The organism is Stenotrophomonas sp. NLF4-10 (genome assembly GCF_022359915.1).
Classification (GTDB): Bacteria; Pseudomonadota; Gammaproteobacteria; order Xanthomonadales; family Xanthomonadaceae; genus Stenotrophomonas; species Stenotrophomonas daejeonensis.
This window is the reverse complement of sequence record NZ_JAKSEE010000003.1, coordinates 741,036-795,412: the sequence shown is the minus strand read 5'-3', so window position 1 is coordinate 795,412 and position 54,377 is coordinate 741,036. Positions and strand designations below refer to the sequence as shown.

Here is a 54,377-nt window from a genome sequence, read left to right as displayed (position 1 = left end):
GGTCAGCGGCACCATCAGCCCGCCTGCGCCTTCCACCAACACCGTCTCGTAACGCTCGCACAGGTGGGCGGTGGCGCGGTCGATGGCCTCCAGGTCGAGGCTGCGCCCCTCCAGCCGCGCGGCCAGGTGCGGCGAGGCCGGGTAGGCGTACAGCGCCGGCATGGTGTGGCCGTCGCGGTCCTCGTCGAACAGGCCGCAGCCCATGATCCGCCGGTGCAGCAGGATGTCGTCCGACGCGCCGACGCAGCCGGTCTGCACCAGCTTCTGGGTGATGACGTCCACGCCTGCCTCGCGCCATTGCCGCGCCAGCCAGCCGGTCACCACGGTCTTGCCGATCTCGGTGTCGATGCCGCTGACGAAAACCACCTGTCCCTTCATTGCCGCATGTCCTCCGCGTGCAGGCCCGCCACCAGCGCGACCATGCCGTCGCACAGGCGTTGCAGTTGTCCGTCGTCGATCACGTAGGGCGGCATCACGTAGACCAGCCGCCCGAACGGGCGGATCCAGATGCCCTGTTCCAGCATGCGCCGCTGGATGCGCTCCAGCCGCAGCGGCGCGGTCAGTTCGATCACGCCGATCGCGCCGAGCACGCGCACGTCGCGCACCTGCGGCAACGCGCGCGCCGGCGCCAGCCGCTCGCGCAGACCGCGCTCGATGCGCTGCACGTTGCCCTGCCAGTCCCCCGCCAGCAGCAACCGGGTGGACGCCAGCGCCACCGCGCAGGCCAGCGGGTTGGCCATGAAGGTGGGGCCGTGCATGAACACGCCCGGCTCGCCGCTGGCGATCACCTCGGCGATCTCGCGGCGGGTGATCGTCGCGGCCAGCGTCATGTAGCCGCCGGTCAGCGCCTTGCCGATGCACAGGATGTCCGGGGTGATGCCGGCATGCTCGCAGGCGAACAGCCGCCCGCTGCGGCCGAAGCCGGTGGCGATCTCGTCGCAGACCAGCAGCACCTCGTGCTCGCGGCACAGCCGCGCCAGTTCGCGCAGGTACTGCGGGTGGTAGAAGCGCATGCCGCCGGCACCCTGCACCACCGGTTCGATGATGAAGGCCGCCAGTTCACCGGCATGCTCGGCGAACAATCGTTCGAGCGGCACGATGTCGGCCGCGTCCCACTGCCCGCCGAACGGCGTGGCCGGCGCCGGCACGAAGCGCCGCGTCGGCAGCGCGGCACCGAACAGGCCGTGCATGCCGGTGACCGGGTCGCATACCGACATCGCGTTCCAGGTGTCGCCGTGGTAGCCCGAGCGCGTGGTGGCGATGTTGCACTTGCCCGGCAGGCCGCGCGCATGCTGGTACTGGATGGCCATCTTCAGCGCCACCTCCACCGCCACCGAGCCGGAGTCGGCATAGAAGATCGCGTCCAGCGGCTGCGGCACGATGGCCAGCAACTGCTTGCCCAGGGCGATGGCCGGCTCGTGGGTGAGCCCGCCGAACATCACGTGCGCCATGCGCCCAAGCTGGTCGATGGCGGCCTGGTTCAATGCCGGATGGTTGTAACCGTGGATGGCACACCACCACGAGGCCATGCCGTCGATCAGCCGGGTGCCGTCGGCCAGTTCCAGCAGCACGCCCTCGGCACGCGTCACCTTCAGCACCGGCACCGGGCCGTCGAGCGCGCTGTAGGGGTGCCAGAGGTGTTCCCTGTCGAATGGGTCGGTCAACATTGCGGGTATTTCGTGCCACCGGTACGGCGGCATGCGGGCGCGTACCTTACCGCTTCGCCCGCACGCCCGCATCCGGCGCTGCTTCAGTCCGGCAGCCGCCCGTCGCGCCGCCCGGGCTGCGTTTCATGGAGGAACACGCTGTAGGTATCGGCCGGATGCGGCACCTGCGCCTGGTCCAGCGCGTGGCCGATGGCGCCGCGGTGGTAGCTGGAATGGTTGAGGACGTGGAACAGGATTTCCCGCCGCGTCATGCGGCCATCACGGCCATCGGCGAAGCGGAACCGCAGCGCTTCATCCCATTGCGCCGGGGCCAGCCCGGCCAGATGGCCGGCATACCACCGGTCCGAGGCCTCAAGGCGCGCGGCCAGCTCCTCGAGTGCCGGCACCTCGGCGGTATTGGTAGCCGCATGCGGCGCGGGCTCGCCGAGCAGGCGCGAGCGGAACAGCTCTTCCACGATCGCGATGTGGTTCAACTGTTGCCGCATGAACGCGACGCCGGCGGGAAACGCCTGCGCATCCACCGCGCGTACCGCCTCCAGAGTGCGCCGCATCGCCCAGCGCTTGCAGGCGAAGGCTTCATCGAACATGCGTTGCTCCACGCCCGCAGGCCGCTGCATCAGCGCGGCAGGCCGGCGCTGCGGCCTGCCGGGGAACCGGGAACAGGAAAGGAAGCGGGGATCACTCCTCGTCTTCTTCCTCTTCCTCGTCCTGCTCTTCGTCCTCGTCGTCCTCCTCGAACGCGTCCAGCTCCTCCACGCGCACGAAATTGGGCAGCGCATCGGCGAAACCGATCTGCGCGCCCTCGGCGACCATCGCCCGCACCTCGCGCTTCATCGCACTCTCCACCAGCGCGAAGCACACCACCGCCTGCGCGGCTTCCTCGCCGCCCTCGTCGAACACGGCAACCCAGCCGGGGGCGGGCATGATCTGGATGATGTTGTCTTGCATGGCAATCACCGCGGGAAAAGGAACCCGGAGATTGCGCCAAGCCCCGCGGCGGCGCAATCGCATGCGCCCGTGGATGTGACTGCGGCCACGATGAATGGCCGCGGCCCCGGATTCAGCCGCCGTGACCGTCCTCGTCGCCGCGGGTGCCCAGCGCCATGCCGGCGCCCCACTTTGCCGTCATGCCAACGATTCAAGCTCCACCACGGCACGCTCGAACCGATCCAGCGCGCGCCGGTAGGGCTCCGGCGTGGCCAGGTCGATACCGGCCCCGGCAATGAGCTTGTATGCATCATCCGAATTGCCCGCACGCAGCATGCCGAGATAACGCTGGCGAGCGGGCTCGCCATCCCGATGTATGGCGTCAAGCATGGCAGTGGCCGCAGTCAGGCAGGTGGCGTACTGGAATACGTAGAAATCCAGGAAGAAATGCAGCACCCTCGCCCACATCACGTTGCTATAGCGATGCATCTGGATTTCCGGACCGTAGTATTCCGCCAGCAACTTTCCGTAAATCTCGCTCATCTGCGGTCCGGAGGGTGGTGCGCCTTCGTCCGCGGCAGTGTTGATCGCCAGCTCGAAATCGGCGAACAGTGACTGGATGAAGAGCGTGCCACGGTACTGCTCGCAGAGACGGTCGAGATAGAACAGCTTCTCCTGCCGGGTATCGGCATTGGCGGAGAGATGTTCCAGCAGGAGCAACTCGTTGAGTTTGGACGGGACCTCGGCGATGAACGTCGGAAAATCAAACAATGGATGTGGCTGTGCCCGGGCGAGCCAGCTGTGCATGGCATGCCCCCATTCGTGCGCGTAGGTCGAAAGGCTGTCGAAGTTGCCGCGATAGTTGAGCAATACGTAAGGATGCGCATAGGCTTGGCCCACGACGAAGCCGCCTTCCCGCTTGCCCTTGCGTGGCAGGGTATCGGCCCAGCGCTTCAGGGTGTTGGCCGCGAACTCCCCGGCATACTCCGGCCCGAGCGGGGCTATCGCGCGCAAGGTGGTATCGCGTGCCTGCGCAAGCGACCATTCGCGATCCAGCGATGTCGCCGGCGCATTCATGTCCCAGAGTGCTAGGCGATCGACACCGAGCAGCTGGCGCTTGACCTCCAGATAGCGATGATGCAGCGGTATGCGCGCCTTGACCTCGTGCAGCAGCGTGTCGTAAACGGTACGCGGGGTGTTCGTGGCGTCCAGGCTGGCGGCAAGCGAACTCGGGTATCCGCGTGCCTTTGAAAGGAAGGCATTGCCACTGACTTTGGCACCGAGGATGTCACCGAGCGTACGCTCGTAACGATGCAGCGTGGTGGCGAACAGGTCGTAGGCACGGGCGCGATCGGCACGCGCGGCCGTGTTCATGGCCGTGCCGTAGCCCTCGAGATCGAGTCTCAACTTACCCTTGGGGAGCTCGATTTCCGGAAATTCGATGTCGGACGAAAGCAGCGTCTGGCGCGTTCGCTGTGGCGCCGCGAGAACCGCCTGTGCGGAAGCCAGCATCGCTTCGCCCTTTGCATCGAGCATATGGGAGGCCCGTCGGAAAATCGACATCAGTGGATAACGGTAAACTTCCAGCCCGCCGTCTTCGGCGATCATCGCCAGCACCCGCTGCCTGCCGAGATCAAGGATGGCCCGATCCCGCCATGCCATGCCCTCTTTCAGCTGTGCAGCCAGTGCATAGGAATGGCTTGCGCGCTGCGCATCGTCTGCGACGCGGATATCCTCGCTCGACTTGAGTACCGCATAGACCTGCAGCCGCATGATCCGCAACGTGATGGCGTCATGCCGGTTCAACGTCGCGAGCAATGTGGCGGCATTGTCCAAGCCAGCGTGACCCGATGCCAGTGAAGGGATGAGTTCCTTCAGTGCCTCGGCTTCCTCGTTCCATGCGGAATCGGTGGAGAACAGATCGGTCAGGTCCCAGGTCGTGGGTACATCTTCCCCATTCAACCCTGGTGTGGAAGAAGCGGACAACGCCTTCGCCGCGGCCCCCGCCATGCTCGTGAGACCCGCCCCCAATGGAAGCAGCAACATGGCGGTGTTGAAACGTCGACGAGGCAGGGAGAAGGTTCGAGGCGTCATGGGATTCCTGCGATTGGGTTCGTGGTGGTCGGCAGCCACCAGTGGCTGCCGATCAGGATGCAGGAACAAGCCCTGCTCTCAGACTGGCTTGCTGGAAGGGCCGGATTTCAAGGCAGACAAGCCTGCATCATTTCGGCAAGGCCCGGTGGGCTCCGGCTTCTCCAGCCTTCGATACGTGGGCAAGCACGCTTCCATCGGGCACCTTTCCGCTGGCTGCCATACCGTCACGAGCCGCGCTTGCCGTATCCAGCATACGCATCATGGCCCGGGCCACGCCAGCCGACGAGGCCGGATTCTGCCCCGTGACCAGGCGTTCGCTGACGACAACGTGGGGCTGGAAATCGTCCACCGGCAAATGGCGTGCGCCACGCACCTCGAGCATATCGGCAAGCAGGAACGGCACGCTGTCGTACAGGCCCACCGCGCGCTCCTCCGCGTTGGTGAAGGCGGCGACATTCCTTCCCTCCACCAGATAGCGGCCGTCGGACAGCTTCACATTGACCAGGCCGGCCGGGCCGTGGCATACCGCTGCCACCACGCCACCATTCTCGTAGATGCGCGCGGCGATGGCGGCCAGTTCGGTGCTCTCCGGAAGATCCCACATTGTGGCGTGACCACCGGCATAGAAGATCGCGGCATAGGCATCCGGATCGACCTGCGCCGGGGCCAGCGTGCTCTCGGTCGCAAGCGGCCATGCCGAACTTTGGCGAAAGGCGGCATTGACCGGATCAACCAGATCCAACCCGTCCACGTGCGTCCTGCCACCTCGCGGGCTGGCGAAGTCAATCACGTAGCCGGCATCGACCAGCACCTGATACGGATGGCTGACCTCGGAAAGATAGAAGCCGCTGGGCGCAGTATCGCTACCTGCCGGGCCCTTGCGGTCGTGGCTGGTGAGAATGAAAAGAATACGTCGTGGCATGGAGGGTTCCTCGGGATCGGCGGCATCATGGGCCGCATCGGGAGACGTCATTCTGCAAGGCTTGATGCAGGGAATGAATTGATCAAAATGGAAAAACACTTTCTCCAATTCATCCCGAATGAAATTGCGCAATCTCGATGATCTGAACGTGTTCGTGCAGGTGATTGCCGCCGGCAGCTTTTCCGCGGCGGCACGCATGCTGCATCTGTCGCCCAAGACCGTGAGCAAGCAGATCGCCCGCATCGAGCAGGCACTTGGCGTGATTCTGTTCGAGCGCAACACCCGTAATCTGCGCCTTACCGACGAGGGGCGCATGCTGGCCGAACGGGCACGTGCGGCGTTGGTTGCGCTGGATGAGATGGAAGAACTGGCCCGTGATGGCCACCAGGGTCTTCGAGGCGTCATTCGCCTGACCGCACCCGCGCCATTCGGCCACAAGTACGTGACCGCGGCCATCCGGGATTTTCGCCAACTGCATCCACAGGTCGACTTCGAGTTGCGCCTGTCCGATCAGGTACAGGACCTGCACGGCGGCAACCTGGACCTGGCCATCCGCATCGGCGAATTGGCAGACTCGCGGCTGGTCGCACGGCGGTTGGCGCCAAACCGCCGCGTGCTGGTGGCCTCCCCGGATTATCTGCACGCGCATGGCACACCGAACGCGCCGGATGACCTCGCGCGATACGAATGCCTGGTGTTCACCTACCCGGGCCTACTGCACGACACCTGGGTGCTGCACAACGGCCGGCACAAGGCCAGCGTCCAGATTCGCGGTTCGCTGCAGAGCGACAATGGCGATGCCCTGCGAGCTTGGTGCCTTGCCGGACTTGGCATTTCGCTGCGCGAAACCTGGGACATCCACGACGCCTTGCATGCAGGAACACTGGTGCGGGTTTTGCCCGGGTGGGAGGCCATACCCTCGAACATCAGCCTGGTGAGGGCACGCCGGGAGCCTCTGCCGCGGCGGCTGACGATGTTCATGGAATTCATCCTGGCGCGCTGGCAGAACGCGCCGTGGGACATGCAGGACATCGCAGGAAAACCCTCCAAGCGAAGCAAGCCATGACACGCATCAGCCCCGCTGCACCGGGGCCGGCAACCACGAAGCGAGCCGCTGGCTGAGTCGCTGCACCGTCGGCCCGAACAGCAACACGATGGTGAACGCCGCCGGCCAGGCGGCGAGAAAGGCATGCCGCCAATGCCGCAGATAGGCAGCGTCGAACCCGAGGTTAAGCCAGACCACGAAGGCGGTCATCAACAGCGACATCCACAACGACATCAAGGCGGCGAAAACGAAGCGAAGACGTTGGTTGGACATGGAGAAACTCCGTATTGGGTTGGGGCGCCACGAAGTCTAGATATCGCCACTAATCAGAAATAGACTAAATTCATCAATTTGAAATTGCGAAAAGCGCAATTACCAATCAACCATGTTTGATGCACTCGCCCTGTTCGTCACCATAGTCGAAGCTGGCAGCCTTGCCGCCGCCGCCGACCACCTCGGCCTGCCTGCCGCCACCGTGACCCGGCGCCTGCAGGCACTGGAGCACGATCTCGGTTGCCGTCTGCTGCACCGCAGTGCGCGGCGTCTGCAACCGACGGCCGAGGGCCAGCAGTACTACGAGCAATGCCGGCCCCTGGTTCATGCGCTCAGCCAAGCCACTCAATCACTGGATGCCAATCTGCGCCGGGTCGCCGGCCATATCCGCGTGCTGGCGCCCGTGAACCTGGCCAGCGGACCGTTGACGCCGGCATGGACCGGCTTTCTGCGCGCATACTCCGAGGTAAGCTTGGAGTTCCAGCTGAGCAATACCACGCAGGACCTGATCGGCAGCGGCGCGGACCTCGCCATCCGTGTCGGTGAACAGGCCGATTCGCTGCTGACCCACAAGCGGCTCGGCGAAATCGGCGTGCATCTAGTGGCTTCGCCCACCTACCTCGCCCGACGCGGCATACCGGCGCATGCAAACGAACTGGCCGGACACGACACGATCGTCGCCACGCCGTTGCAGGACTGGTCATTGCGTGATCCGGCCAGCAACGAGGCAACCACCCTGCACCCCGTGCCGCGCCTGCGAGCCGACGAGATGCGCCTGGCAGTAAGCGCCGCCGAGGACGGTCTCGGCGTATTGCTGTGCCCGACCACGCTCACCCGCGACGCCATCGCCCACGGCAGGCTGACCAGCGTGCTCGAAGGCTGGACGCCACGCCGTCGCCCAGTGTTTGCCGTCTGGTCGCAGCAGCGCTACCTGCCGGCGCGGGTGCGCGCGCTGGTGGATCACTTGCAACGCTTCATCGAAGGTGATCCTCTGCTGGCGATACGTACCGAAGCCGGCCGGGGCCGTTCCGCAAGAGCCGGATCGCCCCCGCTTGATCCTCCTTGACCACGCGATGGCCAAATGCCGCGAGATGGGTCAGTGGCTTCAGGCGCCGTGGCCGTCCTCGTCGCCGCGGGTGCCCAGCGCCATGCCAGCGCCCATGCCTCCCATCGCGCCCATGCCACCGCCCCCTCCGCCGCCCTTGCCGCCCCCGCCGCCCCCGCCGGCCTCGTCCTTGCGGCCCTTGCCGGCCGCCCCCGACGCCGGTCGCGTCGGCCCCTGCGGCGGGATCGGCAGATCGCGCGGAATCGGCGCCAGGTCCAGCGCGTGGCGGATGAAATCGCGCAGCGACACCACCAGCGCGTCGGTATGCACCGGGCGCCCCTGCGCCAGCTCGGCGGCCGCCTGCGCCGCCAGCTGCACCTGTTCGTCGGTACCGAGCAGCAGGATGTCCGACAACGCCACCCCCACCGCGTCGCGGATGCGCCGCGCCCGCTCCGAGCCGGCATCGTCCTGCGCCTCGCCCTGCGCGCGCAGCTCGCGCAGGTGCTTCGGGTTCACGCCGAGGTCGCCGGTGAACGAACCGCCCAGCGTCTTGTAGGCGGCGATCAGCGTGCGCAGGCGCTCGTTGATCTGCCGGTTCTCGCGCTCGCGCCGCTGCTGCAGGGTCTGCATCACCACCAGGCGGATACCCACGCCGATCAGGGTGACGATCGCCAACCCCAGCAGGGTGGTGAGCACGGCCTGCCACGAACTGAAATCAAGACCACGCATGCAGGTGCCCCACGGGCGGCGACGATGCCGCCAATCTGAGGTGCCGGCGGCCGGCATGCAAGCCGCGCCACCGGCAAGGCTTCAATCCGCCACCCAGGTACCGCCACCCTGTGCGCAGCTGGCCGGCAGATCGGCCAGGTCGTCGGCCGAGCGCTCGTAGTAGTAGCCATCGAAGCTCTTGCCGAAAATCCCCCTGCAACTGCCCTGCGACGGCGACGGGCAACCCTGCATGTAGGTGATCTCGCCGGCCTTGCCGCCCATCTGCGCCGACACCTGCGCCAGTCCCTCGCATGCGCGTTGCAGCTCCGCCTCGGTGGAACCGCCGGCCAGCTGCATGCAATCGCGCGAGCGGATGACCTGCCCGAGCAGGTGGAATTCGCCGGCGATCATGCAGGCACGCGGCACGGTGGCCGGCGCATGCACCACCGCCGTCTCCGGCACCGGTTCGGCAACCTCCGCAGGCGTTTCCGGAGCGGCCGGCGGTGCCGCGGTTGCCGGTGGTTCGCTCGGGGCGCTGCATGCCGCCAACACCACTGCCGTGGCCATTCCCAACATCCATCCATAGTGTCTTGGCGGTGCCATGCGACTTCCCTCGTTGTCGAAACCACGCCGATCATAATCCAGACCGGCCGCGGCAAGTCGCACCGCCGCGATCACCTGTCGCCCGCCTCCCCCTCCACGGCCAGCGGCCGCACATGCTCCAGCAGGCTGACCAGGGTCTTGCCCGGTTCCTCCCACGGCATCATGTGCGCGGAGTGCTCGAACCAGACGCCCTGCTTGTACGGCGCGCGCACCTGCGCCAGCCAGGCGGCGGTCGGCGCCGAGGGCGTGGTGTAGTCGTGGCGGCCCATGAACATCACCACCGGCACGGGAAATTCCTTCACGCCGCTGTAGTCCACCTGCAGGAACTCGTCCAGCAACCGCCCCAGCGTGAACACGCTGCCGGCGTCGATCGCGCAGCGCGCGGCGTCGTCGTAGTCCGGCGACAGCCGCGGCCCGCGGAAGAAATAGTTGGACTCGCTGCGGTAGGCGCTGAGCCCGCCGTAGTGCTGCGGCCACTTGCGGGCGATGACGATGCGCTCGCGGGTGATCGGCCGGTCGCCGGGATACGGCGCGATGGATTCCATCTCGCGCACCGCCTCGGCGTTGCCGTGCTCGCGCGCGGTGCGCAGGCCGTAATCGAAACTGACCTGCTCGTTGGTGCGCACGTCGATCACCTGGCCGATGCCGACGTAGGCGTGGAACAGGTCCGGTCGCTGCAACGCCGCCTGCATCGCCACCACCGTGCCCCAGCTGTGGCCGACCAGCACCAGCTTGCGCTTGTGGTAACGCTGGCGCAGCTGGTCGGCCAGCTCGATGGCATCGTCCACGTAGCGCTGGATGTGCAGCGTGCCGGCCACTTCCGCCTGCGGGTTGAGCAGCAGCGTCTTCCCGGCGCCGCGCTGGTCGTAATTGACCACGGTGAAGTATTCCTCCAGCGGCCGCTGGAACTGCCACAGCGTGGGAATCACCGGCGAGGCCGGCCCGCCGTGGACGAACAGCAGCAGCGGGTTGCCGCGGTCCTGTCCGCGCACGTTCACCCACTGCTCGATGCCGCCGACCTTCGCTGCGTACGCCTCCTGCACGCCGTCGGGCGAGACGATATGCCCGAGGTCGGCAATGATTTCGCGCGCCGGGGCATAGCCGGAACGGTCAGGGCACGTGTCCTGCGCTTCCGCTGCCAGCGGCAGCGCCAACAAAAAGGCAGCCAGCACGCGCCATCCGGATCCATTCGTCGTCATGGCAACCTCACCTGCATTGCATCACCTCGATTGCCTGACAGCCTCCATCGACGCGGCAAACGGATCAAGCAGGTCCAAAGTCATTCCCTCTTTCGTCGCACGGGAATCCCCGGGAAGGGAACCGTGCGAAAAATCGATTCCAATCCCCGTCTTCCATGCAGCACGTGGCCCCGGCGGACCGGCATGCGGCTCGACACCCTCTTGTGACCGCCCGTTGCAAGGACCGCTGGCACCGGCCTGATCCGCGCCACTTCCCATGACCTTCGTCCGTGGACGGGTGCATCGGGGTTTGCCACGATCGGGCATCCAACAAAGACAGAGGATGTGCCTTCGCATGAAGCTGCCGTCACGCTGTACCACTGTCGCCGCCGCCATGCTTCTCACCATTGCTCCCACCAGCGTCGTCGTCGCGGCCCGGAGCGGCGAATCGCGGGAAGCGCCTGCGCGCACGCGGCTACCGACCCGATTCGAGCACCAGCGCATCTTCGTCGCACCCCGGTCCGCCGATGGCACCACCGTGCTTTTTTACACCGACAGTGGCGGCGGCTTGAACATGATCCGCGAAGACGCCGCCCTGCGGCTGGGCCTGGCTGCCGGTGCCGACGTAGTGGAACAAGGGCACCCCCCGATCAGGACCGTGCAGTGGCCCACGTTCGCCGGCGACGCCGACCTTCCCGCCGCCGAACACGACAGGTTCCTGGAGGGCCGGCTGGCGGTTGTGCCGGAGGAAGGCTTTGGCGAAGGTCCCATGCTAGACGAGGGATTTCTTGGCAGTCGCTGGTTCGCCGGACGGGTATGGGAATTCGACTATCCCTCCAGATCGCTCAGCATCCTAGAAGGTTGGCAGGCGCCCGCCAACGCCCGCAGCACGCCACTGACCATGCTGCCGAACCACGACATGTACTGGCCACGCGTCCAGGTCGAGATCGATGGCGAGCAGCTCGACCTGTTGTTCGACACCGGTGCCGAACTGCGGCTGGGTCCGGATGGCGCAAGAGCGCTGGGCAGGAGGGAAGGCGCCCGCGTGGCGGGCAGCTTCATCACCGCCCGCCAATACCGCAAGTGGCGCGATGCGCACCCGGATTGGCCGGTGGCGCTGAAAGGCGATGGCGCCATGCCGATGATCCAGGTGCCGAACGTACGTATTGCCGGCGCGGATGCGGGACCGGCATGGTTTGCCATGCGCCCGGACAGGAGCTTCACCGAATACATGTCGTCGATGACCGACGCCCCGGTCGAGGGTGCCATCGGCGGCTCGGCGTTTTCACGCCTGCGCATGGTGGCCGACTATCCCGCGCAGACACTCTACGTGCTGCCCTGAGCTGGGTATCCTGGCGAAGGACATCTGGGCCCTTCCCGCTTCCACCGTCCGCAGCAGCGCCAACCATCACGACGCGCCCGGAAGGACGAAACTCTCCGCAACGGAAATGGGCCAGGGCTGTTCAAGCACCTGGCCCCGCGCTTTCACAGACAGGCAGTCAGCCCATCACCCGCACTTGCTGTACCCGCAATTCAAGCAGGTCTGGCACCCATCCAGGATCACCAGCGCCTTGGTGCTGCACTTGTGGCACATGCTGGCGCTGGGCGGGAAGCTGGTGCCTTCGCCGGTGACCTCCACGTCCTCCTCGCGCTTGGCGGGGGCGGCAGCTACGGCGTCACCGTTTTTTTTTGAACGGTCCTCGAACTGCTTGCGCTTCTCGGCGATCAGCGCGCGCTGGTGGGCGCTCATCTCCGGGTCGTGCAGCAGGCCGATGGACTTCATGTGGTCCTCGACGATGGAGCCCAGTTCGGCCACCAGCGACGGCATGTAGACGCCGCCGGCCTTGAAGTAGCCGCCCTTGGGGTCGAACACGGCCTTCATCTCGTCGACGATGAAGGTGACGTCGCCACCCTTGCGGAACACCGCGGACATGATGCGGGTCAGCGCCACGATCCACTGGAAGTGCTCCATCGACTTGGAGTTGATGAAGATCTCGAACGGGCGGCGCAGCTCGTGCTCGGTGCCGGCGTTGAGCACGATGTCGTTGATGGTCACGTAGAAGGCGTGCTCCACCAGCGGCGACTTGATCTTGTAGGTGCTGCCGACCAGCACGTCCGGGCGCTCGATGCGCTCGTGCATGTGCACGATGTTGCTTTCCGCCGCGGCATCCGGGGCGGCCGCCACGACCGGGGCCTTGGCCGCCGCTTCCTTGCCCTTCCCGTCCGCGGTGATGACGGAATAACCCTTGATTTTCTTGTCGATCTTGACGGCCATGTTGCGTGTCCTGGTCATGCGTTGCGATGCGGGTTGCAGCGTCCCCGCCCTGCCGGGCGGGGGACGCGATGCGGCGTGTTGTTACTTGCGGACGGCTTTCTTCACCGCTTTCTTCGTGGTGGCGGCCTTCCGGGTGGCGGTCTTCTTCGCCGCGGTGGCCTTCTTCGCCACTTTTTTCTCGACCTTCTTCACCGCCTTCCTAGCAACGGCGGCTTTCTTGGTGACCTTCTTCGCGGCCTTCTTCACCGTTTTCTTCGCCGCGGTGGCCTTCTTGGCAACGGCCTTGGCGACTTTCTTTTCGGCGGCCTTCACCGTCTTCTTCGCCGAGGCCACCTTCCTGGCGGCCTTCTTTTCGGCACCGGCCACGGCCTTCTTCGCGGCGGCGCGCTTGCCGGCGCCCTTCTTCTTCAGACCGGCGGCTTCGGCCTTGGCGCTGGCCTTGGCCGCCTCCAGCTTCTGGCGCACCGAGGACACCTGCTTCTTGACCGCCTTCCTGGCGGTGGCAGCCTTTTTCGCGACGACCTTCTCGGCCTTCTTCACCGCCTTCTTCACCTTGCCGGCCTGTTTTTTCGCGCTGGCGCCGGCCTTCTTCGCACCGGTCCTGACCGCCGCGACGGCCTGGCTGGCGCCGGCGGCGAGCGACTCGCCCAGGTCGACGGCGGTTTCCTTCACGTTCTCGGCAACCTGGGAGACGGTCGCCGCCACACCATTACCATTGCTCATAAAGCCCTCCGGGGGCATCGGTTCGTGACGTTGGCGATGCTGTTGCGAAGCGGATCAAGCGTGGAACGCGGAGCATGAACGCGCCGTGGTGGCGCCACGGCGCCCATCGCCCGCCTTGCCGGCGGAGCGATGGGGAAGGTGCTTTAGGGGGTGCCGGGAACCTTCATCAAAACTTGCCGTGAGCCTTCCTCAGAACTTGCCGTAATACCCCTCTTTAAGCGCATCGAACAGGTTGGCGGCGGTGTGCATCTCGCCGTCGTACTCGATCTGCTCGTTGCCCTTGACCTCGACGACGTTGCCGTCCTCCAGCTCGAAGCGGTAGGTGGTGTTCTCCAGGTCCTGCTCCTTGACCAGCACGCCCTGGAAGGCGGCCGGGTTGAAGCGGAACGTGGTGCAGCCCTTCAGGCCCTGCTGGTGGGCGTAGCGGTAGATGTCCTTGAAGTCCTCGTACGGGTAGTCGGTCGGTACGTTGGCGGTCTTGGAGATAGAGCTGTCCACCCACTTCTGCGCGGCGGCCTGCACGTCCACGTGCTCCTTCGGCGAGATGTCGTCGGCGGCGATGAAGTAGTCCGGCAGCTGCGCGCCGGGTTCTTCCGCGAACGGCATCGCCTTCGGGTTCACCAGCTCGCGGTAGGCCAGCAGCTCGAAGGAGAACACGTCCACCTTCTCCTTGCTCTTCTTGCCCTCGCGGATCACGTTGCGGCTGTAATGGTGGGCGAAGCTGGGCTCGATGCCGTTGGAGGCGTTGTTGGCCAGCGACAGGCTGATGGTGCCGGTCGGCGCGATCGAGCTGTGGTGGGTGAAGCGCGAGCCGGTCTCGACCAGTTCGTCCACCAGTTCCGGCGCCACCGTGGCGATGCGCTGCATGTAGCGGCTGTAGCGCGCATGCAGCACCTTGCCCTGGATCTTCTGGCCCACCTTCCAGCCGTCGGCGCGCATTTCCGGGCGCTGGCGCAGCATCGCGGCGGTGACCTCGAAGGTCTCCTCCATGATCGGCGCCGGACCCTTCTCGCGCGCCAGCTCCAGCCCGGTTTCCCAGCCGGCGATGGCCATGTCGCGGGCGATGGCCTCGGTGAACTCGCACGATTCGGCCGAGCCGTACTTCATGCGCAGCATGGTCAGGGTGCTGCCCAGGCCGAGGAAGCCCATGCCGTGGCGGCGCTTGCGCATGATCTCGTTGCGCTGCTGCTCCAGCGGCAGGCCGTTGACCTCGACCACGTTGTCGAGCATGCGGGTGAACACGCGCACCACTTCCTTGTACTCGTCCCAGTCGAAGCTGGCCTTGTCGGTGAACGGGTCGCGCACGAACTTGGTCAGGTTCACCGAACCCAACAGGCAGGCCCCGTACGGCGGCAGCGGCTGCTCGCCGCAGGGGTTGGTGGCACGGATGTTCTCGCACCACCAGTTGTTGTTCATCTCGTTGACGCGGTCGATCAGGATGAAGCCCGGCTCGGCGTAGTCGTAGGTCGAGACCATGATCATGTCCCACAGGTGGCGGGCGCGGATGTGCCCGTACACCCGGCAGGCCACCAGGCCGTCGTCGCGGACGATGTAGTTCTCGTGGGTCGGCCATTCGCGCCAGACCACTTCCTCGCCGCTGGCCGGGTCCAGCTCGGCCTGTTCCTTGACGTTGATCGGGAACACCAGCGGCCAGTCGGCGTCGCTGTCCACCGCCTCCATGAAGCCATCGGTGATCAGCAGCGACAGGTTGAACTGGCGCAGGCGGCCGTCCTCGCGCTTGGCGCGGATGAAGTCCTTCACGTCCGGGTGCGACACGTCGAAGGTGCCCATCTGCGCGCCGCGGCGGCCACCGGCCGAGGACACGGTGAAGCACATCTTGTCGTAGATATCCATGAACGACATCGGCCCAGAGGTGTAGGCGCCGGCGCCGGCGACGAATGCGCCGCGCGGGCGCAGCGTCGAGAACTCGTAGCCGATGCCGCAGCCGGCCTTCAGGGTCAGGCCCGCCTCGTGCACCTTCTCCAGGATGCCGTCCATCGAGTCGGTGATGGTGCCCGACACGGTGCAGTTGATGGTGCTGGTGGCCGGCTTGTGTTCCTGCGCGCCGGCGTTGGAGGTGATGCGGCCGGCCGGGATCGCGCCGCGGCGCAGCGCCCAGACGAAGCGCTCGTACCAGTAGGCGCGCTTGTCGTCGCTGCCCTCGGCGTCGGCCAGGGCACGGGCCACGCGCTGGTAGGTGCCATCGATGTCGGCATCCAGCGCTTCGCCGGCCTTGGTCTTGAGGCGGTACTTCTTGTCCCAGATGTCCTGCGAGGCAGGCTGCATCGGTACCAGATCCGAACGGGTGTGATTGCCGACCACTTCCAGACGCACCGTACTCATGATGATGGGAACTCTCCTTGTGCACCTTGCGGTGCGGTTGCCGTGGCCCGGCGCGGCAGGGTCCTGCGGAACGGCGATGGCGCGAAACCGCGCGGCGATCCGCAGCGTGCGAGCTGCCACCGCAGCGCTTGCACGAGCTGGCCAACGCTTCCGGCCGGAACCCTACCACTTGGGGGCATTCTTCACACCAACCCAACATCTTGTGGCTGATGACCGGGCCAAGCTTACCCACGGCCCAAGTGATGTCAAACGAAAAATCTGCCCTGCGCCCCTTGCAATCGGCGCAGGGCTTGGCCGCCCTGCGTTTGCGCCGGCGCGACCGGTTTCATTGTCGATTTAGCCGGCTGCGGCCACACTCGCGTTCAGCAACCCACCCCGGCGCCCCCGCGCCACGCATTGGAACCACCGGACTCATGCGACCGTTCCCGACCCTGCTCACCCTGGCCCTGGCCGCCGCCTTCGGCGGCTTCACCGCCACCGCCATCAACGCCCACCTGGACAACCGCGCCGAAGCCGCCAGCGCCGCCCTGCTGCCGGCCACCAGCGCATTGCCGGCCAGCGTGGCCGGGCAGCCGGTGGCCTCGCTGGCGCCGATGCTGGAGCGGGCGATGCCGGCGGTGGTCAGCGTCAACACCAAGCAGGTGGTGCGGGTGCGCAACCCGTTCTTCGACGACCCGTTCTTCCGCCGCCTGTTCCCGCAGGTGCCGCAGGAACGGATCAACGAATCACTGGGCTCGGGCGTGATCATCGACGCGGCCAAGGGTTACGTGCTGACCAACCACCACGTCATCGAGGACGCCGACGACGTGCAGGTGACGCTGGCCGACGGGCGTACGGTGAAGGCCGAGTTCCTCGGCTCGGACCGCGACACCGACATCGCGCTGATCCGCATCCCCGCCGACAAGCTCACCGCGCTGCCGCTGGGCGACAGCGACCAGCTGCGGGTGGGCGATTTCGTGGTCGCCATCGGCAACCCGTTCGGCTTCAGCCAGACGGTGACCAGCGGCATCGTCTCGGCGGTGGGCCGCAGCGGCATCCGCGGGCTGGGCTACCAGAACTTCATCCAGACCGACGCCTCGATCAACCCCGGCAACTCCGGCGGCGCGCTGGTCAACCTCAGCGGCCAGCTGGTCGGCATCAACACCGCCAGCTTCAACCCGCAGGGCAGCATGGCCGGCAACATCGGCCTGGGCCTGGCCATTCCCTCCAACCTCGCCCGCGACGTGGTCGAGCAGCTGATCACCACCGGCGTGGTGGTGCGCGGCACGCTGGGCATCGAGACCCAGAACCTGAGCGCGCAGATCGCGCGCGGGCTGGGCCTGGACGAAGTGCGCGGCGCGCTGGTCACCCGCGTGCTGGCCGGCTCCGGCGCGGCCGCGGCCGGGCTCAAGGCCGGCGACGTCATCACCGCGATCAACGGCCAGCGCGTGGACAGCGCGCAGGCGCTGCACAACTACGAGGGCCTGCAGCCGGTGGGCCGCACCGTCGAGCTGGAGGTGCGCCGCGACGGCAAGCCGCTGCAGTTGGAGGCCACGCTCAAGGAACAGCCGCGCGCGATCGCCGGCGACACGCTCGACCCGCGCCTGGCCGGCGCCACCTTCGTCGACCTGCCCGAATCGGCGCGCCAGTCCGGGCTGAGCGGCGTGCAGGTCAGCGAAGTGGCGCGCGGCAGCCGCGCCGCGCAGTCGGGCCTGGCCGGCGGCGACATCGTGCTGGCCGCGACCAGCGGCGAGTTCGTCGACCTGGCCAGCTGGCGCGCCAGCTTCAGCCCGCGCCCGCCGCAGCTGGTGCTGCGCATCCTGCGCGGCAACACCCAGGGCCAGCTGCCGATGCGCTGACGGGCGCCCGGTCGTAACGAATCCTGCACCCGTTTGCTGCTATTGCTGTCACCCACACGGCGCCCTTGCCGGAACTCAGGAGACCAAGATGAGCCCCACCAACACCGAGAACATGAAGGAACACCTGGGCGAGGCCGGCGGGCACCTGAAGTCCGCCGCCAACGCCGCCGGTTCGGCGGTCAAGGGCGCCGCCGGCGCCGCCGGCGACGAACTGCGCCTGGGCAAGGCGCAGATGAAGGCCGAGCTGTCCGACAGTGCGCTGGCCGGGCTGGCCGCCGCCGAGCTTTCCGGCGCCGCGGCGAAGGAGCAGATGGACGCGCTGATGGACAAGGGCAAGGACCTGGTCGACAGCGCCGCCGACCTGATCCGCGAGCGCCCGCTGGCCTCGTTCGGCGTGGCCTTCGCCGCCGGCTGGATCATCGCCAAGCTCGCCCGCAGCAACGACTGACCCGGGCGTGAGCGACAACGCCCCGCCACCGGAAACCGAGCCGGCGCCGGCCCCCGCGCCCGGCCTGGAAGAGAGCATCCGCCAGGTCGGCGACGCCGGCCGCGAGACGCTGCAGTCGGCGCGGCAGACGCTGCGCTCGCTGCGGCGGCTGGCCTCGGCCGATTTCGCCATGGCCCGCAGCGCCTTCGGCCGCGCGCTGGCGTGGAGCGGGGTGGCGATCGTGTTCGGCGCCTCGGCATGGTTGCTGCTGGCCGCGACGATGATCGCCTTCCTGCACTACGTCGGGCTGTCGTGGTTCGTGTCGCTGCTGCTCACCTCGCTGGCCAGCCTGGCCGTCACCGGCTGGGCGATCTGGCGGGTGTCGTACTTCTTCCACCACACCGGCATGCACGCCACGCGGCGGCAGCTGTCGCGGCTGGGGCTGTTCGACGAGCCGGCCGAGGACGATCCCGATGCCGACGTGAAGCTCCCGGGGGACGGCACGCCATGAATTTCGATGCCCTGCAGCGCCGCGTGCGCCGCGCCGAGGCGGTGGTGCAGGTGCGCATGGACGACACCACCGGGCACTGGAACACGCTCGATGCGAGCTGGCGCCGCAGCTGGACGCCCGGGCGCATCGTCATCGCCGGACTCGCCGGTGGTTTCCTGGCCGGCAAGCTGGAACCCGGCGGTGCCTTCAGCGGCGCGCGCTGGTTGCAGATGATCGGCTCGGTGTCGGGGCTGGTGGCCTCGGCGCAGGCGTCGATCACCGCCCTGCACGAAGCCGGGCTGGCGGCCGCGGCGGGGCTGGCCGCCGGGGATGCCGCCGCGGACGACGAAGGCCCGGCACCGTCAGCCGCGCCGGAGCCGGTTTCCGGCGATCCGCCGCAGGCGGCCGCGGCCGCCACCGAACTGTCAGAATCCTGATCCGCGCGGCCGCCGGCCGCATCCTTTCCGTTCCGGAGTGCCGCCATGCCCGCACTGCCGTCCGATCTGCCTCCGCCTCCACCCGCTCCCGAACCGGCCGCGCCGGCACCGCGCCCGCGCGCGTCCACGGCCCTGCTGGTGCTGGCCACGCTGGCAGTGGGCTACACCCTGTGGGCCGCGCAGGACGTGGTCCTGCCGGTGCTGCTGGCGATGTTCTTCGCGCTGGTCGGCAACCCGATCATCCGCCTGCTGCAGAAGCTGCGCCTGCCGCGCTTCCTCGCCGCGCTGCTGGTGGTGCTGGGCGGGCTGGCCGCAACCGGCGCGCTGGCGGTGCAGCTGGCCGGCCCGGCCACCGAATGGGTGCAGCAGGCACCGCAGCAGATGCGGCAGGTGTCGCGCCAGGTGCAGGCCTTCGTCAAGCCGATGCAGCAGGCCAACCAGGCCGCCGAGAGCTTCGCCCGCGCCGCCGGCGGCGAAGGCAACCGCAAGGTGGAGGTGATCCGCACCCAGCTCGACGACCCCTACAAGGCGCTGGTGCGCACCCCGCGGCTGGCCGCCTCGGCTCTGGCGGTGGTGCTGCTGACGCTGTTCTTCATGATCTACGGCGAGAACCTGCAACGGCAGGTGATCGCGCTGCTGCCCAACCGCCAGCAGAAGCGCTTCACCACCGACATCCTGCGCGCGATGGAACGCGAGATATCGCGCTACGTGCTGGCCATCACCATCATCAACGCGCTGGTCGGGCTGGCGCTGGCCGGCGTGCTGGTGCTGCTGGGCATCGCCGTGCCCGAGGCCCTGCTGTGGGGCACGGTGGCGATGCTGCTGAACTTCGCGCCCTACGTCGGCCCCCTGGTCGGGATCATGCTGATGCTGCTGGTGGGCATGACCCAGTTCCGCGAACCGCTGGCGGTGGCGCTGCCGGCGCTGGCCTACCTGGCACTGCACACGCTGGAAGGGCAGCTGGTCACGCCGATCGTGCTGGGCCGGCGCATGGCGATCTCGCCATTGATGCTGGTGCTGGCGCTGATGTTGTTCGGCTGGCTGTGGGGCATCGTCGGGCTGCTGCTGGCGGTGCCGCTGCTGGTCTGCGCGAAACTGGTGCTGGCGCGGCTGGACGGCATGCAGGGCTGGGCGCGATTGCTGGAATAGGCAAGGTTTCGCCGGCGCCGCTGCCGTAAAATGGCCGGGTGAACTTCCCAGTCCTAGCCATCACCCTCGATCTGGACGACACGCTCTGGCCGTTCGCGCCCATCGGCGCCCGCCTCGACCAGGTGCTGCACGACTGGCTGCGCGCGCACAGCCCGGCCACCGCCGCGATGTACCCGGTGGAGGCCATGCGCGAGCTGCGCGTGCGCACCTGGGCCGACAACCCGCAGCTGCACCACGACCTGAGCGAACTGCGCCGCCTGTCCCTGCGCGAGGCGCTGGAGCGCAGCGGCGCCAGCCTGGACCTGCTGGAGCCGGCGTTCGATGCGTTCTACGCCGCGCGCAACCAGGTGGAGTTCTACCCCGACGCCCTGGCCGCGCTGCGCCGCATCGCCGCGCGGGTGCCGGTGGCCGCGCTCAGCAACGGCAACGCCGACCTGGCCCGCATCGGCATCGGCGAACTGTTCGCCTTCCAGCTGGGCGCGCGCGAACACGGCGCCGCCAAGCCCGATCCCGGCATCTTCCACGCCGCCTGCGCGCGGCTGGGCGTGGCCCATGCGCAGGTGATGCACGTGGGCGACCATGCCGAGATGGACGTGGCCGGGGCAATCCGCGCCGGCCTGCGCGGCTGCTGGATCAACCGCGAATCCCACCCCTGGACCCACACCGGGCTGCAACCGGACCTGCAGTTCGACACCCTCACCGGGCTGGCCGACTGGCTCGACGCCAACGCCACCGTGCACCCGCACTGATCCCCGCCCGGCTGCACCACGAGAAACGACATGACCATCCTCAACGGCTTCACCACCGACTCCACCCACGCGCTGCCGCTGCACGTGCTCGACCGCGACGGCTTCGCCGCATGGAACGCACGGCAACCGGCCGGCGTGCAGGCGTGGCTGCAGCACCAGCAGTTCACCGCGGCGGCGGGCACCGCGGTGCTGCTGCCGGGCGACGACGGCGTCGCCGGCGCCGTGCTGGGCGTGGGCGACCGCGCCGACGCCTATGCCTATGCGCATGCACCGTTCGCGCTGCCGGCCGGCAGCCGCTGGCAACTGGCCAGCGAACTGGCCGACGCCGACGTCGCCAACCTGCAACTGGGCTGGGGCCTGGGCAGCTACCGCTTCAGCCGTTACCGCAAGCCGGCGCGGCTGCCGGCGCAGCTGGTCGCCACCCCGGCGGCAGAGGTGCGCGACGTGCTCGCCGCCTGCCTGCGCGTGCGCGACTGGGTCAACACGCCCACCGAGGACATGGGCCCGCAGCAGCTGGAGGACGCCGCGCGCGAACTGGCGCAGGCGCACGGCGCCGAGCTGGAGGCCATCGTCGGCGACGAACTGCTGGAGCAGAACTTCCCCACCATCCACGCCGTCGGCCGCGCCTCGCACCGCGCGCCGCGGCTGATCGTGCTGCGCTGGGGCCAGCCCGACGCACCGCACCTGGCGCTGGTCGGCAAGGGCGTGTGCTTCGATACCGGCGGGCTGGACGTCAAGTCGGCCGACGGCATGCGCAACATGAAGAAGGACATGGGCGGCGCCGCGCATGCGCTGGCGCTGGCCGGGCTGGTGATGGCGCGGCAGCTGCCGGTGCGGCTGACACTGGTGGTACCGGCGGTGGAAAATTCCATCGGCCCGGAAGCCTTCCGCCCCGGCGAGGTCATCACCACCCGCAAGGGCATCACCGTGGAGATCGACAACACCGATGCCGAGGGCCGCCTGATCCTGTGCGACGCGCTGGCCTACGCCTGCGAGGACAAGCCGGACACCCTGCTCGACTTCGCCACCCTCACCGGCGCGGCGCGCATCGCCCTGGGCCCGGACCTGCCGGCCCTGTTCGCCAACGACGACACGCTGGCCCGGCAGTGGCTGGACGCCGGCGACGCCACCCGTGACCCGGTGTGGCGCATGCCGCTGTGGCGGCCGTACCTGCGCTACCTGCACAGCGGCATCGCCGACCTGGCCAACGCCGGCTCGCGCATGGCCGGCAGCGTCACCGCCGCGCTGTACCTGGAGCGCTTCGTCGACGAAGGCCAGAAGTGGGCGCACCTGGACGTGTATGCGTGGAACGACAGCGACCGCCCGGGCCGCCCCGCCGGTGGCGAAGCACTGGCGCTGCGCTCGGCGTGGGCAATGCTGAAAAACCGCTACGGCGGTTGAGCCGGCAATGGCCACCCAGCGCGATTTCGTGGACTACGTCGCCGAGCAGCTCGCGCCCGGCGCACGATTCACCCAGCGCAAGATGTTCGGCGAGTACGCGCTTTACATCGACGACAAGGTGGTGGCCTTCGCCTGCGACAACAGCTTGTTCATCAAGCCCTCCGCTGCCGCCGTCGAACTGGCTCCGCTGCTGCCGCAGCGACCGCCCTACCCCGGCGCGAAGGACTACCCGGTGGCCGATGAATTGCTGGACGACAGCGATGCGCTGCGCGAACTCGTCCTGCGCACCGCCGAGCTGATGCCGCCGCCAAAGCCTGCCAAACCCAGCCGCAAACGCCGGAAAAACACTGCGCCGTAGGTGCGGCGCCAGAGCCTCACATGAAAGACGGCAGGACCACCGTCTTCACGGCAACACCGTCCGAAGGGTGAGGCACATGGAGGTGGTGCCTCATGAAAAAACGGCAGGACAGCCGTTTTTCACGGCACCGCCGCCCGAAGGGTGAGGCACATGGATGTGCCTCATGAAAAAGCCCCGCACAGACGGGGCTTGGCATGGGCATCACGTCGCAGCAGACCTCAATCGGCACACACCGCACGATCACGGCCTTCGCGCTTGGCGCGGTACAACGCCTCGTCGGCACGCCGCAGCAGATGCTCGGGGTCATCCGCGCCACGGCGGTACAGGGCAATGCCGACTGAAACGGTCACCGCCGGCAACTCCTTGCCCAAGTGGTGGACGTGCAGGTGCCGCACTTTCTCGCCCAACCGTGCCGCGCACTCCAGCGCCGCCTCGCGCCCGGCTTCCGGCAGGATCAGGGTGAACTCCTCACCACCGTAGCGGCAGGCGGTGTCTTCGGCACGGGCATGGGTGCGCAGCAACTGGCCGAACTCGGCCAGCAAGGCATCGCCGCCGGCATGGCCGTGCAGGTCGTTGAACGCCTTGAAGTGGTCCAGGTCGAGCATCATCACGCTCAGAGGCAGGCCGCGACGCTCGCAGCTGGCCAGTTCGCGCACCAGCGACTCTTCCAGATAGCGGCGGTTGAACAGGCCGGTGAGCGGGTCGCGGATGGATTGGATGCGCAGGCGATCCTGCAAGGCAAGATTGTGCAAGGCCATCGACAACTGCTCGGCCACGGCCTGCACCATGTCCAGCTGCGACAGGAACGCAGGAAGCGGCGAGGAAACATAGACGAAGCCCAGCTGGACACCCTGCGCGACCAGCGGCAGGCAGGCGCTGCTGAACGCGGCTCCGTCCTCTGGTAGCTGGATGTGCTCGCAACGCAGGCCCTGCACCGAGGGCTGCAACACATGCGGCTGGCCACGGCGCAGTGCCCAGCACTGCTCCGGCGGCAACATTTCGGCGCTGCTGGCGGCGTGCTCGCCCCAATGCGCCACGGCCTCGGCGTAGTCGTTCGACGCGCGTATCCGGTACAGGCTGCCGCCGGTGTCCGGCATCAGCCGCGACAGGGTTTGCGCGGCCAAGGTCAAGGCTTCGGCCGGGCTCAGGCAGTTCTGCAACAGGCTGCCGTAGCGGGTCAGTTCGGCCAGGTCGGCACTGTGGCGCTCCAACTGCGTCACGGTCTGGCGCAGGCGCAGGTTGGTCTCGTGGCCGTCGCGCTCGGCACGACCACGGCGGCGGACTTCGTGCAGCAGCATCCAGTACACATACGCCACCAATGCCAGCCCCAGCGGAATGCCGAGCAAGGCCAGCGCGCGCAGGATGTTGGCGCTGCGCCGGCTGCTGCGGTCGCGTTCGGCCAGCAGGCGGCGCTCTTCCTCGACCAATTGCCGGGCGCTTTCACCAATGCGACTGGAGGTAAGGATGCTGGTCTCGTTGGCCGCCGCCTGCGCCGCCGCAAACCCCTGCCGCTGGTAACGGCGCTGGTTCTCCTGCATTTGTGCCAGACGCTGCGTGGCCATGGCCGCCATTGCTTTCACCCGTGCAGCCTGCTGCGGGTTGTCCTGCACCAGCAGTACCAAGCGCTCCAACTGCGGTTCTACCTGTGCGCGGCTGACCTGGTGTTGCGCCAACAAATCGACATTGCCGGTCAGCAAGTAACCCCGGTGCGCGGCTTCGGCGTCACGCAGGCGCGCCTCGACCGCACCCACCCCGGCAATCACTTCGTTGGTATGGCTTACCTGTGCGGCGTCGGCAATGAAACGCTGCGCGCCCAGCAACACGCCCACGCCGACGGCGGCAAAGACCAGAGCGGCCGCCGGCAAACCGAGACGATTGGCTAATTTCAGTCGTGGCATGAAAAAGCTGGCAATGGATGGGTTCAACCATACATGACGAAGCAAGCGGCATCCCACAGCGTGTCTGCAGCCGCATGCGGCCATTTTGCGACTGCCGTCTCATACCTGTCCAATCCCCGGCGCGGGGTGAGGAAACCACCGGCCCCGTCGCACACCCGGGTGTGCTCTTGCAGGGTTACAGCCAGCCCTTCTGCCGCGCCAGCCGGTGCGCCTCGATGCGGTTGGCCACGCCGAGCTTGCCGATGCACTCGGACAGGTAGTTGCGCACGGTGCCGTGCGACAGACCCAGTTGTTCGGCAATCTCGTTGGCCGAACGACCCTCGCCGGCCAGCCGCAGCACCTGCCGCTCGCGGTCGTTGAGCGGGTCGGCCTCCGACCACGCTTCCACCGCCAGCTGCGGGTCGATGGCGCGGCCGCCGCGGTGCACCTGCCGCAGGGCCTCGGCCAGCTTCTCCGCGGGGGCGTCCTTGAGCAGGTAGCCCTGCACGCCCGCGTCCAGCGCGCGGCGCAGGAAGCCGCTGCGGGCGAAGGTGGTGACGATCACCACCTTCGACGGCAGGCCGTGGCGCTGCACGCGCTGGGCCAGTTCCAGCCCGGTCAGGCCGGGCATCTCGATGTCGGTGACGAGGATGTCCGGCTGCAGCCGCTGCAGTTCGCGCCATGCGCTTTCGCCGTCGGCGGCGGTGCCGATCACCTCGATGTCGGTTTCCAGGTTCAGCAGCGCCGACAACGCGCCGCGCACCATCGCCTGGTCCTCGGCGAGCAGGATGCGGATCATGCGCGCGCCTCCGCCGATGCGTGCTGGCCGGCAATCCGTTCGCGTCGTGCCGGCGCTGCATCACCCTGCCCCAGCGGTACCCGCACGCTCAGGCGCGTGCCGGCGCCACGTGGCGAATCGATGTGCAGGGTACCGCCCAGCGCCGCCACCCGTTCGCGCATGCCGGCCAGGCCGTTGCCATTGGCCGACACGCCGCCGCGGCCGTCGTCGGCCACTTCCAGCAGCACCGCATCGCCCTCGATGCGCAGCACGATCGTCGCCTCGCCGGCCTGCGCGTGGCGGGCGATGTTGGTCACCGCCTCGCGCAGCACCATCGCCAGCCCGCATTCGATCCAGCCCGGCATCGGCGGCGGCGGCGCGTGGCGCAGGTGCACGCGCGAGGATTCCAGCAGCAGGTGCGCCGAGGCCAGTTCGGCGGCCATGTCGGCGGCGCGGAAGCCGGTGACCGCGCTGCGCACCTGCGCCAGCGCGTCGCGGGCGATCTGCTCGGCCTCGGCCAGTTCGCCCTGCGAGCGCGCCGGGTCGCGCTCGAGCAGCTTGCGCGACAGCTCCAGCTTCAGGGTGATCAGCGACAGGGTGTGGCCGAGCAGGTCGTGCAGGTCGCGGCCGATGCGCTCGCGCTCGGCGGTGGCGGCCAGCCGCCGCACCTCCTCGTGCGACAGGCGCAGCGCGGCGTCCTTCTCGCTGCTGGCGCGCTCGACGTTGACGATCAGGCCGATGATGATGGAGAGCACCGGCACCGAGGCAATGCTCTGCCACGGATAGCCGATCCACATTGCCTGCGCCATGAACACGATATTGAGTGCCACCAGCTCCAGCAGGTAACGCGTGGTGCTGCGCGAGCAGCCGGTACGCAGCATCACGCAGCCGAAGATGAAATAGCTGATGCCGGAGGGATAGACCGGCAGCAGCGCGAACGTCAGCACGATCATTCCCAGCGCGAACAGCGGCGCGGTGCGCCGCGACGCCAGCAGGGTCAACGCATAAAGCAGCAGGAACAGCGGGTACGACCACAGCGTGATCAGCGTCCAGCGCAGGGTGAAGCCACCACTGAACACCGGGGTGACGAACACCCACACGCTCCACAACAGGTGCACCGCATCCAGCCACGGCCACTTGCCGAGCTTGAGGTTGTCGGCCACCACCGAATCGGGGGCGGGCTTCAGCCACGAAGGAAGGTGACGGTGGCTCACGGGCGGGTTCCGGTTGCGTGTGCCGGCATGATGCCATCAGCCATGCCGGCGCAGGCGCCACGCGGCGATGGCGAAGACCACCGCGGTGAACGCCGCCAGCCACAGCACGTGCAGCCCCGCCCGGCCGTCGTCGAACCCGACCGCCGCCTGCGCCAGCGCATTGAGGTGGTAGCTGGGCCACAGCGGCGCCAGCCCGCGCACCGCTGCCGGCAGCATCGACAACGGGAACCACAGCCCGGACAGGAACGCCATCGGCAGGTACAGCAGGTTGACCAGCGCCGGCGCGCCATGTCCTTTTACCAGCGTGCCCAGCAGCAGGCCCAGCGCGCAGAACGGCATGCTGCCGGCAATGCACACCAGTGCCAGATGCAGCATCTGCGGCACCTGCAGCTGCACGTGCGCAAGGTTGATCGCCAGGGCCTGCAGCAGCACGGTGATCAAGGCGGCCATCAACGTCGCCATCGCCGTCTTGCCGGCCAGGTAGGCGGCCGGCGGCATCGGCAGGGCGCGCTTGAGGGTGAGCAGGCCGTTGTCGCGCTCCAGCGCCAGCGACATGCCGAAGCCGAACAGGCCCGGCGCCATCACCCCGAAGGTGGCGTAGGAGGCCAGCAGGAAGCGCGGCGCCTCCGGCGAATTGCGGGCGCCCAGCACCACGCCGAACATCAGGAAGAACACCGCCGGGAACAGCAGCGTGGGCAGCACGAACGACGGGCTGCGCAGGTAGCGCAGGCACTCGGCGCGGGTTTCCTGCAGGTAGGCGGCCAGCACGCGGGCGCGCGGCATGGCGGCTGGAACGGGGGGATGCAGGGTGTCCATCAGGCGGCCTCGCGCAGGTCCGGGGAAGGGGTGCCGTCGCCGGTCAGGTCGCGGAACGCTTCGTCCAGGCCGGCGGCCTGCACTTCCAGCGCCGACAGCGCCGGGTCGGCGTCTAGCAGGCGCCGCACCACCGCTTCCACCTGGTCGCAGGACACATGCAGCTGCATGCCTTCGCGCCGCGCCTGGCGCACGCCGGGCCAGGCGGCGACGGTTTCCGCATCCAGCGTGGAAACGCAGCGGATGCTGCGCGTGGCGACCCGCGCGCGCAGCGCATCGACGCTGCCGTCGCTGACGATGCGCCCGCGCAGCAGCACGCAGACGCGGTCGGCCAGGTGCCCGGCCTCTTCCAGGTAGTGCGTGGTCAGCACCACCGCCGCGCCTTCGCCGGCCAGCGTGCGGATCGCCGCCCACAGCCGCTGCCGCGCCGGCAGGTCGAGGCCGACGGTGGGCTCGTCGAGGAACAGCAGCCGTGGCCGCCCGCATATGGCGATGGCGAACTGCACGCGCCGCTGCTGTCCGCCGGACAATTTTCCGTAGGGGCGGTCGAGCAGGTCGTCGATGCCGGCCAGCGCCGCGCTTTCGGCCAGCGGCCGCGGTGCCGGGTAATAGCTGGCGGCCAGCCGCAGCAGTTCGCCCGCCTTCAAGGTCGGTGGCAGCGCCGCGTCCTGCAGCATCACGCCGATGCCGCGCCGCGCGGCCACCTGCTGCGGGTCGCGCCCGAACAGGCGCACCTGCCCGGCGTCGGCGCGCAACAGCCCCAGCAGCAGGCCGATGGTGGTGGTCTTGCCGGCACCGTTCGGGCCGAGCAGCGCCAGCACCTGCCCTGCATACAGCTCCATGTCCACGCCGGTCAATGCATGCTGCGCGCCATAACGCTTGTGCACGCCATGCAGGCTGGCTACCACCTCGTTCATCCGCATCACCTGTCATCCGGGAAACGGCGCCAAGGTAGGCTCGCGCGTCCCCTGCCGGCAGTGCATGCGGTCAAGCAAAGCGGGTGACACCCGTCACCTGCATGGCGATGGGCCGCCGCCTAGAATCCGTCCCCGTCGGCTGTCCCGCCGCGTCGAATGAAACAGGATGGTTCCATGACCGCTGCGACAGCCGCCCTGCACTTCCTGCTTGCTTTCATGCTTGTTGCCTGTCTCGCGGTTGAACTCGCGCTTCTCAAGGCACCGCCCGAGCGCGTTCCATTCCCGGCCCTGGCGAAAATCGACGCCCTTTACGGGCTGAGCGCCGGGCTGCTGGTCGCGGTCGGCCTGTACCGGGCCATCAACTTCGAGAAGGGCTGGGCCTATTACTCGCACTCCCTGCCCTTCCTCATCAAGCTGGGACTTTTTGTGGCAATCGCAATCGCATCCATCTACCCGACAATCCACTTTTTTCGCGCCAGACACGGCGACAAGCACGTTGATCGGACGACCATTGATCGCATCCGCAGGATCGTTCACCTTGAGCTGGCGCTGGTGGCGGCACTGGTCGTTTGCGCTTCCCTTGCCGCAAAGGGCATCGGCTTTGTCACCTGAGGTTTCATCCGGGCCGACGCCGCTCCGTGGCACGGCTCGATTCAGGCGATGCGCGGATTCGGTTACCTTCCGTCACATCTTTCCGCCACCTCCGTCCTGTTGCCGATGAACAACTCCGCCGAACTGCTCAAAGAATTGCGTATAGACCGCACGGCGCCGGCCGCGCCCGGCCCGGCCGCACCGCGCCGCTGGCTGTGGTGGGTGCTGGGCCTGCTGCTGGTACTGGTGCTGGCGGTCGTGGCCGGCATCGCCTTCGGCCGCGGCAAACCGATCGAAGTGCGGACCGCACCGGTGGTCGCCATCGGCCAGGACAGCGCCAGCGCCTCGGTGCTCGACGCCAGCGGCTACGTGGTGGCGCGGCGCATGGCCACGGTGTCGGCCAAGATCACCGGCAAGGTGCGCGAGGTGATGATCGAGGAAGGCATGCGCGTGGAGGAGGGCCAGGTGATGGCCACGCTCGACCCGATCGACGCCAACGCCCAGCGCGCGCTCAACGCCGCCCAGCTCGACGCCGCGCGCAGCCAGGTCGATGGCCTGCAGGCGCAGCTGCGCCAGGCCGAAGCCGATGCGCAACGCCTGCAGCAGCTGGTGGGCCGGCAACTGGTGTCGCGCTCGCAGTACGACCAGTCCGTGGCCCAGCGCGACAGCCTGCGCGCGCAGTTGGCCACCGCGCGCCACAACGCCAAGGTGGCGCAGGACGCGCTGGCCATCGCCGACCTCGGCGTGGACAACAACGTGGTGCGCGCGCCGTTCTCCGGCGTGGTCACCGCCAAGGCAGCGCAGCCGGGCGAGATCGTCTCGCCGTTGTCGGCCGGCGGCGGCTTCACCCGCACCGGCATCGGCACCATCGTGGACATGGATTCGCTGGAGATCGAGGTCGAGGTGGGCGAGGCCTACATCGGCCGCGTGCAGCCGAAGATGCCGGTGGAGGCGGTGCTCAACGCCTACCCGGACTGGAAGATCCCGGCCGAGGTGATCGCCATCATCCCCACCGCCGACCGCGGCAAGGCCACGGTGAAGGTGCGGGTGGCACTGAAGACGAAGGATGCGCGCATCGTGCCGGAGATGGGCGTGCGCGTGAGCTTCCTCGAAAAGCCGGTCGACGGCAGCGAGAAGAAGCCCGAGGGCGTGCGCGTGCCGGCGGCGGCGATCGTGCAGCGCGGGCAGGAATCGGTGGCCTTCGTGGTCGGCGGCGACGACACGGTGCATGCGCAGGCGCTGAAGACCGGGATCGAGATGGGCAAGGACCGGCAGGTGTTGTCGGGACTGTCGGCGGGACAGACGGTGGTGGTAGATCCGCCTGCGACGCTGAAGGATGGCGACAAGGTGGCGCTGGCGGGTGATGCGAGCAGATGACGTTGCCCTTCTTCCCTTCTCCCTGCGGGAGAAGGTGCCCGAAGGGCGGATGAGGGGCGAGCGGAGTCCATGATGTCTGAACCATCGGGACTCCATCACCCCTCACCCCAACCCCTCTCCCGAAGGGAGAGGGGCTTCAAAAATCGAATCGCCGCACCAACCGGATTTTGCTGTTGCTTGTGATTTTGCTTTACCGGGTTCCCTTCCGTAGCGACGGAGCCGACGGACAAGACCCCGAAAGGGGCGACGTGCACGGATGCACGTCGTTTTTCGACACGACAGGGACGTCGTGTCGAAAAATCCCGGCGGCGGAGTGGACCCGACGCGCGTAGCGCGTTGGGCGCGGAGGCAGGGCGTGCTTGACCAGCCATTCGGCTGTTGAAAAGCGCTTCTTTTGGCTACCTTTTCTTTGCACGAGCAAAGAAAAGTAGCTCGCTCCCCGACAGGGGAGCGAAAGCCTCTGCCCTTGCCACTGCCTTGTTTTCCCGAAGGAGGAAAGGTAGCAGCAGGAAACAGAAGCCTGAAAGCAGAGCTTTCACTCCTGCTTCGCAGGAGCGAGCCACCTTTCTTTGCTCGTGCAAAGAAACGTGGCCCAAAGAAAGCACGGCCGGACGCGAGCCGATGCGGCTGCGCCGCATCGGTCCCCTGCGCTCCTCGCGGGACAGGGGGACGGCGCACAACTCGCTTCGCTCAGACACGTGCGCCTCTTCGCCCCCTGTCCCGCTGCGGTGCTCGGCTCGCTCTACGGCAGGGAAGTCAAAAGCAAAAGGCAACAGCAACAGCAATTGCAGAAGCAACAGCCAAAGCCCCCTCCCCAACCTCCTATGCGCAGGGGAGGGGGAAAGCAGGAATACCGCGCGACTCCACGTGCTGCGCTTTCATCACCCCATCCATCGCAGAGGAACATCCATGACCGCCCTCGTCACCCTCCGCAACATCACCAAGACCTACCAGCGCGGCCCCGAGAAAGTGCAGGTACTGCACGGCATCGACCTCGACATCGAACGCGGCGACTTCGTCGCGCTGATGGGCCCGTCCGGCTCCGGCAAGACCACCCTGCTCAACCTGATCGGCGGGCTGGATACCCCCAGCGGCGGCGAGATCTCCATCGAGGGCCAGCGCATCGACCAGCTCGGCGCCGGCCAGCTCTCCACCTGGCGCAGCCACCACGTCGGCTTCGTGTTCCAGTTCTACAACCTGATGCCGATGCTCACCGCGCAGAAGAACGTCGAGCTGCCGCTGCTGCTGACCCGCCTGTCGGCCGGCGACCGCAAGCGCCGCGCGCAGATCGCGCTGTCGCTGGTGGGCCTGGCCGAGCGCCGCGACCACCGGCCCAACGAGCTGTCCGGCGGCCAGCAGCAGCGCGTGGCCATCGCCCGCGCCATCGTCTCCGACCCCACCTTCCTGATCTGCGACGAACCCACCGGCGACCTCGACCGCCAGTCGGCCGAGGACGTGCTGGGCCTGCTGCAGCTGCTCAACCGCGAACACGGCAAGACCATCATCATGGTCACCCACGACCCCAAGGCCGCCGAGTACGCCACCCACACCGTGCATCTGGACAAGGGCGAGCTGGCCGACGCCCCGGTGCACTGAAGGAGCGCGCCATGAAAAAACAACACGACCGGTGTTTTGCACGGCGAAGCCGCCCGCAGGGTGGCGTACAGGGAGGTGCGCCATGAAATATTTCTCGCTGATATGGGCGCAGCTGTTCCGCAGCCGCACGCGCACCCTGTTCACCCTGCTGTCGGTGGTCACCGCGTTCCTGCTGTTCGGCATGCTCGACTCGGTGCGCGTGGCCTTCAACAGCGGCGGCGCCAGCGTGGCCGGCGCCAACCGGCTGGTGGTCGCCTCGCGCCTGTCCATCACCCAGTCGCTGCCGATCCGCCTGGAACCGCAGATCCGCCAGGTGCAGGGCGTACGCGACGTCACCTACGGCATGTGGTTCGGCGGCATCTACCAGGACCCGAAGAACTTCTTCCCCAACTTCTCGGTGGCGCCGAACTACTTCGACGTCTACAGCGAGTTCGAGCTGCCGAAGGAACAGCTGGAGGCGTTCCGCAACACCCGCACCGGCGCCATCGTCGGCCAGTCGCTGGCCACCCAGTTCGGCTGGAAGATCGGCGACACCATCCCGCTGCAGGCCACCATCTTCCCGCGCGGCGGCAGCAACGACTGGCCGCTGCAGCTGGTCGGCATCTTCCGCTCGAAGAACAGCGCCACCGCCAGCAACGACGAGCGTCAGTTGATGATGAACTGGAAGTACTTCGACGAATCCAACGACTACATCAAGAACCAGGTCAGCTGGTACACGGTGACGCTGGACAACCCCGACCACGCCTCGCGCGTGGCGCAGGCGATCGACGCCATCTCGGCCAACTCCGACCACGAGACCAAGAGCCAGACCGAGTCGGCGTTCCAGCAGGCCTTCATCAAGCAGTTCGCCGACATCGGCATGATCGTCACCTCGATCATGGGCGCGGTGTTCTTCACCCTGCTGCTGCTTACCGGCAACACGATGGCGCAGGCGGTGCGCGAGCGCATCCCCGAGCTGGCCACGCTCAAGACGCTGGGCTTCGGCGACGGCACCGTGCTGATGCTGGTGATGGTCGAATCGGTGCTGCTGGTGGGGCTGGGCGGCGCGCTTGGCCTCGGCCTGGCGGCGCTGGCGCTGCCGGCGATGGCGCCGAAGACGATGGGCATGCTGCCGCCGCACGTGCCGTTGCAGACCTGGTTGATGGGTGCGGGCCTGATCGTGCTGATCGGCCTGGTGGTGGGCGTGCTGCCGGCGCTGCGCGCCAAGCGCCTGAAGATCGTCGATGCACTGGCCGGACGCTGAGGACACGACCATGAAGAAATTCTTCTCGAACGCATTGGTGGTCCTCCTGCTCGCCATCGGCCTGGGGGCATGGATCGCGCTGCCGTGGGTCGGCGTACTGGCGGTGGCCATCATCGTTGCGCTGTGGCTGGCCTTCACCCGCGGCGGCCGGCTGGCGCTGGCTGCCACCCGCATCGGCATCGCCAGCCTGCCGCAGCGCTGGGGCGCCTCGTCGGTGATCGTGGTCGGCATCGCCGGCGTGGTCGGCGTGCTGGTGGCGATGCTGGCGATGGGCGAGGGCTTCCAGGCCACGCTCGACAGCACCGGCGATGACACCACCGCCATCGTGCTGCGCGGCGGCTCGCAGGCCGAGACCAACTCGGTCATCACCCGCGACCAGGTGCCGCTGCTGGGCACCCTGCCCGGCGTGGCGCACGACCCGCAGGGCCGCGCGCTGCTGTCGCCGGAGCTGTCGCAGGTGGTCAACCTGGTGTCCCGGTCCGACGGCACCGACGTCAACGCGCAGTTCCGCGGCGTCGGCGACATGGCCTGGATGGTGCACGACAAGGTCAGGATCACGCAGGGCCGCGCGTTCAAGCCCGGCCTGCGCGAGATCGTGGTCGGCGAAGGCGCCCGCACCCAGTTCCGCGACATGGAGGTGGGGAAGACGCTCACCCTCGGCAACCAGACCTGGGCGGTGGTGGGCGTGTTCGCCTCCGGCGACGCGCACGATTCGGAGCTGTGGACCGACGCGCAGACGCTGGCCACCACCTACCAGCGCGGCGCCTACCAGTCGATCAGCGTGCGCACCGAGGGCGCGCCCGGCTTCGAGCGGTTCAAGGCCGCGGTGGCCGCCGACCCGCGGCTGAAGCTGGACGTGGAAACCACCCGCGACTACTACCGCAAGCAGGGCGGCGGGCTGAACACGCTGATCAGCATCCTCGGCAAGGTGATCGGCACGATCATGGCCATCGGCGCGGTGTTCGGCGCGCTCAACACCATGTACGCGGCGGTGGCCACGCGCGCGCGGGAGATCGCGACCATGCGCGCGATCGGCTTCCGCGGCCTGCCGGTGGTCACCGCGGTGATGCTGGAGACGATGCTGCTGGCGCTGCTCGGCGGCCTGCTCGGCTGCGCGGTGGCGTGGCTGGTGTTCAACGGCTACAGCGTGTCCACCATCGGCAGCAACTTCAGCGCGGTGGTGTTCAAGTTCCACGTCTCGCCGGAGCTGCTGTGGAGCGGGCTGAAGTGGGCGCTGGGCATCGGCCTGGTCGGCGGCCTGTTCCCGGCGCTGCGCGCGGCGCGGCTGCCGATCACCACCGCGTTGCGCGAAACCTGAGGCACTGCACGGGCGCTGCCGGGCGGCGACAGGCGCCCGGCAGCGTTCCCGCACCGCCCCTGCCGCCGTCGCGCCGAAACCGAACGGCAGGCAACGGTCATCCGCTTGTCATGTTGTTGCGGTAGCAGCCGCCATCACCGATGGCTACCGTGGCGGCCCTTCCCTTTCCGGATTCCCGCCATGCTCCGCTCGCTGGCGCTGGCCGGCGCCTGCGTGATGCTGGCCGGCTTCGCCCTGTCCTCGCCGACGCCTCCGCTCTCGCTCAGCGCACGGCTGGCCGCCCCCGGCGGCACCTCGCCGATGGTGCCGACCGCCCGCATCGACGCCTTGCTGGCGCGCCTGCCGCACCGCCAGGGCGCGGTGCCCGGCAGCGGTGGGGTGGCCTTGCACTGGGTCGCACTCGATCCCGGCGACTACCGCCTGCAATACCGTTACCTCGGCATGGGCGAACGCTTCCCCGAGTTCTCGCTGGACGCTTCGGTGCCTGCAACCCGCCCCCCGGCGCCGCGCGGCACGGTGATCCTGCTGCACGGCTGGATGATGGATGGCGGCTCGCTGCTGCCGTGGGCGCTGGAGCTGGCGCAGCACGGCTACCGCACCATCGCCCTGGACCTGCGCAACCACGGCCGCTCCGGGCAGGCGCCCTCCGGCTACGGCACGCGCGAGGGCCAAGACGTGGCCGCCGCGCTGCATGCGCTCGATGCCGAAGGCGAGATCGACGGGCCGGTGCACCTGCTCGGCGTGTCCTACGGCGCGGCCACCGCCATCTTCGCCGCGCGCGAACTCGGCCCGCGGCTGCGCAGCGTGGTGGCGATGGAATCCTTCGACAACGCCGGCCACGCCATCCGCACGATGGTGCCGCACATGCTGTCGCGCCCGCCCGAGCGCATCAGCGACTACCTCGCGCTGCCGCTGGCGCGCTGGCAATACGGCGGCAGCGGGCTGGACGCGGCCATCGCCGCCGCCGACCGCAGGCTCGGCATCGACCTGGACCGCGTGGACGTAGGCCGGGCGCTGGCGCAGGTGCCGGCCTGCGTGTTGCTGCTGCACGGCCGCGACGACGCGCACATCCCGGTCGCGCAGGGCCGCGCGCTGGCCGCCGCCGCACCGCATGCACGCTACCTGGAACTGCAAGGCGAGGACCACCTGACCCTGCCGCTGCGGCTGGACCGCCTGTCCGGCGTGGTCGAAGACTGGTTCGCGCAGGCCAGCAGCGACGGCACGCAATGCCCGATTCCCACGACACCGCTGGACGGAGCATCAACTGTAGGAGCGACGTGAGTCGCGACGGGCTTTCCCGTTGAAGCCCCGTCGCGACTCACGTCGTTCCTACGGCACCCCCGCGACCACCCACCTCACGCTCGCCGGCGCGCCCTCGCCGCCGCGCGCACGCCGGCAATCGCGAACACCACCAGCCCGGCCCAGATCAGGCCGAAGCCGACCAGCTGCGAGGCCGCGAACGGCTCGCGCAGGATCAGCACGCCGGCCAGGAACTGCAGCGTCGGGCCGATGTACTGCAGCAGCCCCACCACCGACAGCGGGATGCGGCGCACGCCGTAGGCGAAGGCGATCAACGGCACCGCGCTGACCACGCCGGCCAGCATCAGCAGCACGTCGTTGCCCACGCCCCAGCCGGAGATGAAGCCGCCGCCGTGGCCGCTTTCGGCCCACACCACGTAGGCCAGCGCCGGCCACACCATGAACAGGCTTTCCACGCCCAGCCCGGTCACCGCCTCGACCACCACCAGCTTGCGCAGCAGCCCGTACAGGCCGAAGGTGATCGACAGGCCGATCGCGATCCACGGCGCGCGCCCGCTCTGCCACGTCAGCCACGCCACGCCCAGCGCCGCCAGCGCCACCGCCAGCCATTGCAGCCGGCCCAGCCGCTCGCGCAGCACCACCACGCCCAGCACCACGCTCAGCAGCGGGTTGATGAAATAGCCCAGGCTGGTCTCGACCACGTGGCCGGCGTTCACCGCCCAGATGTACAGGCTCCAGTTGGCACCGATCAGCAGGCTCGCCAGCCCCAGCAGCCAGAACCGCCGCGGCGTGGCCCATACCTCGCGCAGCCAGCCCCAGCCGCGCGTCAGCGCCAGCCCGCCGACCAGCAGCACCGCGCTCCAGACGATGCGGTGGGCGATGATCTGGAACGACGGCACCTCGATCAGCAGGTGCCAGTACAGCGGGAACAGGCCCCAGATGACGAAGGCCAGGGTGGCGGCCAGCAGGCCGTTGCGGTGTTCGGCGGGGTTCATGCGCGGCGCATCCGGGCCAGGGTGATGACCACGACGCCGGCCAGGATCACCGCCATCGCGCCGATGTCGGCCGCGCCGAAGCGCTCGTGCGCGACCAGCGCGCCCAGCGCCACCGCGATCACCGGGTTGACGTAGGCGTAGCTGCTGGCCAGCACCGGGCGCACGTTGTGCAGCAGCCACACGTAGGCGGTGAAGGCGACAATGGAGCCGAACACGCTCAGGTAGCCCACCGCCAGCACGCCCTGCAGCGTCGGCGCCGCGGCCATGTGCTCGCCGCGCAGCAGGCCGGCGGCGACGAGGATCACGCCGCCGCACAGCATCTGCCCGGCGGCGGTCATGAACGGCGACGGCAGGTCGCGCCCGCGCGACCAGATCGAGCCGAAGGCCCAGCCCAGCGGCGCGACCAGCAGCAGCACCAGCCCGGTCGGCGTCGCGGTCAGGCTGCTGCCGGCATTGAGCCAGACCACGCCGGCCAGGCCGACCGCGATGCCCAGCCACTCGCCGCCGGCGACCTTGCCGCCGCGCAGCGCCGAGAACAGCGCCATCCACAGCGGCACCGAGGCCACCGCCACCGCCGCCAACCCGGAGGAGACGTCGCGCTCGGCCAGCACCACCATGCCGTTGCCGAGGAACAGCAGGCACAGCCCCATCACCGCCACGGTGCGCCACTGCGCCCGCGTCGGTGCGGCCACCCCGCGCCAGCGCAACAGGCCGTAGAGCACGCCGCCGGCGATGACGAAGCGGGTGCCGGAGATCACCGACAACGGCGGCATGCCGCCTTCCAGCGCCAGGCGGATGCCGAGGTAGGTCGAACCCCAGACCACGTAGACCAGCAGCAGGGCGACGGCGACGAGGCCGCCACGCGGGGCAGCCTGCACGGGAACGGGAACGGACATGGGGGAGACCGGAGGAGAACGCGGCAATTCTAGGCGAGCATCGCGGCCGGCGGCGTTACCACCGTCGCAACACCCGGTTGCAGCAGCAGCGGCAAATCCTACGGGCGCCGCGCGGCATCGCTGGCCTTGCGCGCGCCACCGAACTCGGCACCTTCGTTCCACTGCGGCCAATCCCGGCCGTTGGCCAGTTCCAGGCCGAGGTCGTAGACCAGCAGCGTGTCGGCGGCCAGCCCGCGTGCGTCCCACTGCGGCGTCCACGCGTCGCAGGGCTGGTGGTAGCAGTTGGCGAAATAGGCATCGCGCAGCGCGCGGCCGGCGGCGACGCCGCCCTCCAACTTGTCCAGCCCGGCACCGACGGTGATCGCCGGCACGCCCTTGCGGGCGAAGGCGAAATGGTCGGCGCGGTAGAAGAAGCCGGCCTCCAGGTTCGGATCGGGCGACCAGCGGCGGCCCCGCGCGCGTGCCACCTGGTCGATGTCCGCTTCCAGCGAGACGCGGCCGTTGCCCCAGGTGGCGATGTCGGCGGTTTCGCCGTCCGGGCTGAACATCTCGATGTTCAACACCGCCGCGGTTTTCTCCAGCGGCGCCAGCGGGTGTTCGGCGTAGTAGCTGGCGCCCAGCAGGCCCTTTTCCTCGGCGGTCAGCGCGATGAAGTACAGCGTGCGCCGTGGGCGCGGACCGGCGGCGAACACCCGCGCCAGTTCCAGCACCGATGCCACGCCGGTGGCATTGTCGATGGCGCCGTGGCGCACCGCATCGCCGTTGGCATCGGGCTGGCCGATGCCGAACGCATCCCAGTGCGCGGAAAAAACCACCGACTCGTCCGGGTAGTCCGCGCCTTCCAGCTTCGCCACCACGTTGCGGGTGACCACCGGCTCGCGCATGACCCAGAAGCTGGCCGACAGCGTGGCATCGCCCAGCGCCAGCGGGCGGAAATCGGCGCGCATGGCCTTGCGTTTTTCCGTCTCGAAATCCAGTCCGGCCGCGGCGAAGATGCGCTCGGCTAGCGCGCGCTGCATCCAGCCGCGCAGCGGCGTGTGCATTGCCCGCGCCTCGGCCTCGCTGCGCTGGATGTCGAACAGCGGCGAGGTGCCCGACGCCTTCACCGTCGCCCACGGATACGCGGCCGGCGCGGTTTCATGGACGATCAGCACGCCCTCGGCGCCACGCCGCGCGGCCTCTTCGAACTTGTAGGTCCAGCGGCCGTAGTAGGTCACCGCACGGCCATCGAACGCACCCGGTGCCGCGCTCTCGAAGTCGGCGTCGTTGACCAGCACCACGGCGATCTTGCCGTGCAGGTCCACGCCCTTGTAGTCGTCCCAGTGCCGCTCCGGCGCGTCGATGCCGTAACCGACGAACACCAGCGGTGCATCCGCCACGTCCACCTCGTCCTGCGGGCGCAGGCTCTGCAGAGTCACGTCCTCGCCGTTGACCAGTCGCACGCGCTCGTCACCGAGCTGCAGGCTGGCCTCCGGCGTGCCCTGCACCTGCGCGCGCACCAGCGGCACCTCCTGCACCCAACCGCCATCTTCACCGCCCGGCTGCACACCGGCCTTGCGGAATTGCTCGATCAAATATTCGACGGTGCGCCGTTCGCCCTCCGTCGCCGGCGCGCGGCCCTCGAATTCGTCCGAGGCCAGCACCCGCACGTGCCGCGACAGCGCGTCCGGGTCGATGCCGCCACCGGGCAGGTCGTTGGCCGCACTGGCGATGCCGCCGACGAACAGGCAGGACGACAACAGCAGCATGCGCATGGGGTTCACGGCGGGCACCGGCAACGATGGAAGACGCGGAATTTTACCCGTAGATGCGGGGCTTGCCCCGCATGAAGCTCTCCCGGCAAAGCCCCGTACCGGGCCAGCCCGGTACCTACGGGTTCACGCGGTCCAACCAGCACGCCAGACCCTGCGCGTTGAGCTCGATGTCCAGCGCCAGCACGCGCAGCACGCCGGCATCGTCCAGCCGGCAACCATGCATGCGCGCACGCTCCAGATACAGCTCGCCCAACGCGGCCACCAGCGCGCGATGGCGGTCGGCGCGGCCGGCGCAGGCGCGGGCGATGGCGGTCATCGCGTCGATCTGCACGTGCAGGTCGGCGCCCAGCCGCGCCACGTCCTGCATGCGGCCGTAGTGGGTCAGGTACATCGCTTCCGGCCCCTGCGCCAGCAAGCGCCCGATGGAGGCATGCATCGCCTCCGGATCGAACTGCACCGGCGAGCTGGTGGGAACGATGAAGGCCCCCTGCGCACTGTCCAGTTCGCGGTAGGACAGGCCGAAGGTGTCGCCGGTGAACCAGCTTTGGCTGGCCGCGTCCCACACGCACAGGTGGTGGCGCGCATGGCCGGGCGTGTCGATGCACAGCAGTTCGCGCCCGGCCAGTGACAGCCGGTGGCCGTCCCCGGCCACCACCACGCGCTCGGCCGGCACCGGCGCGATGTGGCCGTAGCTGCGCGCCATTTCCGCCTCGCCATAGACCGCGGTGGCGCCGGCGATCAGGCGCGCCGGATCGATCATGTGCGGCGCGCCGCGCGGATGCACCAGCAGCCGCGCGTTCGGCAGTCGTTGTAGCAGCGCGCCAGCGCCGCCGGCGTGGTCGAGGTGGACGTGGGTGAGGATCAGCCAGTCGATGGCATCCGCGCCGAGCCCGGCCTGCCCGGCCGCGTCCAACAGCCGCGGCACGGCATGGCTGGTGCCGCAGTCGACGAACGCGCCGCGCCCGTCCTCGACCAGCAAGTAGGCCGCGTCGAAATGGTCGCGCTGGAACGCGGTGTCTATGGTGTGGATGCCGTGGCTGGCGGTCATGCGGTGGCTCCGGTCATGCGCCGCCCGATGCTGTCATCCGCATCGATGTGCGGCAATACGGCTTTCGTAGGAGCGACGCGAGTCGCGATGAAGCTTTCCCGGCGAAGCCTGGTCCGACTCACGTCGCTCCTACGGGCGGCGCAGCACGCGCGGACGCAGCAGCAGGGCCAGCGCCATCACCGCGAGAAAGCCGCCGTAGGCATAGAGCACGGCGAGGATCTGCTTCCACATGCTGTCCGCGTCGGCCTCGGTCGCGCCGGTGGCATAGCCCCAGTGCATGCCGACGATGCTGAGCAGCAGCGCCAAGGCCAGCGCCGCGCCGTCGAACAGGGTGCGCAGGCGATGACGCGGCTGGCGCGGGAACCACCAGTACAGCGCGCTCATCACGCAGAACCAAGGCAGGAACAGCAACAACGACAACCAGGCCATCGCAACTCCTTGCAGGTATTCCGTAGGAGCGCACCTTGGTGCGCGAGGGGCTCTACGGGGAAAGCCTCATCGCGCACCAAGGTGCGCTCCTACCAAGATTACTCGCGTAGCGCGCGCAGGGCGGCAAGCACCTGCTCCACTTCCGCTTCCAGCTTGAACGACTCGCTTTGCAGGGCCTCGCCATGCTCGGCCTGCTTCAGCGCGGCGACCATCTGGCCGGCGTCGCGCGGCGAATCGAAGCCTTCGCTCTGGATCAGCAGCCGGCCTTCGCCATCGAGCAGCTTGAAATGGAAGCGGCCGTCCGCCTCGCGGTACTGCTTGAACTGCGGCAGCGCGGCCTTGGTGGCAGCCGTGGCGCGCGGGGTGTCGCCGGCCGCGGCCAGGTCGCGCAGGCCCACCGCGTAACGCAGTTCCTTCAGCAGCGGGATGGCGAAGCGCTCGCGCAGTTCCTGCCCGCGCCGGCGCAGCAGGGCCTCGATCCGCTCCGGCTCGGCCATCAGCGCGTTGTAGCGCTCGCGCAGCGGCGACAGCTCGGCGTCGATGCGCTCGAACAGCTGCTGCTTGGCCTCGCCCCAGCCGATGCCGTCGGCGAAGGCCTTGGCGAAGGCGGCGCTCTGCTCCGGCGTGGCGAAGGCCTGGTACATCTGGAACAGCGCCGAGCCCTCGGTGTCCTTCGGTTCACCGGGCGCGCGCGAATCGGTGAGGATCGAGAACACCAGCTTCCTCAGTTCCTCGCGCGGGGCGAACAGCGGGATGGTGTTGTTGTAGCTCTTGCTCATCTTGCGGCCGTCCAGGCCCGCCAGCGTCGCCACCTGTTCGTCGATGGCCGCTTCCGGCAGCGCGAAATGGTCCTTGCCGTAGATGTGGTTGAAGCGCTGGGCGAAGTCGCGCGCCATCTCGATGTGCTGGATCTGGTCGCGGCCCACCGGCACCTTGTTGGCGTTGAAGATCAGGATGTCGGCCGCCATCAGCACCGGGTACATGAACAGGCCCGCGCTGATGCCGGCATCGTCGTCGACGCCCTCCTCGCGGTTCTTGTCCACCGCCGCCTTGTAGGCGTGGGCGCGGTTGAGGATGCCCTTGCCGGCGACCACGGTGAGGTACCAGGTCAGCTCGGTGGTCTCGGGAATGTCGCTCTGCCGGTAGAACCACACCTTGTCCGGGTCCAGCCCGCAGGCCAGCCAGCTGGCGGCGATCTCCAGCGTCGAGCGCTGGGTGCGCACCGGGTCCTGCGCCTTGATCAGGCTGTGCAGGTCGGCCAGGAAGAAGAAGCTCTCGATGCCCTGGGTGCGGCTGGCGGCGATCGCCGGGCGGATCGCACCGACGTAGTTGCCCAGGTGGGGAGTGCCGGAAGGAGTGATGCCGGTGAGAACGCGGGTGGTCATGAACACGGGAATGCAGGCGGATGAACGCGCCCAGTGTAACCGCCCGCCCGCCGTCGCCGATGGAAAGCGAGCGGGCCGCATGCCGCGGCCCGCCCGTCCCGTCCATCCACCCGTACCCGGTCAGTGGTAGTCCGGGTAGTCCTTGCGCAGCGCCTTCTCGAAATCGCGGATCTCGGTTTCGGCGCGGTCCTTGGCCCAGCCATAGCGTTCCTGCAGGCGCCCGGCCAGGTATTCGGCGTTGCCCTCGGCCACCTGGAAGTCGTCGTCGGTCAGGTCGCCCCACTTGGCCTGCGCCTTGCCCTTGATCTGGCTCCACTTGCCGGAAATGATGTCTTTGTTCATGCAGGTTCTCCTTGCGAAGGGGGAGCGGCGCTCTTGCCGCGCAACCACCTTGCCAAGGCCGTTGTTGGCGCCCGGTCCACGGTTCGTTTGCCGGCGCTGACGTTCTTGAACGCGCCGTGACCCCGCGGCCGGGACCGGCAACGAAAAGGGCCGGCGATCGCCGGCCCTTCCGCTTGCCTTGATGCGCGGTGGATCAGTGGCCGGTGGCCGCGTCCTCCACCTTCTCGCCCGCCTTCTGCACATCCTTGCCGGCACCGGCAATGGTGTTGCAGCCGGCCAGCATCGCCATCGCGTACATCGACAACAGCACCAGCACGAGCAAACGCTTCATCGGGTTTCTCCTCGTCACGGGTTCAATGCACGGGTTCAGCACCTGCCGTCCTTGCAATCCTGGGCCTTGTCCTCGACCTTCTCGCCTGCCTTCTGCATGTCCTTGCCGGCGCCGGCGACGGTGTTGCAGCCGGCGAGCACCAGCGGGAACAACCCCAACACGGCCAGTATCAGCACTCGCTTCATCCACCTTCTCCTCGTTCAGTGATTGGCGGTCGCGGCGGGCCGCGAAGCTCCCCGGCCACCGCTTCCGCGTGAGGCGAATCTGGCGGCTGCGCCGTGCAGCGCACGTGAACGCGACCGGCCGCTGTTCAGCGATGTGCAGCCGGCATCAATCGCGCATCAGGGTGGACTTGCCGAACAGGCTTTCGACCAGGTCCACCGCCAGCTTGGCGGTGCGGTTGCGGCGGTCGAGCAGCGGGTTCAGTTCGACGATGTCCAGCGAGCCCATCAGCCCGGTGTCGGCGATCATCTCCATCACCAGCTGCGCCTCGCGGTAGTTCACCCCGCCCGGCACCGTGGTGCCCACGCCGGGGGCGATGGACGGATCGAGGAAATCCACGTCGAAGCTGACGTGCAGGTGGGTGTTGCCGTCGATGCCGGCCAGCGCCGCTTCCATCGTGCGCTTCATGCCGGCCTCGTCGATGTAGCGCATGTCGTACACGTCCACCTGGTGCTGCTTGATCAGGCGCTTCTCGTCCTGGTCCACCGAGCGGATGCCGATCTGCCGCACCTGCTGCGGCGAGATCGCCGGGGAAGTGCCGCCCAGCCGGGTCAGCGCATCCGGCCCCAGCCCGCACAGGCAGGCCACCGGCATGCCGTGGATGTTGCCGGATGGGGTGACCTCGGAGGTGTTGAAGTCCGAGTGCGCGTCCAGCCACAGCACGCGCAGGTCCTTGCCCTGCTCGCGGCACCAGCGCGCCACCGCGGTGACCGAGCCCATGCCGAGGCAGTGGTCGCCACCGAGCATGATCGGCAGGCGCCCATCGCGCAGTTCGGCGTAGGTGGCGTCCATCAGCGCGCGGTTCCACGCCACCACCTCGTCGAGGTGCCGGTAACCGTCCACCGGCGCGGTCCACGGGTTGCGCGGCCCCTGCAGGTTGCCGACATCGCGCACGTCCACGCCGCGCGCGGCCAGCGCCTCGGGCAGCCCGGCGATGCGCAGCGCCTCCGGCCCCAGCCGCGCGCCGCGGTGGCCGGCACCGACGTCGGTGGGTACGCCGATCAATGAAACAGGACGAGAACTGACCATGATTCCTCCGTTGCAAATGAAAGCAGTCTAGCCAATGGCCACGCCCGCCACCCGCGGCGACGCAGCAGCGGGGGCGGGAAAACGCGGGGAATGGTGCCGCTTATCCGAATCGAACGGATGACCTACTGTTTACAAGACAGTTGCTCTACCGACTGAGCTAAAGCGGCATGGAGGCGATGCCTGCGCGACGGGCAGGACGGTATCCGCGGGCCGGAGGCCGGCGGGCATTCTAGCTAGCGCAGCCGTGCGCAATCCAGCACTTGTTGCCGCTGCGCGCCGCTGCGGCGTTGCAGGGCCGCGGCCGGCACCGTGCCGGCGTGGGCGGCATCCAGCCACCAGCTGGACGCTTCCTCGCCGCCGCTGGCGAGCAGCTGCGCCGGGAAACCGGCCTCGACCAGCGTGGCCTGGCGGCGCTCGGCGCCTTCGCGGCTGCGGTACTGGCCCAGCGCGATGGCGTTGGCTTCCTCGCCCTGGCCCATGACGAAGTAGTCGCCGAAGCCGGCGTCGGCGATGCGCTTGGCCGTGGCCTGCGCTTCCTCGCGGGTGGCCGCCGGCGGCAGGATGACCCGGTAGCTGCTGGCTGCCCGGGGCGGCACTTCGCGCAGGTGCGAGCGCAGCAGGTCCGCGCCCAGCGTCGCCACCGCCGCCTGTGCCCGTGCCTTGTCGGCGAACGGGCCGAGGCTGAGGCAACGCTCGGCGGCGGAATCCGCGGCGGCTGGTGGATCGGCAGCCTCCGCCGCGGGAGCCGCGGCTACTGCGGCGGTCGCCGGCAGCGCCTCCGGCACCACCAGTTCCAGCCTTGCCACGCCGGTTTCGGCTGGCTCGGGTAGCGGCGGTTCGGGCGCGCGCGGCGCCATCCACCACAGGGCAACGCCGACGTTGAGAATGGCCAGCACGACGATCAGGAAGCGATTCAGCATGTAGCGATCCTAGCCTCCCGCGGCGCTTTGGTGCAGCGCCCAGCGCGCCAGTCCGTCCAGCACCAGCGCAGGCCGGTGTTCGGCGCCCGGCAGCAAGGGCAGCAGCGGTGCGGCACCGCCGCCATGCACCCACAGCACCGGCTCGACCCCCAGCTCGGCGGCGCCGAGGCGCAGGCTGCGCTCGACCAGCGCCACCGCCGCGCCGTCGCAGCCCGACGCCAATGCATCGGCGGTGTCGTTGGCGAACTCCGCATAGTCGCCGCCGCTGGCCGGCAACTGCACCGCACGCGCATGCAGCGCCTCACGCATGGTGGTGGGCGAAGCGCCGATGCGGCCGCCACGGTGCAGGCCACCGGCATCCATCAGGTCGATGGTCAGTGCGGTGCCGACGCCGACCACCAACACCGGCCGGCGCATGCGTGCGGCGGCCAGCAGGGCGAGGAAGCGGTCGACGCCGAATTTCTCCGGGCGCGCATAGGCGATCTTCACCCCGGCGCATTCGGGCAGGGTGCGGGCCACGCGCACCTGCGCGAAGCGTTCGCGCAGCAGCGCCATCACCGTCACGGTCAGCGCCGGCGCGGCGACGCTGGCCACCCAGGCGGTATCGCCCTGCGGCAGCGCTTCCAGCGCCGCGGTGGTCATCGCCTCGGCGCCATGCGCCCAGGCCTGCACGTCGCCGGCGGCCTCCCCGGCCAACGGCGCGAACTTGAAACGGGAATTGCCCAGGTCGAACAACCAGTCGTTCATTGCGCCCTCACGCTGACTTCGCCGGCATGGAAATGGCGCTCGGCGCCCCCGATGCGTACCCGCAGCGCGCCGTCCTCGGCCAGGCCACGGGCAATGCCTTCGTGGAGGACGCCGCCCTCTTCCACCCGCACGTGGCGGCCGGCCAGCACGTCCAGCGCGGCGTAGCGCGGCAGGAACGGCGCCAGCCCCTGCCGCTCGAACTGGTCCAGCGCCGGCAGCAGGTGCGACAGCAGGGTGGCCACGACCGTGTTGCGCGATACCGGCGCGCCGGCCAGCGTATCCAGGTCGGTCCACGGCTGGTCGATGGCCGGCACCACCGCCGCCGGCATGCGCACGTTCAGGCCCAGCCCGACCACCGCCCGCGCCGGCCCGGCGAATTCGCCGCCGCCCTCCACCAGCAGCCCACCCAGCTTGCGGCCATCGACCAGCAGGTCGTTGGGCCATTTCAGGCCGACCCCGGCGATGCCCAGCGCCTGCAGCGCCTCGCCGACCGCCACGCCCGCGGCCAGGCTCAGCCCGCCCATGCGCGACAGGCCACCGGCAAACGCACGCGACAGCGACAGGTAGATGTTCGCGGCCAGCGGCGAGGCCCATTGCCGGCCGCGGCGACCTCGGCCGCCGGTCTGGCGTTCGGCCAGCAGCACCTCGGTGCCGCGCAAAGGTGCGCTGCGCCGCAGCAATTCACTGTTGGTCGAGCCCAGCGTCCAGCCGATTTCCAGCCCCGCCATCGCAGCGGCCACGGCCGGGTCCAGCTGCGCCAGGATGCGCTCGCGGTCCAGCAGTTCCAGCGGCTGCAATAGCCGGTAGCCGTCGCCGGCGCGGCCCTCTATCGCCACCCCGGCCGCGCGCAGGCCCTGTATCCGCTTCCATATCGCGGCCCGGGTCTGGCCCAGCTCGCGCGCCAGCGCGTCGCCGGACAGGGCGCCCGCCCCCAGTTTGGCCAACAGCTCGCGGTCGTCCACGGCAACCTTTCCTCCCGGCAGAGCGGCAGATTATGCGGGAAGCCACCCGCGGCCCCTACCGGCCCGGCGTGGAAAGCAGGCTAGAATCGGTAGCTCGACCGCTCCCGGACAATGACGATGCGCCGTACCGCCCATTGCCTGATCCTGCTGCTGGCCCCCCTGGCCGCAGCCGCGCATGCCGCGGACGCATTCGACAGCCCGGCATCCGGCGGTTGCAGCTACGCGCCCGGCGAGGTGGAGCGGGTGGCGGCCCCGGCCGCCTCGGTGAACCTGGCCAACACTCCGCCGCCGGCCAAGCACGCCGTGCCGCCCACGCCGCCGCAACAGGCCGGTGGCGGCAGCGACGAAGAGGTGATCCCGCGCCTGCGCGCGCCGAAGTGGCACCGGCTGCTGCCGGGGATGTTCCGCTGATCCAGTCGTTCCTGCGCCGCTGGCGGCGCACGCCCGCCCAACTCGACGACGCGCTCTGGCAGCAGGTCTGCCGGGATTGCCCGTGGCTGCGGCCGCTGGACGACGCGCGCATCGCGCGGCTGCGCGGGCTGGTGCTGCTGTTCCTGCAGCGCAAGACCATCACCCCGGTCGCGGGGCTGGAGCTGGACGACGCCCAGCGCCTGCTGCTGGCCGCGCTGTGCTGCCTGCCGCTACTCGAGTTCGGCCGCGAAGGCCTGCATGGCTGGTCGGAGCTGGTGGTGTACCCGGATGCCTTCCGCGTGCGCCGCAGCCACACCGATGCCGCCGGCGTGCTGCACGAATGGGACGACGAGTTGATCGGCGAGGCCTGGGACAGCGGCCCGTTGCTGCTGTCGTGGGCCGACGTGCAGGCCGACATCGCCGACCCGCAGGCCGGTTTCTGCGTGGCGGTGCACGAGATGGCGCACAAGATCGACGTGCTCGATGGCGCGATGGACGGCACCCCACCGCTGCCGCGCGACTGGCAGCGGCAATGGGCGCGCGATTTCCAGCAGTGCTTCGATGCCTTCTGCGCGCGGGTGGATGCCGGCCGTGACACCGCCATCGATCCCTATGCCGCCGAGGCGCCGGAGGAATTCTTCGCGGTGGCCAGCGAATACCACTTCTCCGCGCCACGGCTACTGGAACGGGAAATGCCGGCGGTGGCCACGCACCTGCGGCGCTTCTACGGGCCGTCGCCGTTCGCCGGCGCACCCGCTCCGCGACCCTGAGCATTTTTGTAAGCGACGTGAGTCGCGACCTGACTCCAACGGGAAAGCCCGGTCGCGACTCACGTCGCTTGGCGCCCTCACAATCCCGACGGCAGCTTCACTTCAAAGCGCGCGCCGCCCAGTTCCGTCGAGCGCTTGACCTGCAGTTCGCCGCGGTAGTCGCGGATCAGGTCCTGCACGATCGACAGGCCGATGCCGTGGCCCTGCACGCGCTCGTCGCCGCGCACGCCACGCTGCAGCACCTTGGCGATGTTGTCCTCGGCGATGCCGGGGCCATCGTCATCGACCGCCAGTTCCAGCCCGGCGCGGCGCCCCGGTGCACACGGGATCGGCCGCGCGGTCAGCAGCACCCGGCGCCTGGCCCACTTAAAGGCGTTCTCCAGCAGGTTGCCGAGCAGCTCCTGCAGGTCGCCGGCCTCGCCGTAGAACTTGACGCCCGGCTCCAGCTCGAACTCGCACAGCACGCCCTTGGCGGCATAGACCTTTTCCAGCCCGCGCACGATTTCCTCGGCGCTGGCCTCGATCGGCACCGGCGCGGAGAACAGCTTGTGCCCGGACGAGGCGGCGCGCGCCAACTGGTAGGACACCAGGTTGTTCATGCGCTGCAGCTGCACGTCCAGTTCCTCGCGCAGCGCGGCTTCGTCGGCGCCGCCGTCGAGCTGCGTGCGCAGCACCGCGATCGGCGTCTTCAGGCTGTGCGCCAGGTCGGCCAGGGTATTGCGCTGGCGCTCCAGGTTCTCGCGCTCGCTCTCGATGAAGGCGTTGATGCTGTCGGTCAGCGGCTCCAGCTCGCGCGGGTGCATCTCGCTCATGCGCTCGCGCTCGCCGCGCTGCACCCGGGTCAGCTCGTTGATGACGTGCTTGAGCGGGCGCAGGCTCCATTGCAGCACCAGCGTCTGCAGCAGCAGCAGGATCAGGCCGGTGACGCCCAGCCAGAACCACACCGCATTGCGGAACACGCGCAGCTGCTTGCCCAGCGCGCGCGAATCCTCCAGCACGTAGATGGTGTACGGGAACTCGGCCTCCGGCCCGCCATCGCCGCCCCACACCAGCCCGATACCGTAGCGGTAAACCTCGCCGGGGCTGCCGTCGATCTGGGTGATCGGCAGCGGGCCCTCGAAGGTCTCCTGCCGCGGCCGCAGCATGCGCGTGCCGACCTCGGGCAGGATCGGCCCCTCGGCGGACAGCGAGTTGCCGTGGCCACCCGGCATCACCACCTGCAGGTACAGGCCGCTGCCGGGCACGTCGAAGCGCGGGTCCGGCGGCTGCTCGCGGATGTACAGCGAGCGGTCGCGGGTGAAGTCGATGCCGCCGGCATAGGCGGTGGCGTAGTTCTTCAGGCGCTCGCTGAGGTTGTCGCGCGCGGCCTGGCCGAACGAGGCGTCCAGCGCGTAGCCGGCCAATGCCAGGAAGGCGACCAGGCCGACCGACGCGGACAGCAGCTGGCGCGCCTGCAGCGAACGCGGCCGCCAGCGCCGGAAGAACCAGAGACGGCCAAAGACCATTGCAGGCGCGCGGTGCGGTGGATCAGCCTTCGTGGTTGCGCGGGATCGCGAAGCGGTAGCCGCGGCCGCGCACGGTCTCGATCGGCTTGAGCTCGCCGTCCGGGTCCAGCTTCTTGCGCAGGCGGCCGATGAACACTTCCAGCACGTTCGAGTCGCGGTCGAAATCCTGCTGGTAGATGTGCTCGGTCAGGTCGGCCTTCGACACCAGCTCGCCGGCGTGCATCATCAGGTATTCGAGCACCTTGTACTCGTAGCTGGTCAGGTCGACGTTGCTGCCGCCGACACTGACCGTCTGCGCGGCCAGGTCCAGCGCCACCGGGCCGCATTCCAGCGTCGGCTTGCTCCAGCCGGCGGCGCGGCGCAGCAGTGCGTTGACGCGGGCCAGCAGCTCCTCAACGTGGAACGGCTTGACCAAGTAGTCGTCGGCGCCCTGCTTGAGGCCCTCGACCTTGTCCTGCCAGCTCGAACGCGCGGTCAGGATCAGCACCGGGAACTTCTTGCCCTCGTCGCGCAGCGCCTTGATCAGCTCCATGCCCGACATCTTCGGCAGGCCGAGGTCGATGATGCCGACGTCGAACGGCACCTCGCGGCCCATGTACAGGCCTTCCTCGCCGTCCTGCGCCGCATCGACGGCAAAGCCTTCGCGCTTGAGCCGGGCTGCCAGGGTCTCGCGCAGCGGGGCTTCGTCTTCGACCAGAAGGATACGCATGAACTCTCCCTGATTGCTTTGGCCGGCTCGGTGCCGGGCATTGTGCGGATTGCGGTACGGCGGACTATGCCAGTTCAGGAGTTATCGGCGCGTGGTGACCGCTGGCGGCCCTGCGCCGGGCCGCCCGGGCCACGCATGCGCGCGGCGGGGGCCTCGTCGTCCATGTAGCGGACCCGGCCGCGGTCGTCCATGTACTTCACGCGGTTGATGTCGCGCCCGTCGTAGGGCACCCGCTCGGCGCCGAGGATGCGGCCGCCGGTTTCGCGCTGCACGCGGCGCACCGAATCGGACAACGAGGAACGCGGCTGCGGCCGCTCGCTGTTCTGTACCTGCATGCGCGGCGCGGCCATGCGCATGCCGAGGTCCGCCGGTTCCTTGCGCGCTTCCTGTGCGGACACCGGCGTGGCGGCCACGACGGCCAGCGCCACGGCGGCGACTACGAGCGGGAGATGACGCGGAAGCGGGAGCATGGGGTGATCCTATCGGACTGCGACGGAACGTTCAAAATACGTGAAAGCAGGAGTCCACGGGGAACCGTTCGAGCCCTGCCAAACTGTCGCAAATTCTTGATTTTTAGGGGTGAATCCGATATGAACCCTGCCCGCGAAACATCGTCTTGGCCGTCTCTCGTCGGCCCCCATTCAGCTTGCCGCGACGCGTTCGGCCTGTTCCCGGGTGACCTGCACCGCCTGTTCGAGCAGTGACCAGTCGGCACCGGGGCGGTGCGCCCCTTCGCTGAGCACCTTGCGGAAACCGCGCCCGCCCGGCTGCCCGTGGTACAGCCCGAGCAGGTGGCGGGTGATGTGCTTGAGCGCCAGCCCGCGCTGCAGTTGCGCTTCCACATACGGGCGCAATTGCTCCAGCAGGTCCTCGCGGCTGCGCAGCGGCGCACCGGTCTGCGCCGCTTCCAGCGCATGCAGCACGTAGGGGTCGTGGTAGGCGGCGCGGCCGAGCATCACCCCGTCGACGTGCACCATCTGCGCCTGCGCCGCCTCCACCGTGGCGAGGCCGCCGTTGAGCACCACCGGCAACGCCGGGCGCTCGCACTTGAGGCGGTGCGCCCAGTCGTAGCGCAGCGGCGGGATCTCACGGTTTTCCTTCGGCGACAGCCCCTTCAGCCACGCATTGCGCGCATGCACGACGATCATCGCCGCGCCGGCCCGTACCTGCCGGTCGACGAAGGCGGCGAAGGCATCGTAGTCGTTGTCCTCGTCCACGCCCAAGCGGCATTTCACCGTGACCGGGATGTCCACCGCCGCGACCATCGCCGCCACGCACTCGCCCACCAGTTCCGGCTCGCGCATCAGGCAGGCGCCGAAGCGCCCGGCCTGCACCCGGTCGGACGGGCAACCGCAGTTGAGGTTGACCTCGTCGTAGCCCCAGTCGGCGGCGATGCGCGCGGCCTGCGCCAGCAGGGCCGGCTCGCTGCCGCCCAGCTGCAGCGCCAACGGATGCTCGCTGGCATCGAAGCCGAGCAGGCGCCGACGGTCGCCGTGGATCACCGCATTGGCGTGCACCATCTCGGTATACAACCGCGCGCCGGGCGCGAGGATGCGGTGGAACACCCGACAATGCGAGTCGGTCCAATCCATCATCGGCGCCACCGAAAGCCTCAAACCCTTCAAGACGTAAGGCTCACGGGGCTTTGATGCTTCTATGGCGGGCTTTCCAGGCTGTGGCATTGCTCTAGTATTTCTGCGGGTTTCCGGGCATTGCCGCAATGGCAGTGCTACATTCGGTGCTACCAAAAGCGGCTTGTAGCACTATGGGATCAATCCTTGCCAGACGCCGAGCCAACGGCGCGACATCTTACACGGCGACCATCCGGCTCAAGGCCGAGGGCAAGATCGTGCATCGGGAGTCGGAAACCTTCCCATCCAAGGCCCTTGCTAAAGAATGGCTGACCCGCCGTGAAGCAGAGCTGGCCGGCCAGCGAGCGCGCGGGGAGACAGTAGGCACCCGCATGACCGTCGCGCAGATGATCACCTGGTACTCCAGCCAGATGGCCGAGGACAACCCGTGGGGGCGCTCGAAGAGCGCCGATCTGGCCCGCATTGGCGATGGGGCGTTGGCGGACAAGCGCGTGGACCGCCTCACGCATGCCGACTTCATCGCCTACACCCAGGGGCGCCGCAAAGAAGGCGCCGGCCCAGCCACAGCCAGTAACGACCTCATCTGGCTGAGACAAGTGTTCCGTTCCGCCCGGGTCGCGCTGCGCGTACCGGTACCACTGCAGGAGTTGGACGATGCCGCGGAGTATTTGCGGCAGCAACGACTCATCGGGAAACCCAAGCAACGTGATCGGCGCCCCACCGCTTCCGAGCTACAGATGCTCGATGCGAAGTTCAGCCGCCGCGATGCGCGTGCCGAAATCCCTATGCAGGACATCATTTGGTTCGCCATCCACAGCGCACGACGCCAAGAAGAGATCACTCGCCTGCGCTGGGATGATCTAGACGTGGCCACAGCCACCTGTCGGCTGCGCGATGCGAAGCACCCCACCCGGAAGCTCGGCAACCACAAGACCTTCAAGCTGACGCCTGCGGCTCTGGAAATCATCCTGCGCCAGCCACGCCATCAACTCGATGACGACACTGACAACCCTCTCATTTTCCCATTCAACCCCAAATCAATAGGCGCTAGCTTCACCAAGGCGTGCATTGTCCTCGGGATACAGGATCTCCACTTCCACGACCTGCGCCACGAAGCCACCAGTCGTTTGTTTGAGGCCGGTTATAGCATCCACGAAGTTGCACTATTTACCCTGCATGAAAGCTGGTCCACGCTAAAGCGCTATACGAATCTGCGCCCGGAAAATCTTCAGCACCGCTGATCATTCGCGATCATCGACTGGAACCGGGACGCTTCCAGCCTGAGCCGCATGCCGGCCTCCTGGCGCTTCCGCCACGCCCGCCAGTCGCCATCGCGATCAGCCTCCAGCTTCGCCGCCTGCTGCTCCAGTTCCTGGGCTTTGCGGGCCGCTCAGCGAGCCTTGCCGATGTTCTTCATGGGGTGCATCGTGACCCCACTTCATCGCACCAGCCGAGACGCCATGAACGACTTGCTGAATGACCTGCACGAGCCGATCGAGGACTGGGACCGCGAGGCGAAGGACCGGCACATCGACGGCATGGCTGCGTCTGCCGACACCCTGCGGGCCTGCCGGGACGAGCTGCGCCGGATCGTGAAGCGGCACGAGAGGCGCCCCCTGTATCCCAAGGAAGGCGGCAACGGGCGGCCGAAGAAGCCCAAGCCCTGAAACGAAGAACCCCGCCTAGGCGGGGTTCTGATCTTCAGTCTTCTTCGTCAGGCTGCTCAACTTCAAGTGGTATCTTCGCCTGCCTTGCATGATCAGGGAACGGTAGCTCATCCATCCTCAACGTCTTGATCCCGACGCGCTGTGAGCAGGCTCGAACGCCACTGTCGTTGGAGATGATCAACCGGGCACCATTGGACTTTGCAATGGCAACGATCTGGCGATCAAACTTCACCTGCTGCCACGCCCTATCCGGGTCTATCCCGTCGCGCTTATTGCCTCCGCTACGACCAATCGCTGCGGCATTCATCTGCGCGCACTCGTAGGCACCAGCGAGATCAAACGGGCAAATGCGTACGGATGCCTTGTTTTGCAAGACCTCCATCATATCGTGAGCGGCTTGATCGGCTCCTATCAAGAACTCCGAGACTGACGGAGTCGGCAGAATCACGATGCCTTTCTGTTTGTCGAGCACCGAGAAAAGATGTTCAAGCTTCAGCCTATCGTCGCACTCTTTTCCGCACAGGCAGATCAGCGCGTTTGCATCGAGAGCAACCACCTTTGGCAAGTCATCCATGATCAATTGATCCCCCTGATATCTGCCCAGTAAGCATAGGGATCATCCAACTCGCGCCAGCCATTCCCTGGAATTATTGCGATCTTTGTCATGATCGACTCAAGCGGCTCCCCATCCAGAACCGTGAAGCCATCGACCGTGCACTTGTTGTTCTCTGGGACCCAGCCATCTTCCGTTTGCGTCCAGTGTCCATGCACATGCACGCGCACGACACCTTTTCGGAACTGTGCAAGCAGCCCACGAGCCATCTCCTCGTCGCGAACAATCAACTTGATGTCGCGCGAGTGGACGTCTCGTAAATGGAGATGCATGGTGTCATCCGCGCCAACAAGGCCGGTGACAACACCGTCAATCTCACCTTGTTGTCGGATGGTTATGCGTTGCATAAGTGGGGCCTGCTTTGCCCTGAAAAGCACTACTACGTTGTCAGCATGATCCTTCAGCTCTGCTGAA

At 68.2% G+C, this 54,377-nt stretch carries 58 protein-coding genes and 1 tRNA gene (2 of these 59 cut by a window edge); 21 read left to right on the top strand and 38 right to left on the bottom strand.

The genetic code is table 11. The annotated features are described in order from the left end of the window. The 6 genes from bioD to MIC98_RS03800 all read right to left on the bottom strand — a co-directional run. A protein-coding gene (gene bioD, locus MIC98_RS03825) for a dethiobiotin synthase (RefSeq protein ID WP_057642057.1) crosses the window boundary here: on the bottom strand, positions 1–378 show its 5' portion. Its footprint begins 273 nt before the window's first position; 378 of the gene's 651 nt are visible here — the first part of the coding sequence; it begins with the start codon at positions 376–378; the stop codon falls past the left edge of the window. Continuing rightward, positions 375–1,667 carry an adenosylmethionine--8-amino-7-oxononanoate transaminase gene (gene bioA, locus MIC98_RS03820; RefSeq protein ID WP_239735747.1) on the bottom strand — a complete coding sequence of 431 codons (1,293 nt, stop codon included), beginning with the start codon at positions 1,665–1,667 and terminating at the stop codon, positions 375–377. Before bioA ends, bioD begins: the two co-directional genes overlap by 4 nt. An 83-nt stretch (positions 1,668–1,750) precedes the next feature. After that, entirely contained in the window at positions 1,751–2,254 is a 504-nt protein-coding gene (locus MIC98_RS03815; protein ID WP_239735745.1) for a DinB family protein, read from the bottom strand. A gap of 91 nt (positions 2,255–2,345) precedes the next feature. Continuing rightward, positions 2,346–2,615, bottom strand: coding sequence for a hypothetical protein (locus MIC98_RS03810; RefSeq protein ID WP_239735744.1), 270 nt, complete (start codon positions 2,613–2,615; stop codon positions 2,346–2,348). A gap of 177 nt (positions 2,616–2,792) precedes the next feature. Further along, on the bottom strand, positions 2,793–4,688 hold the full coding sequence (locus tag MIC98_RS03805; RefSeq protein ID WP_239735742.1) for a M3 family oligoendopeptidase: 1,896 nt from the start codon (positions 4,686–4,688) through the stop codon (positions 2,793–2,795). 127 nt (positions 4,689–4,815) lie between these two features. Then, complete coding sequence (locus MIC98_RS03800) at positions 4,816–5,742, bottom strand: type 1 glutamine amidotransferase domain-containing protein (RefSeq protein ID WP_239735739.1); 927 nt, start codon at positions 5,740–5,742, stop codon at positions 4,816–4,818. On the opposite strand from MIC98_RS03800, the gene MIC98_RS03795 reads away from it, so the two are divergent. Next, the gene (locus tag MIC98_RS03795; protein WP_239735737.1) at positions 5,729–6,676 is read left to right on the top strand and encodes a LysR family transcriptional regulator; all 948 of its coding nucleotides are present in this window, start codon (positions 5,729–5,731) and stop codon (positions 6,674–6,676) included. The genes MIC98_RS03800 and MIC98_RS03795 overlap by 14 nt on opposite strands. A gap of 6 nt (positions 6,677–6,682) precedes the next feature. Here MIC98_RS03795 and MIC98_RS03790 read toward each other — a convergent pair whose 3' ends face one another. Beyond that, positions 6,683–6,928 (bottom strand): DUF2798 domain-containing protein, encoded by a 246-nt coding sequence (locus MIC98_RS03790; RefSeq protein ID WP_239735726.1) that lies wholly within the window; start codon positions 6,926–6,928, stop codon positions 6,683–6,685. A 112-nt stretch (positions 6,929–7,040) separates the two neighbouring features. Here MIC98_RS03790 and MIC98_RS03785 point away from each other — a divergent pair, with 112 nt between their 5' ends. Continuing rightward, the gene (locus tag MIC98_RS03785) at positions 7,041–7,994 is read left to right on the top strand and encodes a LysR family transcriptional regulator (protein ID WP_239735724.1); all 954 of its coding nucleotides are present in this window, start codon (positions 7,041–7,043) and stop codon (positions 7,992–7,994) included. A gap of 39 nt (positions 7,995–8,033) precedes the next feature. Here MIC98_RS03785 and MIC98_RS03780 read toward each other — a convergent pair whose 3' ends face one another. The 3 genes from MIC98_RS03780 to MIC98_RS03770 form a co-directional block, all read right to left on the bottom strand. Further along, the gene (locus tag MIC98_RS03780; RefSeq protein ID WP_239735721.1) at positions 8,034–8,702 is read right to left on the bottom strand and encodes a hypothetical protein; all 669 of its coding nucleotides are present in this window, start codon (positions 8,700–8,702) and stop codon (positions 8,034–8,036) included. Positions 8,703–8,783: 81 nt separating this feature from the next. After that, positions 8,784–9,248, bottom strand: a complete 465-nt coding sequence (locus tag MIC98_RS03775; RefSeq protein WP_239735719.1) for a hypothetical protein — start codon at positions 9,246–9,248, stop codon at positions 8,784–8,786. Positions 9,249–9,355: 107 nt separating this feature from the next. Then, positions 9,356–10,456, bottom strand: a complete 1,101-nt coding sequence (locus tag MIC98_RS03770) for an alpha/beta hydrolase (RefSeq protein ID WP_239735716.1) — start codon at positions 10,454–10,456, stop codon at positions 9,356–9,358. Positions 10,457–10,817: 361 nt separating this feature from the next. On the opposite strand from MIC98_RS03770, the gene MIC98_RS03765 reads away from it, so the two are divergent. Further along, entirely contained in the window at positions 10,818–11,804 is a 987-nt protein-coding gene (locus MIC98_RS03765; RefSeq protein WP_057641943.1) for a hypothetical protein, read from the top strand. A 165-nt stretch (positions 11,805–11,969) separates the two neighbouring features. Here the strand turns inward: MIC98_RS03765 and MIC98_RS03760 are convergent, their stop codons facing one another. The 3 genes from MIC98_RS03760 to MIC98_RS03750 form a co-directional block, all read right to left on the bottom strand. Further along, positions 11,970–12,737 carry an NrdJb gene (locus MIC98_RS03760; RefSeq protein WP_057641944.1) on the bottom strand — a complete coding sequence of 256 codons (768 nt, stop codon included), beginning with the start codon at positions 12,735–12,737 and terminating at the stop codon, positions 11,970–11,972. An 81-nt stretch (positions 12,738–12,818) separates the two neighbouring features. Further along, a complete protein-coding gene (locus MIC98_RS03755; protein WP_057641945.1) occupies positions 12,819–13,460 on the bottom strand; it encodes a hypothetical protein in 642 nt (213 codons plus the stop codon). A gap of 189 nt (positions 13,461–13,649) precedes the next feature. Continuing rightward, complete coding sequence (locus MIC98_RS03750) at positions 13,650–15,803, bottom strand: adenosylcobalamin-dependent ribonucleoside-diphosphate reductase (protein ID WP_239735704.1); 2,154 nt, start codon at positions 15,801–15,803, stop codon at positions 13,650–13,652. 413 nt (positions 15,804–16,216) lie between these two features. Here MIC98_RS03750 and MIC98_RS03745 point away from each other — a divergent pair, with 413 nt between their 5' ends. From MIC98_RS03745 to MIC98_RS03710, 8 genes are all read left to right on the top strand, one after another. After that, positions 16,217–17,641 carry a Do family serine endopeptidase gene (locus MIC98_RS03745; RefSeq protein WP_239735701.1) on the top strand — a complete coding sequence of 475 codons (1,425 nt, stop codon included), beginning with the start codon at positions 16,217–16,219 and terminating at the stop codon, positions 17,639–17,641. 88 nt (positions 17,642–17,729) lie between these two features. Beyond that, positions 17,730–18,089 carry a hypothetical protein gene (locus tag MIC98_RS03740; protein ID WP_057641948.1) on the top strand — a complete coding sequence of 120 codons (360 nt, stop codon included), beginning with the start codon at positions 17,730–17,732 and terminating at the stop codon, positions 18,087–18,089. A gap of 7 nt (positions 18,090–18,096) precedes the next feature. Then, a complete protein-coding gene (locus MIC98_RS03735) occupies positions 18,097–18,579 on the top strand; it encodes a phage holin family protein (protein WP_239735698.1) in 483 nt (160 codons plus the stop codon). Continuing rightward, on the top strand, positions 18,576–18,995 hold the full coding sequence (locus MIC98_RS03730) for a hypothetical protein (RefSeq protein WP_057641950.1): 420 nt from the start codon (positions 18,576–18,578) through the stop codon (positions 18,993–18,995). Before MIC98_RS03735 ends, MIC98_RS03730 begins: the two co-directional genes overlap by 4 nt. A 45-nt stretch (positions 18,996–19,040) precedes the next feature. Further along, complete coding sequence (locus MIC98_RS03725; protein ID WP_239735695.1) at positions 19,041–20,144, top strand: AI-2E family transporter; 1,104 nt, start codon at positions 19,041–19,043, stop codon at positions 20,142–20,144. A gap of 38 nt (positions 20,145–20,182) precedes the next feature. Beyond that, positions 20,183–20,893 (top strand): HAD-IA family hydrolase, encoded by a 711-nt coding sequence (locus MIC98_RS03720; RefSeq protein WP_239735693.1) that lies wholly within the window; start codon positions 20,183–20,185, stop codon positions 20,891–20,893. 30 nt (positions 20,894–20,923) lie between these two features. Then, positions 20,924–22,294 carry a M17 family metallopeptidase gene (locus MIC98_RS03715; RefSeq protein ID WP_239735691.1) on the top strand — a complete coding sequence of 457 codons (1,371 nt, stop codon included), beginning with the start codon at positions 20,924–20,926 and terminating at the stop codon, positions 22,292–22,294. Positions 22,295–22,301: 7 nt separating this feature from the next. Continuing rightward, on the top strand, positions 22,302–22,652 hold the full coding sequence (locus tag MIC98_RS03710) for a TfoX/Sxy family protein (protein WP_239735688.1): 351 nt from the start codon (positions 22,302–22,304) through the stop codon (positions 22,650–22,652). A 218-nt stretch (positions 22,653–22,870) separates the two neighbouring features. Here the strand turns inward: MIC98_RS03710 and MIC98_RS03705 are convergent, their stop codons facing one another. From MIC98_RS03705 to MIC98_RS03685, 5 genes are all read right to left on the bottom strand, one after another. Beyond that, positions 22,871–24,550: a diguanylate cyclase gene (locus MIC98_RS03705; RefSeq protein ID WP_239735685.1), complete on the bottom strand. Its 1,680-nt coding sequence runs from the start codon at positions 24,548–24,550 to the stop codon at positions 22,871–22,873. Between the two features lie 175 nt (positions 24,551–24,725). Beyond that, complete coding sequence (locus MIC98_RS03700; protein ID WP_239735683.1) at positions 24,726–25,328, bottom strand: response regulator transcription factor; 603 nt, start codon at positions 25,326–25,328, stop codon at positions 24,726–24,728. Continuing rightward, positions 25,325–26,521: a sensor histidine kinase gene (locus MIC98_RS03695; RefSeq protein WP_239735681.1), complete on the bottom strand. Its 1,197-nt coding sequence runs from the start codon at positions 26,519–26,521 to the stop codon at positions 25,325–25,327. The genes MIC98_RS03700 and MIC98_RS03695 overlap by 4 nt, the downstream gene beginning before the upstream one ends. A 36-nt stretch (positions 26,522–26,557) precedes the next feature. Continuing rightward, positions 26,558–27,337: an ABC transporter permease gene (locus tag MIC98_RS03690; protein ID WP_239735679.1), complete on the bottom strand. Its 780-nt coding sequence runs from the start codon at positions 27,335–27,337 to the stop codon at positions 26,558–26,560. Beyond that, positions 27,337–28,257 carry an ABC transporter ATP-binding protein gene (locus tag MIC98_RS03685; RefSeq protein WP_239735677.1) on the bottom strand — a complete coding sequence of 307 codons (921 nt, stop codon included), beginning with the start codon at positions 28,255–28,257 and terminating at the stop codon, positions 27,337–27,339. Before MIC98_RS03685 ends, MIC98_RS03690 begins: the two co-directional genes overlap by 1 nt. A 168-nt stretch (positions 28,258–28,425) precedes the next feature. Between MIC98_RS03685 and MIC98_RS03680 the strand changes: the two genes are divergently transcribed. The 6 genes from MIC98_RS03680 (at position 28,426) to MIC98_RS03655 (ending at position 35,657) form a co-directional block, all read left to right on the top strand. After that, positions 28,426–28,863, top strand: a complete 438-nt coding sequence (locus tag MIC98_RS03680; protein WP_161808884.1) for a DUF2214 family protein — start codon at positions 28,426–28,428, stop codon at positions 28,861–28,863. Positions 28,864–28,968: 105 nt separating this feature from the next. Then, entirely contained in the window at positions 28,969–30,219 is a 1,251-nt protein-coding gene (locus MIC98_RS03675; protein WP_239735675.1) for an efflux RND transporter periplasmic adaptor subunit, read from the top strand. 909 nt (positions 30,220–31,128) lie between these two features. Next, a complete protein-coding gene (locus MIC98_RS03670; protein WP_239735673.1) occupies positions 31,129–31,815 on the top strand; it encodes an ABC transporter ATP-binding protein in 687 nt (228 codons plus the stop codon). Positions 31,816–31,897: 82 nt separating this feature from the next. After that, positions 31,898–33,058 carry an FtsX-like permease family protein gene (locus MIC98_RS03665; RefSeq protein WP_057639799.1) on the top strand — a complete coding sequence of 387 codons (1,161 nt, stop codon included), beginning with the start codon at positions 31,898–31,900 and terminating at the stop codon, positions 33,056–33,058. Between the two features lie 10 nt (positions 33,059–33,068). Then, complete coding sequence (locus tag MIC98_RS03660) at positions 33,069–34,376, top strand: ABC transporter permease (protein WP_239735670.1); 1,308 nt, start codon at positions 33,069–33,071, stop codon at positions 34,374–34,376. A gap of 180 nt (positions 34,377–34,556) precedes the next feature. Then, complete coding sequence (locus MIC98_RS03655; protein WP_239735669.1) at positions 34,557–35,657, top strand: alpha/beta fold hydrolase; 1,101 nt, start codon at positions 34,557–34,559, stop codon at positions 35,655–35,657. Positions 35,658–35,731: 74 nt separating this feature from the next. Here MIC98_RS03655 and rarD read toward each other — a convergent pair whose 3' ends face one another. The 14 genes from rarD to birA all read right to left on the bottom strand — a co-directional run bounded on the left by rarD (position 35,732) and on the right by birA (position 46,696). Further along, entirely contained in the window at positions 35,732–36,631 is a 900-nt protein-coding gene (gene rarD / locus MIC98_RS03650) for an EamA family transporter RarD (protein ID WP_239735668.1), read from the bottom strand. Beyond that, positions 36,628–37,527 (bottom strand): drug/metabolite exporter YedA, encoded by a 900-nt coding sequence (yedA, locus tag MIC98_RS03645; RefSeq protein ID WP_239735667.1) that lies wholly within the window; start codon positions 37,525–37,527, stop codon positions 36,628–36,630. The genes rarD and yedA overlap by 4 nt, the downstream gene beginning before the upstream one ends. A 98-nt stretch (positions 37,528–37,625) precedes the next feature. Continuing rightward, on the bottom strand, positions 37,626–39,281 hold the full coding sequence (locus MIC98_RS03640; RefSeq protein ID WP_239738017.1) for a M28 family metallopeptidase: 1,656 nt from the start codon (positions 39,279–39,281) through the stop codon (positions 37,626–37,628). A gap of 115 nt (positions 39,282–39,396) precedes the next feature. Beyond that, positions 39,397–40,329, bottom strand: a complete 933-nt coding sequence (locus MIC98_RS03635; protein WP_239735666.1) for an MBL fold metallo-hydrolase — start codon at positions 40,327–40,329, stop codon at positions 39,397–39,399. A 129-nt stretch (positions 40,330–40,458) separates the two neighbouring features. Beyond that, a complete protein-coding gene (locus MIC98_RS03630) occupies positions 40,459–40,758 on the bottom strand; it encodes a hypothetical protein (protein ID WP_239735665.1) in 300 nt (99 codons plus the stop codon). A 98-nt stretch (positions 40,759–40,856) separates the two neighbouring features. Next, entirely contained in the window at positions 40,857–42,143 is a 1,287-nt protein-coding gene (locus tag MIC98_RS03625; RefSeq protein WP_239735663.1) for a tryptophan--tRNA ligase, read from the bottom strand. A 120-nt stretch (positions 42,144–42,263) separates the two neighbouring features. Further along, positions 42,264–42,485, bottom strand: a complete 222-nt coding sequence (locus MIC98_RS03620; protein ID WP_057640395.1) for a CsbD family protein — start codon at positions 42,483–42,485, stop codon at positions 42,264–42,266. A gap of 193 nt (positions 42,486–42,678) precedes the next feature. Further along, positions 42,679–42,816: an entericidin A/B family lipoprotein gene (locus MIC98_RS03615; RefSeq protein WP_057640394.1), complete on the bottom strand. Its 138-nt coding sequence runs from the start codon at positions 42,814–42,816 to the stop codon at positions 42,679–42,681. Positions 42,817–42,851: 35 nt separating this feature from the next. After that, complete coding sequence (locus MIC98_RS03610) at positions 42,852–43,001, bottom strand: entericidin A/B family lipoprotein (RefSeq protein WP_057640393.1); 150 nt, start codon at positions 42,999–43,001, stop codon at positions 42,852–42,854. Positions 43,002–43,146: 145 nt separating this feature from the next. After that, entirely contained in the window at positions 43,147–44,067 is a 921-nt protein-coding gene (gene rocF, locus MIC98_RS03605; RefSeq protein ID WP_239735652.1) for an arginase, read from the bottom strand. 91 nt (positions 44,068–44,158) lie between these two features. Beyond that, a tRNA-Thr gene (locus tag MIC98_RS03600) sits at positions 44,159–44,234 on the bottom strand. Between the two features lie 66 nt (positions 44,235–44,300). Continuing rightward, on the bottom strand, positions 44,301–44,987 hold the full coding sequence (locus MIC98_RS03595; protein WP_239735649.1) for an SPOR domain-containing protein: 687 nt from the start codon (positions 44,985–44,987) through the stop codon (positions 44,301–44,303). A gap of 9 nt (positions 44,988–44,996) precedes the next feature. Beyond that, positions 44,997–45,734 carry a type III pantothenate kinase gene (locus tag MIC98_RS03590; protein WP_239735646.1) on the bottom strand — a complete coding sequence of 246 codons (738 nt, stop codon included), beginning with the start codon at positions 45,732–45,734 and terminating at the stop codon, positions 44,997–44,999. Beyond that, on the bottom strand, positions 45,731–46,696 hold the full coding sequence (gene birA / locus MIC98_RS03585) for a bifunctional biotin--[acetyl-CoA-carboxylase] ligase/biotin operon repressor BirA (protein ID WP_239735644.1): 966 nt from the start codon (positions 46,694–46,696) through the stop codon (positions 45,731–45,733). Before birA ends, MIC98_RS03590 begins: the two co-directional genes overlap by 4 nt. Before the next feature lie 117 nt (positions 46,697–46,813). On the opposite strand from birA, the gene MIC98_RS03580 reads away from it, so the two are divergent. Then, entirely contained in the window at positions 46,814–47,107 is a 294-nt protein-coding gene (locus MIC98_RS03580) for a hypothetical protein (RefSeq protein ID WP_083490084.1), read from the top strand. Then, complete coding sequence (locus MIC98_RS03575; protein ID WP_239735642.1) at positions 47,074–47,877, top strand: M90 family metallopeptidase; 804 nt, start codon at positions 47,074–47,076, stop codon at positions 47,875–47,877. The genes MIC98_RS03580 and MIC98_RS03575 overlap by 34 nt, the downstream gene beginning before the upstream one ends. A gap of 77 nt (positions 47,878–47,954) precedes the next feature. On the opposite strand, the gene MIC98_RS03570 is transcribed toward MIC98_RS03575, so the two are convergent. The 4 genes from MIC98_RS03570 to dusA all read right to left on the bottom strand — a co-directional run bounded on the left by MIC98_RS03570 (position 47,955) and on the right by dusA (position 51,773). Beyond that, entirely contained in the window at positions 47,955–49,382 is a 1,428-nt protein-coding gene (locus MIC98_RS03570; protein ID WP_239735640.1) for an ATP-binding protein, read from the bottom strand. A gap of 22 nt (positions 49,383–49,404) precedes the next feature. After that, a complete protein-coding gene (locus MIC98_RS03565; RefSeq protein ID WP_057640385.1) occupies positions 49,405–50,091 on the bottom strand; it encodes a response regulator transcription factor in 687 nt (228 codons plus the stop codon). A 74-nt stretch (positions 50,092–50,165) separates the two neighbouring features. Further along, positions 50,166–50,561 carry a hypothetical protein gene (locus tag MIC98_RS03560; protein WP_239735638.1) on the bottom strand — a complete coding sequence of 132 codons (396 nt, stop codon included), beginning with the start codon at positions 50,559–50,561 and terminating at the stop codon, positions 50,166–50,168. 171 nt (positions 50,562–50,732) lie between these two features. Beyond that, on the bottom strand, positions 50,733–51,773 hold the full coding sequence (gene dusA / locus MIC98_RS03555) for a tRNA dihydrouridine(20/20a) synthase DusA (protein WP_275584470.1): 1,041 nt from the start codon (positions 51,771–51,773) through the stop codon (positions 50,733–50,735). Between the two features lie 83 nt (positions 51,774–51,856). On the opposite strand from dusA, the gene MIC98_RS03550 reads away from it, so the two are divergent. Both MIC98_RS03550 and MIC98_RS03545 read left to right on the top strand, forming a co-directional pair. Continuing rightward, positions 51,857–52,924 carry a site-specific integrase gene (locus tag MIC98_RS03550; protein ID WP_239735634.1) on the top strand — a complete coding sequence of 356 codons (1,068 nt, stop codon included), beginning with the start codon at positions 51,857–51,859 and terminating at the stop codon, positions 52,922–52,924. A gap of 219 nt (positions 52,925–53,143) precedes the next feature. Then, positions 53,144–53,350, top strand: coding sequence for a hypothetical protein (locus MIC98_RS03545; protein WP_239735631.1), 207 nt, complete (start codon positions 53,144–53,146; stop codon positions 53,348–53,350). 34 nt (positions 53,351–53,384) lie between these two features. On the opposite strand, the gene MIC98_RS03540 is transcribed toward MIC98_RS03545, so the two are convergent. Continuing rightward, positions 53,385–53,924: a hypothetical protein gene (locus MIC98_RS03540; RefSeq protein ID WP_239735629.1), complete on the bottom strand. Its 540-nt coding sequence runs from the start codon at positions 53,922–53,924 to the stop codon at positions 53,385–53,387. Positions 53,925–53,926: 2 nt separating this feature from the next. Next, positions 53,927–54,377 carry the 3' portion of a hypothetical protein gene (locus MIC98_RS03535; RefSeq protein ID WP_239735617.1) on the bottom strand. The gene runs 296 nt beyond the window's last position, so only the last 451 of its 747 coding nucleotides appear in the window; its start codon lies off the right edge, out of view; its stop codon occupies positions 53,927–53,929.

Excerpts from the sequence above, each read along its gene's own strand:
- bioA (WP_239735747.1), bottom strand. The coding sequence starts at position 1,667 with ATGTTGACCGACCCATTCGACAGGGAACACCTCTGGCACCCCTACAGC.
- MIC98_RS03815 (WP_239735745.1), bottom strand. The coding sequence starts at position 2,254 with ATGTTCGATGAAGCCTTCGCCTGCAAGCGCTGGGCGATGCGGCGCACT.
- MIC98_RS03810 (WP_239735744.1), bottom strand. The coding sequence starts at position 2,615 with ATGCAAGACAACATCATCCAGATCATGCCCGCCCCCGGCTGGGTTGCC.
- MIC98_RS03805 (WP_239735742.1), bottom strand. The coding sequence starts at position 4,688 with ATGACGCCTCGAACCTTCTCCCTGCCTCGTCGACGTTTCAACACCGCC.
- MIC98_RS03795 (WP_239735737.1), top strand. The coding sequence starts at position 5,729 with ATGAAATTGCGCAATCTCGATGATCTGAACGTGTTCGTGCAGGTGATT.
- MIC98_RS03790 (WP_239735726.1), bottom strand. The coding sequence starts at position 6,928 with ATGTCCAACCAACGTCTTCGCTTCGTTTTCGCCGCCTTGATGTCGTTG.
- MIC98_RS03785 (WP_239735724.1), top strand. The coding sequence starts at position 7,041 with ATGTTTGATGCACTCGCCCTGTTCGTCACCATAGTCGAAGCTGGCAGC.
- MIC98_RS03780 (WP_239735721.1), bottom strand. The coding sequence starts at position 8,702 with ATGCGTGGTCTTGATTTCAGTTCGTGGCAGGCCGTGCTCACCACCCTG.
- MIC98_RS03775 (WP_239735719.1), bottom strand. The coding sequence starts at position 9,248 with ATGGCCACGGCAGTGGTGTTGGCGGCATGCAGCGCCCCGAGCGAACCA.
- MIC98_RS03765 (WP_057641943.1), top strand. The coding sequence starts at position 10,818 with ATGAAGCTGCCGTCACGCTGTACCACTGTCGCCGCCGCCATGCTTCTC.
- MIC98_RS03760 (WP_057641944.1), bottom strand. The coding sequence starts at position 12,737 with ATGGCCGTCAAGATCGACAAGAAAATCAAGGGTTATTCCGTCATCACC.
- MIC98_RS03755 (WP_057641945.1), bottom strand. The coding sequence starts at position 13,460 with ATGAGCAATGGTAATGGTGTGGCGGCGACCGTCTCCCAGGTTGCCGAG.
- MIC98_RS03750 (WP_239735704.1), bottom strand. The coding sequence starts at position 15,803 with ATGAGTACGGTGCGTCTGGAAGTGGTCGGCAATCACACCCGTTCGGAT.
- MIC98_RS03745 (WP_239735701.1), top strand. The coding sequence starts at position 16,217 with ATGCGACCGTTCCCGACCCTGCTCACCCTGGCCCTGGCCGCCGCCTTC.
- MIC98_RS03740 (WP_057641948.1), top strand. The coding sequence starts at position 17,730 with ATGAGCCCCACCAACACCGAGAACATGAAGGAACACCTGGGCGAGGCC.
- MIC98_RS03730 (WP_057641950.1), top strand. The coding sequence starts at position 18,576 with ATGAATTTCGATGCCCTGCAGCGCCGCGTGCGCCGCGCCGAGGCGGTG.
- MIC98_RS03725 (WP_239735695.1), top strand. The coding sequence starts at position 19,041 with ATGCCCGCACTGCCGTCCGATCTGCCTCCGCCTCCACCCGCTCCCGAA.
- MIC98_RS03715 (WP_239735691.1), top strand. The coding sequence starts at position 20,924 with ATGACCATCCTCAACGGCTTCACCACCGACTCCACCCACGCGCTGCCG.
- MIC98_RS03710 (WP_239735688.1), top strand. The coding sequence starts at position 22,302 with ATGGCCACCCAGCGCGATTTCGTGGACTACGTCGCCGAGCAGCTCGCG.
- MIC98_RS03705 (WP_239735685.1), bottom strand. The coding sequence starts at position 24,550 with ATGCCACGACTGAAATTAGCCAATCGTCTCGGTTTGCCGGCGGCCGCT.
- MIC98_RS03700 (WP_239735683.1), bottom strand. The coding sequence starts at position 25,328 with ATGATCCGCATCCTGCTCGCCGAGGACCAGGCGATGGTGCGCGGCGCG.
- MIC98_RS03690 (WP_239735679.1), bottom strand. The coding sequence starts at position 27,337 with ATGGACACCCTGCATCCCCCCGTTCCAGCCGCCATGCCGCGCGCCCGC.
- MIC98_RS03685 (WP_239735677.1), bottom strand. The coding sequence starts at position 28,257 with ATGCGGATGAACGAGGTGGTAGCCAGCCTGCATGGCGTGCACAAGCGT.
- MIC98_RS03680 (WP_161808884.1), top strand. The coding sequence starts at position 28,426 with ATGACCGCTGCGACAGCCGCCCTGCACTTCCTGCTTGCTTTCATGCTT.
- MIC98_RS03675 (WP_239735675.1), top strand. The coding sequence starts at position 28,969 with ATGAACAACTCCGCCGAACTGCTCAAAGAATTGCGTATAGACCGCACG.
- MIC98_RS03670 (WP_239735673.1), top strand. The coding sequence starts at position 31,129 with ATGACCGCCCTCGTCACCCTCCGCAACATCACCAAGACCTACCAGCGC.
- MIC98_RS03665 (WP_057639799.1), top strand. The coding sequence starts at position 31,898 with ATGAAATATTTCTCGCTGATATGGGCGCAGCTGTTCCGCAGCCGCACG.
- MIC98_RS03660 (WP_239735670.1), top strand. The coding sequence starts at position 33,069 with ATGAAGAAATTCTTCTCGAACGCATTGGTGGTCCTCCTGCTCGCCATC.
- MIC98_RS03655 (WP_239735669.1), top strand. The coding sequence starts at position 34,557 with ATGCTCCGCTCGCTGGCGCTGGCCGGCGCCTGCGTGATGCTGGCCGGC.
- rarD (WP_239735668.1), bottom strand. The coding sequence starts at position 36,631 with ATGAACCCCGCCGAACACCGCAACGGCCTGCTGGCCGCCACCCTGGCC.
- yedA (WP_239735667.1), bottom strand. The coding sequence starts at position 37,527 with ATGTCCGTTCCCGTTCCCGTGCAGGCTGCCCCGCGTGGCGGCCTCGTC.
- MIC98_RS03640 (WP_239738017.1), bottom strand. The coding sequence starts at position 39,281 with ATGCGCATGCTGCTGTTGTCGTCCTGCCTGTTCGTCGGCGGCATCGCC.
- MIC98_RS03635 (WP_239735666.1), bottom strand. The coding sequence starts at position 40,329 with ATGACCGCCAGCCACGGCATCCACACCATAGACACCGCGTTCCAGCGC.
- MIC98_RS03630 (WP_239735665.1), bottom strand. The coding sequence starts at position 40,758 with ATGGCCTGGTTGTCGTTGTTGCTGTTCCTGCCTTGGTTCTGCGTGATG.
- MIC98_RS03625 (WP_239735663.1), bottom strand. The coding sequence starts at position 42,143 with ATGACCACCCGCGTTCTCACCGGCATCACTCCTTCCGGCACTCCCCAC.
- MIC98_RS03620 (WP_057640395.1), bottom strand. The coding sequence starts at position 42,485 with ATGAACAAAGACATCATTTCCGGCAAGTGGAGCCAGATCAAGGGCAAG.
- MIC98_RS03615 (WP_057640394.1), bottom strand. The coding sequence starts at position 42,816 with ATGAAGCGTTTGCTCGTGCTGGTGCTGTTGTCGATGTACGCGATGGCG.
- MIC98_RS03610 (WP_057640393.1), bottom strand. The coding sequence starts at position 43,001 with ATGAAGCGAGTGCTGATACTGGCCGTGTTGGGGTTGTTCCCGCTGGTG.
- rocF (WP_239735652.1), bottom strand. The coding sequence starts at position 44,067 with ATGGTCAGTTCTCGTCCTGTTTCATTGATCGGCGTACCCACCGACGTC.
- MIC98_RS03595 (WP_239735649.1), bottom strand. The coding sequence starts at position 44,987 with ATGCTGAATCGCTTCCTGATCGTCGTGCTGGCCATTCTCAACGTCGGC.
- MIC98_RS03590 (WP_239735646.1), bottom strand. The coding sequence starts at position 45,734 with ATGAACGACTGGTTGTTCGACCTGGGCAATTCCCGTTTCAAGTTCGCG.
- MIC98_RS03580 (WP_083490084.1), top strand. The coding sequence starts at position 46,814 with ATGCGCCGTACCGCCCATTGCCTGATCCTGCTGCTGGCCCCCCTGGCC.
- MIC98_RS03570 (WP_239735640.1), bottom strand. The coding sequence starts at position 49,382 with ATGGTCTTTGGCCGTCTCTGGTTCTTCCGGCGCTGGCGGCCGCGTTCG.
- MIC98_RS03565 (WP_057640385.1), bottom strand. The coding sequence starts at position 50,091 with ATGCGTATCCTTCTGGTCGAAGACGAAGCCCCGCTGCGCGAGACCCTG.
- MIC98_RS03560 (WP_239735638.1), bottom strand. The coding sequence starts at position 50,561 with ATGCTCCCGCTTCCGCGTCATCTCCCGCTCGTAGTCGCCGCCGTGGCG.
- dusA (WP_275584470.1), bottom strand. The coding sequence starts at position 51,773 with ATGCCACAGCCTGGAAAGCCCGCCATAGAAGCATCAAAGCCCCGTGAG.
- MIC98_RS03550 (WP_239735634.1), top strand. The coding sequence starts at position 51,857 with ATGGGATCAATCCTTGCCAGACGCCGAGCCAACGGCGCGACATCTTAC.
- MIC98_RS03545 (WP_239735631.1), top strand. The coding sequence starts at position 53,144 with ATGAACGACTTGCTGAATGACCTGCACGAGCCGATCGAGGACTGGGAC.
- MIC98_RS03540 (WP_239735629.1), bottom strand. The coding sequence starts at position 53,924 with ATGGATGACTTGCCAAAGGTGGTTGCTCTCGATGCAAACGCGCTGATC.